We start from the raw sequence: 56,859 nt of genomic DNA, 5'->3' as shown, positions 1-56,859 counted from the left end.
GATAGTGGTCGACCTGGAGGACGGTGCGACCGTCGTCGGCGTACCGGATGCGCATCAGCTCGCGTTCCCCCCGGCGCACCGATTCGAACGCCGGGTCCCCGGCGAGCGGCGAGAACGCCCGGCGGGCGGCGGCCTCGGCGTCGTCCGGCGGCGGATTCTCGCGCATCCAGTCCCAGATGTTCGACAGCGTCATGCCGTCGCTCAGGTCGCCTGAGGCACGCAGCCGCGCCTCGAGTGCCGGGTAGTCGGCGCGAAGGTCGAAGGTGACGACATCCACGCGGACCCCGCCGAGTCTCACGAACGCGCGCGACCGGTGCAGGAGCGCCTCGGTCATTCCCCCGAACCGATCATCGATTCCCCAGGTGGCGACGAGGTGGCATCCGGGTCTCAGGCGAACGCCCATCGGATCCGGTCTCCTTCCGCCGTGTGCGGCGCGGACTCGGTCAACCGGCGCCTCAGGCATTCTGCCAGTGACGGCGACCCGGTGCCACCAGCTTGCCGTTCGGGTTCAGCGCGTGTATTCGGTGATCTCGGCCAGCTCAGCGAGCCGGTTCGCGCGACCCGATTCTGCCGGTGTGAACGGGTCGCCGGCACGCCGGAACAGCAGCGCGCCGTACCGGACGGACGGCACCTTGAGGAGGGTCCCGTCGGCGAGTGACTCCCTCAGCTCGGCGGGGGAGAGGCGGTTCTCGACCTGTTCGGCCGCGAGGAGCTCCGCGAGGACCGCGGGCAGCTCGGACGAGTCGCCGACGACCCGGGTGGCCATGCTGAGGGCGCGGCTCGGGCCGTCGGTGAGGGCGACGGGTGTGGTCGGAACGACGACGACGCGGCTGGCCCCTGCGTCCTCCAGCGCAAGCGAGAGGGCCTGCCCGCTGACGCCGTCGGGGGCGCCGAGGACGAACTCGTCGAGAACGCCGTTCCGCAGTTGTTCGGTCTGGACGCTGAGGATGTTCACGTCGAGCCTCGCGAGGCTGCCGCTGATCTGCTCGAGGGCGCCCGGCCGGTCGGGGACGACGAGTCGCGCCCGCCAGAGCGCGTCGAAGCTGTGCAGCCGGCGGTGGCGGGTCACCGCTCCCGCGTGCAGCCAGGTGCGCAGCACCCGTTGGACGGACGGTTCGGCGACCCAGATGACCAGGGCCGTCGCGCTGAGGGCGAGGACGGAGACCTTCGCCAGGTAGGGGAGGGCGGTCTGGAGGACGACAGCGTGGACGGCGAGTTCGATGGGCAGGACCGTCGCGATGTTGGCGATCGTCAGCCGGCCCCTCGGCACTTCGGGGAGGCGGCCGCACGCCTCGCAGCGGATCGCCGCTGTGGCTGAGGGTGTCTGGGTCATGCTCCATGGTCGCCCCGAACCGGTTTCGGCGGGGTTACCGTCCTGTTCCGAGTGTGTGCCGGTTTGACCGAACTCAGACGAACGCCGCCGCGCCGGTGATGGCCCGCCCGACGATCAGGGAATTCATCTCCCGGGTGCCCTCGTAGGAGTACAGGGCCTCGGCGTCGGCGAAGAAGCGGGCGGCTTCGTAGTCGAGGACGATGCCGTTGCCGCCCATCGATTCCCGGGCCCACGCGACGGTTTCTCGCATCCGCGACGTGCAGTAGCCCTTGGCCAGGGCCGAGTGCTCGTCGCGCTGCGTGCCCTCGTCGAGCATCTGCGAGACCCGCACGCACAGCGCCATCGACGCCGTGATGTTGCCCAGGCACCGCGCGAGCAGGTCCTGCACGAGCTGGTGCTCCGCGATCTTCTTGCCGAACTGCTCCCGTTCGCGCGCGTACGCCACCGCGGCCTCGTAGGCGCCGACGGCGACTCCGACACTCGACCACGCCACGGAGGCCCGCGTCAGTCGCAGGACGTTCGCGGTGTCGCGGAACGAGGACGCGTTCGCGAGCCGCATGCTCTCGGGAACGACGACACCGTCGAGGATGATGTCGGCGTTCGGCACCGGCCGGAGGGCGATCTTGCGTTCGATCTTCGTCGCCGTGTACCCCGGGTGGGAGGTGTCGACGAGGAATCCCTTGACCTGGCCGTCGGCGGTGTCCTTCGCCCAGATGATCGTGATGTCGCTGAAGGTGGCGTTCCCGATCCAGCGTTTGGAACCGTTGAGCACCCAGGAGTCGCCGTCCCTCGTCGCCGTGGTGCGAAGACCGCGGGCACTGTCGCTGCCGGAGAGCGGTTCGGTCAGGCCGAAGGCGCCGAGAACCTCACCCGACGCCATCCGCGGCAGCCACTCGTCGCGTTGCTCCTGCGAGCCGCAGGCGTTGATCGAGCCCATCACGAGGCCCTCCTGGACCCCCACGAACGTCCCCATCGACGCGTCGACCCGGGCCATCTCCATCGACACCAGGCCGCGGAACACGGCGGAGTTCTCGAACGGGCGCGTCTCGGCGAACCCGAACCGGGCGACATCGGTCTCGAGGAACGGCCCGATGAGCTCGTGCGGGAACTCGGCGCGCTCCCAGTAGTCGTTGATCACCGGCCGGACGCTGCCCTCCATGTAGGCACGGATCCGCATCAGCGCCTCCTGCTCCCGGTCGGTGAGGAGCGTCTCGAATCCGTAGAAATCGCTGGCGAGGGGTTCGAACGGCATGCGAGGCTCCAGTGCGTCGGGGACGGCGTGATCCCTCGCAGCCTAGGCAACCGCCGCGGGAGCCGGCAATCCGGTGGGCCGAACGGACAACGCGGGAGGAGGGTCGACCGGCGGCTCTTGTAGGGTGGCGATAACCCTGCACGCCCCCGGCACCCCGTTAGGACGAGCCCGTGTTTGTTCCCATCGTCAACACCCCCCGCGACTACGCGTGGGGTTCGCGAACCGAGATCGCCGGGCTGCTGGGGCGCGAACCGTCCGGCCGCCCCGAGGCGGAACTGTGGCTGGGGGCGCACCCCGGGTCACCGGCCCGGATCCTCACCCCCGCGGGGGGCGCTGAGACGCTGGCCGACTGGATCGCCGCCGACCCGGCATCCGCAGGTCTTCGGGAACCGCGGCTTCCGTTCCTGCTCAAGCTCCTCGCGGCTCAGGCGCCGCTGTCTCTCCAGGCGCACCCGTCGCCGGAGCAGGCGCGCGACGGCTTCGCCCGAGAGGAGGCCGCCGGGGTGCCGCTGGACGCGCCGACCCGCAACTACAAGGACCCGTTTCACAAGCCCGAGCTGATCTTCGCGCTCAGCGACAGTTTCGATGCCCTCTGCGGGTTCCGGCCGGTCGCGGACGCCGCGGCCGACGTCGACGCCCTGCTCGCCGTTCCCGGTCTGTCCGGGGTCGGTGTCGAAGCCCTGGCCACGTTCCGGTTGTCGCTGGACGGGTCACCGGACGCCGACGTGCTCCGCCGGGTCGTCCGCTCCCTCCTCACCGACGACGTCTCGGTGCTCGTCGACGCGGTGACGGATGCCGCGGCCTCCGCCCCCGAGATCCCAGCCGTCGACACGGTGCGGCTGCTCGCCGAGCACTACCCGGGCGACCCGGGCATCGTCGTGTCGCTCCTCGTTCACCGGGTGACGCTGTCGCGCGGCGAGGTGCTCTATCTCCCGGCAGGCAACATCCACGCGTACCTCCGCGGGTTCGGCGTCGAGCTCATGGCCGCGAGCGACAACGTGCTGCGCGGCGGACTCTCCCCGAAGCACATCGACGTGGCCGAACTGCTCCGCGTCCTGGACTTCACCCCGCTGCCGGTGCCGTACCTGGCGGCGGAGCACGCGGCGGACGGCGTCGACCTGTATCGGCCGGGCGTGCCCGACTTCGAGCTCGCGCACGTCGTTGCGGCCGACGACGTGTCGCCGACGCTCGAGGTGCCAGGGCCGGCGATCGCGATCGCGACGGCAGGAGCGCTGACGCTCGCCGGGGCATCCGGTGTCGTCGAACTGCGACGCGGTGAGGCGGTCTACATCACTCCCGACGAGGGCAGCCTCGCCGTCGGCGGGGCCGGTGAACTCTTCGTCGCGACCACCCGGCTGTGAACCCGCTCAGCCGGCCAGCACCACATCCCCGGTGCAGCTGAAGGTGCGACGGTAGGCGTTCGGCGTCGTGTGCAGCACCTTGAGGAAGTGGTGCCGCATCACCGCCGATGACCCGAACCCGGACTCGGAAGCGATCTGCTCGAGCCCGAGGTCGGTGCGTTCGAGCAGCTGCTGCGCCCGGATCAGGCGCTGCCGGTTGAGCCACGCCGCCGGCGTCGCGCCCATCTCGGCCCGGAACCGGCGGGCGAAGGTGCGTTCGGACATCAGCGCCTTCGCCGCGAGCACGTCGACAGGCAGATCCTCGGCGAGGTGGGCCAGCATCCACTCGGTGACCGCGGCGAAGGAGTCGCTCTGCCGCTCAGGGATCGGCGCCTCGATGTACTGCGCCTGCCCGCCGTCCCGCTGCGGTGGCACGACCATGCGACGCGCGATCACATTCGCGGCTGCCGCTCCGAGCTCTGTCCGGACCAGGTGCAGGCAGGCATCGATGCCCGCGGCGGTGCCCGCCCCGGTGATGACGTGGCGGTCCTCGACGAACAGGACGTCGGGGTCGACGGTGGTGGCCGGGTAGTCGCGGGTCAGCCGATCGGTGTACATCCAGTGCGTCGTGCTGCGCCGGCCGTCGAGAATCCCGGCCTCCGCCAGTGCGAAGGCGCCGCTGCACACGCTGAGGATCCAGGCGCCGCGCGCCTCCGCCCGGCGCAGCAGCTCGAGGATGCGCGGGTCGAGGGGCCCGAAGTAGAACGCGGGAACAGCGATGAGGTCGGCGTCGTCGGCGTTCTCCAGCCCTTCGTCGATGACGATGTCGAAACCGAGCTTGGTGCGGACCGGCCCGGGATCCGCCGCGACGATGTGGAAGTCGAAGACCGGTCCGCCGGTGTCGGAGCGGTCGATGCCGAAGACCTCGCACAGCACCCCGAATTCGAACGGGGCCATCTCGGGAAGCGCGAGGACCGCAATCTTTCTCAACACGTCGAGTCCTTTCCGGTTTGGCAGAAATGTATCGGACAGTGGCAATTCTGCCACTGTTGGCAGCAACTCGCAATACGTAGATTTACTGCCATGATGATCTTGTTGATGCTGCTTCTCGCCGCGATCGTCTTCGCCACGATCGCCACCGTCGTCGAACTCCGGCACGACGGTTACCGCCGGATCCCTGAGCGCCGCTTCGGCCCCGCCGGGACCCAGGACACCGACGCGTTCGGCCGCTCCCTCTTCGCCGGGATGCGCTGACTTCCTGCGAGTATTCCCGCGTGCCTTAGGCTCGATGTCGGGCGGCCCCTGCCGCCCGGCATCGAGGAGGCACAATGACCTGGCTGGTCACCGGAGGCGCTGGATACATCGGCGCGCACGTCGTACGCGCGTTTCTCGACCAGGGCATCGGCGTCGTCGTCCTCGACGACCTGTCGAGCGGGCACGCCGGCTTCGTCCCCGACGGCGTCCCCTTCGTGCGGGGAAGCATCCTCGACCGGGATCTGGTCTCCTCGACCCTCCGCGAGTACGCCGTCACCGGGGTGGTCCATGTCGCGGGCTTCAAGTACGCGGGAGTGTCGGTGGAACGGCCGCTGCACACCTACGCCCAGAACGTCACGGGCACGCTCGTGCTCCTCGAGGCGATGGCTGACCTGGGCATCGACCGGATGGTGTTCTCCTCCAGCGCGGCGGTGTACGGCACGCCCGACACCGACCTCGTCACCGAGGCGACGGCGAAAAACCCCCAGTCCCCCTACGGCGAATCGAAGCTCATCGGTGAATGGCTGCTCGCCGACCAGGCCGTCGCCGCCGGCCTCCGCCACACGTCGCTGCGGTACTTCAACGTGGTGGGTTCCGGGTATCCCGACGTGTACGACACGAGTCCCCACAACCTGTTCCCGCTCGTCTTCGACGCGCTCCTGAACGGCCGGACCCCGCGCGTCAACGGCACCGACTACCCGACCGCCGACGGCACCTGCGTGCGCGATTACATCCACGTCGCCGACCTCGCGCGCTCGCACGTGTCGGCCGCCCGGCGTCTCGACGCCGGCGAAGCGATCGAGCCGGTCTACAACCTCGGCTCCGGCGACGGGGTCTCGGTGGGCGAGATCATGGCGGCCGTCCGCGACGTGACCGGAATCGACTTCACCCCCGAGACGGCCCCGCGGCGGCCGGGTGACCCGCCCCGCATCGTCGCCTCCGGCGAGCTGGCGGCGCGGGACCTCGACTGGGCGATGCGGCACACCCTGACCGAGATGGTCCAGAGTGCGTGGCGGGCGCGCACGAACGCGTAGCGCCAGGGCGCGGTTGGGCAGTCCCTGAGCAAGGTCGCGCAGCGACCGCGTCGTAGGGGCCGCGTTCAGTCGAGATCAAACGCGCACGAACGCGTAACGCCAGGTCACCCGTTCCGGACGAAAGCATCCGGCGCGCCGGATGCTTTCGTCCGGAACGGATGACCGCGCCGGCAATGCTCCGGCCGTGCGGGTCCCGCGCACGGCGCGGAGCGACCGCGTCGACGGGCACAGCGAACGACGACACGCCGGTAAACACAGCGTGAACCCTCCATTCGCAGTTGAGGGTTTACTATCTGCGACTTGACTCGGGCGAACTACACAGGTGTAATTATGTCTAGCGCCGCGTGGCGCACGGGCAACAAGTGGGGAGAGAGATATGTCACCTGAATATCGCTCTGGTGTTCCCGAAGACTGGTTCATCGATCCAGTCCAGCTGGGCGTACCTGGTGTTCGCAAGGCTGTCGACGACGACAACCCTCTGTCCTGGCAGACCGACTCCCTCTGTGCGCAGACGGACCCTGAAGCCTTCTTCCCCGAAAAGGGCGGCTCGACCCGTGATGCCAAGCGCATCTGCACGAGCTGCGAGGTGCGTACGCAGTGCCTCGAGTACGCGCTCGAAAACGACGAACGATTCGGGATCTGGGGCGGGCTGTCCGAGCGCGAACGCCGCAAGCTGAAAAAGCGCGCCGTCTGACCCCGGGCCGGCTCGATATCGTGCCACGCCGGGCCGGTCGACCCACCAGAGACGCCCCCGACATAGTGTTGACGCGATGTCTCCCCGAGTTACCGCAATCCTTGTCGTGCACGACGGCCCCGGCCCCGCCGGTTCCGCTGGCCTTCAGGGCACCCTCGACGCTCTCGCGGCGCAGTCGCGCCAGCCCGACACCGTGGTCGTGGTCGCGTGTGACACGCCGGCCGCAACGATGCTCGCGCTCGAACAGGCCGGCGTCGATCGGATCGTGACCTCGGGGGAGCGGCTGTCATTCGGCCAGGCGCTCGCCGCAGGAGTCCGTGTCGTCGAGCAACCCGAGCGTCCCGATGAGTTCCTCTGGCTGCTGGCCCAGGACACGTCGCCTGACCCGGATGCGCTCGAACGGCTGCTCGGGGCGATCGAAGTCGCCCCATCGGTCGCGATCGCCGGCCCGAAACTCATGGACGCCACCGACGGCTCCACCATCGTGTCGCTCGGCGAATCCGTCACGCCGTTCGGCGCAACGGTGCAGCTCGTCGAGAACGAACTCGACCAGGGGCAGCACGACGCTGTCAGCGACGTCCTCGCGGTCGCGCCGGCGGGGATGCTCGTCCGCCACACCGTCTGGGAGCAGCTCGGCGGATTCGACCCGGCGTTCGGCTCCGCAGACGACGCCCTCGACTTCTGCACCCGGGCCCGCCTCGCCGGCCACCGGGTCACCGTCGTCCCCTCCGCGATCGTCCTCACCGGGGGCGCAGGCATCGCCGGGCCCAGCCGGTCGAATCGCCCGGCGGCGAGACGCAAACGGGCACGGCAGGCGCGCGCCGCACAGCTGTACCGTCGCCTCGTCTACGCCCCCGGCGCCGTCGTCTGGCTCCACTGGCTCACCCTCGTGCCGCTGGGGATCCTCCGCGGCATCCGCCGGGTCATCGGCAAACAACCCGACCTCGTCGGGGCGGAACTCGCCGCCGCCTTCCGGGTGGCGTTCAGCCTGGTTCGGGTCTCGCGTGCGCGGCGGAACCTCCACCGGGCCAAGGAGGTCGGCTGGTCGTCGCTGTCAGCGCTCCGGATCCCGTCCGCGGAAGTGCGCAGGAGCCGCCGGCTCCGTCGCGAGTCCGGGGTGGCTTTCTACTCGATCGAACGCAGCGATCTCCGGTTCTTCACCGGCGGGGGAGCCTGGCTGGTGATCGCGTCCGCCCTGGCCGGCGCCGGCATCTTCTTCGGCCTGCTCGCGGCAACCGCCGTCGAAGGCGGAGCCCTGCTGCCGCTTTCCGCCGCCGTCAGCGACCTCTGGCAGCACGTCGGTTACGGCTGGAGGAACATCGGGCTCGGTTTTGTCGGCGCGGCGGATCCGTTCTCGGCCGTTCTCGCTGTGCTCGGGACGCTGACGTTCTGGAACCCGTCGTACTCGCTCGTCCTCGTCGTGCTGCTGGCCCTGCCGCTCGCCACCCTCGGCGGCTGGTTTGCCGCCACCCGCCTCACCGAGCGAAGCGGATACCGCTTGGCCGCGGCCGTGCTCTGGACGATCGCGCCGACCTTCCTCTCCGCCCTTCTCGCCGGGAACCCGACCGGCATCTTCGTGCACCTGCTCCTGCCGTGGCTGTTCTACACCGGGTGTGCAGCGGCGCGCTCATGGGGCTCCGCGGCCGTCGCATCGATCCTCCTCGCGGCGACCCTCGCCACGTCGCCGTCGCTCGCCCCGGCTCTCCTCATCCTCTGGCTTCTCGCCCTGGCCCTCTCCGGCCGCCACAGTGCCCGGGTGGTCTGGCTGATCATCCCGAGCGCCGCCCTCTTCGCGCCGCTTCTCTGGCAGCAGGGATTCGCCGGGCAGAACTGGGTCCGTCTCCTCGCCGATCCCGGCATGCCCCACCTGGCGACATCGCCCACCGGCTGGGACCTCGTCCAGGGTCTCCCGGCGGGTAACCCGGCCTGGGAGTCGGTGACGGCTGCCCTCGGGCTGCCCATTCCCGCGCACCTCCTCGTGCCGGTGCTCCTCGCCCCGCTCGCCGTCATGGCGCTGCTCGCCCTGTTCCTTCCCGGCGGCCGCCGCGCAGCCGTGCTGATCGCCGTCGCACTCCTCGGCCTGGGCACGGCACTCGGAACGTCGCACCTGCTGATCACCGTGACCGGAAGCGCCGCCGCGTCGACCTGGCCCGGCTCCGCGTTGAGCCTGTACTGGCTCGGCCTCGTCGGCGCCGCTGTCGTCGGTTTCGACAGCCTCAGACGCGCGGCAGCCCTTCCGGCTCTCGCGATCGGCATCCTCGCCCTCGTCGTCGCAATGCCGATGGCCACGGCGCTCGCCACCGGCGAGGGGCGGATCACCGCAAGCAACGGTCGAACCCTTCCGGCCTACGTGACGGCCGCCGCATCCGCCGATCCATCGCTCCGGACGCTGATTCTCATTCCGCAGCCTGACGGCGGAATCTCCGCCCGGGTCGTCGCCGGCGTCGGTGACACGCTCGACAACCAGTCGACGCTCGTCGCCACGAACACGTCGGTCACGGCCGACGACGAGGCCGTCGCCACCCTCGCCGGCAACCTGGTCTCGCAGGGCGGACTCGATCCGAGCGAACTCCTGTCGGAATTCGACGTGAAGTTCGTGCTGCTGTCACCACCAGCCACGATCATCGGCGAGGGCGCCACCGCCCCGGCCGAGGCGATGGGCAGCCGGGCGGAGAACGCCCTCGACTCCAACGCGGTCTTCGCGCACGTCGGACCCACCGACCGCGGGACCCTCTGGCGGTTCGAAGGCGAGACCGCCCCGCCCGCCGCCGGCGACACCGTGCCGCTGACGTCGACTCTTGTCCTCATCGGACAAGCCCTCATCTTCGGATTCGCGCTTCTCCTCGCGATCCCGACGGCGTCATCCCGCCGCGCTGCCGAAGGGCGCCCGCGCACTCTCGGCCGTCGTCCGGCAGAGCCGGCGCCGCGGCTGACCCGGGCCGAGAGAGCGGAACGGAACGCGGACGCCGAAGCGGAGAAGGCCGTCGAACTCGAACTCGCCGCTGAAGCGGATGAGATCGAAGAACACGAGGCACACGCCGCCGCGGACCACACGACATCGCGGAAACCGGCGCACGACCCCGACCGGGCGGACGTCCTCGTTCCCCGCCGCACTGCCGAAAGCGAGAACACTCATGGCCGATAAGCGCCGCATCGCCGCGACCGGCCGCATTGTCACCGGTGTTGTCGGCATCGTCGTGTTCGTCGGTGTCGCCGTCGCCGTCGGGCAGAACGACCTTCCGGTGCTCGCGGCCGACGCCCCCACCCTGACGGTGACGCCGACCGCGTCCGACCAGTCCCGGCTCTGCCCCGGCCCCCTGCTGCGCCAGGGCGTCGACGCGACCGCCGGAAGCTTTGCGACCCCGGCCCTGACGGTCTCCGCCAACTCCGCCACGGAGCAGGCGCCGCTTGTCACCCCCGACAACACCTCCGGTGACCAGTTCGGCCTGCCCACCACCGTGAGCGCCGCCAGTGCCGACGGGGAGGACAGCCCGCTGATCGCCGCCGCGCAATCCCAGTACGTAGCGTCGGACGACCTCACCGGCTTCGCCGCGACGGCCTGCGGTGAGGTCAGCGCCGACAGCTGGCTCGTCGGGGGATCGACGGACGTCGGGCGCACCACCCTGCTGTCGCTCAGCAACCCCACCCGTACGGATGCTGTCGTCGACCTGTCCTTCTTCGGCGAGACCGGTGAGATCGACGCGCCGGGCGCCAAGGGCATCGTCGTGCCCGCCGGTGAGAACCGTCTGCACTCGCTCGCGAGCTTCGCGCCCGGCGTACGCACGCCGGTGATCCGCGTGCAGTCAGCCGGCGGCCAGGTCTTCTCCGCGCTGCAGCACAGTGTCACCCGCGGGATCACCCCCGGCGGCATCGAGCTGTCGGCGCCGACCACGCCCCCGTCGACGGACCAGGTCATCCCCGGCGTCGTCCTCGCCGCATCGGCTCCCGTGGCGTCCGGCGACGTGTACGACGACAGCGTCGGTGCCCTCCGTCTCTTCGTGCCAGGCACTGAAGCCGCGAACGTCGCCCTCAGCTTCGTCAGCGAGCAGGGCGCGGAAGCGCCGGTGCCCGTCGACCACAGCATCCTGCCCGGCGTCGTCAACGAGATCACCCTTCCCGACCTTCCGGCCGGCAGCTACACGGTGTCGATCGCGTCGGACCTGCCCCTCGTCGCCGCGGCCCGCACGACGGCCGTCGTCGGCGAGTCCAGCGATTTCGCCTGGTTCGGTTCCTCCGCACCACTCGACGAGCGCAGCCAGCTTGCCGTCGCGCCCGGGGACGGCGCGCGCGTGCACCTGTTCAACCCGACCAGCAGCCCGCTCGAGGTGGTCCTCACCGACGGCTCAGGCGTTGAGACCCGCGTCGCGGTGCCCGCAGGCGGAGCGGTCGCGCCCCGGGTGGCGGGCGGCATGGCATACGGCGTGACCGGTGCGGGTGGCGCGCACGCGCAGGTGAGCTTCGAGGGTCCGAGAGGCTTCTCGGCTTACGCGGTCCAGCCGCCGAAACCGCTGGCGACACCGGTCACCGTCTACCCCCGGTAGTGCGGCATCCGCCGGAACGGTCAGAAGTGGAAGCGATCCGGGCCGAGGTCCCACGGGTCCTTGCCGATGAGTTCAGCCGTGGCCCGGAAGACGCAGCTCTCGATCATCATCCGCTGGTGCATCTCGTCGTCGCGGTGCAGTTTGCTCATCCGCTGGATCGGCAGCCGGTACAGCACGATGCGCCGTTCAGACGCGCTCGTCCACCAGCGCGGCACCGTGCCGTCGGGGAGGATGCCGAGGGGCATGGCGCCGACCTCGTACCTCACGTGGGCGAGGTCGTCCGGCCACGCGCTGCGCAGGAAGTCCGCGGCCGCCGCGACGGTCATGTCGAAGGTGTCGATCCGGTTCTTCAACGGGTCGAGGTGCGGGCCGGTCGCCGCGCTGCGTTCCGAGCGCCCGTGACGGTCGTGCCGCACCGCTCGCCGGGCGTACGTCGTGCTCCGGGTGGTGCGTCTGGCCATGATGCCATTCTATTCGGCCCCCGCCCCGGCGGGGTGCCCGCTCGAAGCCGGAGTGGGCTTGTATGGTGAGGAGAATGTTTGACAGGCCCTGTTCGAAAGTCGGATGCTCCCGCGACGCGGTATCGACCCTCACGTACGACTATGGAGACTCCATGGCCGTCCTCGGGCCCCTGTCGCTGTCGCGCGAGCCGCACACCTACGACCTGTGCTCGATCCACGCCGAACGGATGAGCGCCCCGCAGGGCTGGCAGGTCATCCGCCATCAGGTGCTCCGCGACGTCGGCCACACCGCCTGAACCGACGCGCCGCCCGTCTGCGAGAATGGGGGCATGACGTTTACCCAGCCCACAACATCCGACACTGTGCCCGCCTCCACCTCCGCTTTGGCGTTCCAGGTCCGTGACCTCTCGCTCGCTGAGGCGGGCCGTCACCAGATCCGGCTGGCCGAGAACGAGATGCCCGGCCTGATGGCCCTCCGGAAGGAATTCGGCGAGTCGAAGCCGCTTGCCGGCGCCAGGATCGCCGGCTCGCTGCACATGACCGTGCAGACCGCCGTCCTGATCGAAACCCTCGTCGCCCTGGGCGCCCAGGTGCGCTGGGCGAGCTGCAACATCTTCTCCACGCAGGACGAGGCCGCCGCGGCGATCGCCGTCGGCCCGGCCGGAACCGTCGACGCCCCCGCCGGTGTGCCGGTCTTCGCCTGGAAGGGCGAGACCCTCGAGGAGTACTGGGCCTGCGCCGAGCGGATCTTCGACTGGACTGCCGAGGCTGAGGCCGCGGGCGCCGACTGGACCGGCCCGAACATGATCCTCGACGACGGCGGCGACGCCACCCTGCTCGTCCACAACGGCCGAGCCTACGAACTCGCCGGGGCGGTCCCCGAGACGACGGATGCCGACAGCACCGAAGGCAAGGTCGTGCTCGACCTTCTCCGCCGGTCGCTGACCGCGTCGCCCGACCGCTGGACCCGGATCGGCGCCGAGCTCCTCGGCGTCACCGAGGAGACGACGACCGGTGTGCACCGCCTCTACGAGCTCTTCCGAAACGGCGAGCTCCTGTTCCCGGCCATCAACGTGAACGACTCGGTGACGAAGAGCAAGTTCGACAACAAGTACGGCATTCGGCACTCGCTGCCCGACGGCCTCAACCGCGCCACCGACGTGCTGATCGGCGGCAAGGTCGCGTTCGTCGTCGGCTACGGTGACGTCGGCAAGGGAGCAGCCGAGGCCCTCCGTGGCCAGGGCGCCCGCGTCATCGTCTCCGAGGTCGACCCGATCTGCGCCCTGCAGGCCGCGATGGACGGCTACCAGGTCGCCCGGATCGAGAGCGTGATCGAGACGGTCGACATCTTCGTCACCGGCACGGGCAACCTCAACGTCATCACCACCGAGCACATGCTCCGGATGAAGCACCAGGCGATCGTCGCCAATGTCGGCCACTTCGACAACGAAGTGGACATGGCCGGGCTGGAGTCGCTCGAGGGCACCGAGCGGGTTGAGATCAAGCCGCAGGTGCACGAGTGGCGCCTGCCCACCGGGCGGTCGATCCTCGTCCTCAGCGAAGGACGCCTGATGAACCTCGGAAACGCCACCGGGCATCCGTCGTTCGTCATGAGCAACTCGTTCACCAACCAGGTCCTCGCGCAGATCGAGCTCTACGCGCACCGGGAGAACTACCCGGTGGGCGTCTACGTGCTGCCGAAGCACCTCGACGAGAAAGTCGCGCGCCTGCACCTCGACGCGCTCGGCGTCGAACTGACGTCCCTGTCACAGGAACAGGCCGCGTACATCGGTGTCCCGGTCGACGGCCCGTACAAGGTCGACCACTACCGCTACTGAGACCTTCCTCCCTGGGCGCGCCCGGAGTAGTGTCGGAGAATTCCGGGCGGCGAAGGGAGACGGGATGGCTCATTCCTTCGCCGTGACCATCGACGACGTCCAGCTGTCGCACGTACTCAGCGTGACGGGGGTTCGATCCGAGGTCGACACGATCGAGCTCAAGCAGCAGGGACCGGATGGGCGATTTGTGGTCCGGCTCGTGCCCGGCCGCCCTAAAGCCGGCGAGTTCACCGTGACCCGGCTGCTCAGCGACAGCACGACGATGGACGACTGGCTCGCCCTCGTGCGGCTCGGGGATGTCGCTGGAGCCCGGAAGACCTGCACGGTCGCGCTGTTCGATGCCACAGGTCAGGCAGTCAAGACGTTCAGCTTGCGCGGGTGCTGGTTGCAGGGCATCGAGCTCGGCTCGTTGACGGCGGGCGCAGACACGCCGGGAACCGAGGTGTGTGTCATCCGCTACGACGAGTCGGTTATTCTCTGATCGTCGGCCCACGATCTACCGGTCGGGAAAGCCGTGCGGCCGCCCGGTGAGCACCGGCTGCAGCCGGGCGAGCCGTTCGCGCTCGAGCATGTGGGCCGCGTACTCCCGGTCGCGCCGGGCGGCTGCGACAGCGTAGAGGAAGATCTCCGGGTCGACCCGCGGCACCGGCGAGACGAAGGCGGATGCTTCGGCAGCGAGGTCCTGCGCGAGTCGCGCCCGTGTCGCCGGCGTCAGCTTCGGTGCCTGCTTGAGGAACTGGGCGATCCGTCGGGACAGGCGGTCCGGCATCCGCGCCACGTCAGCGAGTTCGGCCCACCCGGCCAGGGCAGGGGGCATGCCGAACACCGGCTCGGTGACCCGGGGAACGCGCTCCTGCTGGGCGTAGGTGCCGGCCAGCAGATCGCCGAGGCGTTTCGAGCGGGCCGACAGGAGCCCGGTGATCGCGGCGACGCCACCGAGTGTCAGGTAGATCTCGAGGAACCCGGTGAGGGCGCGGATGAAGGCGTGGCGGAAGCCGGCTGCGCCGCCGTCGTCCCGCACGATCCGCGCGCCGACGGTCAGCTTGCCGAGTGACCGGCCGTGGCTCAGGGTCTCGACCGCGGTCGGCACGACCACGCAGCAGAAGACGATGATCGAGGTCGAGAACGCGGCCACGGCGGACTGGTCGATCGCCCCCTGGCTGGCGAGCACGAAGAGGAGCCAGAACATCAGCCCGGCGAGCAGGAGGGTGACGACGAAGTCGAGGATCGCGCCGGCGGCCCGCAGGACGAAGCTCGTCGACTGCACGTCGAGCGCCACCGCTTCGCCGGTGAGCAGCTCGGAGGAATCCGGCGCGTTCGAGAGTGTGCCGACGGGCTCTGCCATGAATAGTATCTAAGCAGATGGATCTTGATGCCTACAGCGCTGCCCACCGCGAGGAATGGGATCGCCTCGACGCCCTCGCGTCGAAGCGCTCGTTGTCGGGCGCTGAAGCCGACGAGCTGATCGACCGGTACCAGGCGGGTGCCACCCAGCTCTCGGCGATCAAGACGACCGCGGGGTCGACGGTGCACGGCGACCGGCTGAGCGTGAGCCTGTCCAAGGCGAGGCTGCGGTTCACCGCCGCCGGCTCGAACGTGCTCAGCCAGCTCCCGCGGTTCTTCCTGCTCCAGTTGCCCGCGGCCCTGTACCGGCTGCGCTGGCTCACCCTCGCCGTCGCTCTGGCCACGATGGTCGTCGCCGGGATGTGGGCAGTCTGGGTGCTCGGCGACCCGCAGGTCCTCGCGAACCTCGGCAGTGACGACGAGCTGAGACAGCTGGCCGAAGAGGATTTCATCGACTATTACTCGGACAACCCCGCCGCCTCCTTCGCCGGGCAGGTGTGGACGAACAACGCCTGGATCGCCGCCCAGTGCATCGCGTTCGGCGTCACCGGCGTCTGGGTGCCGTACGTCGTGCTGCAGAACGCGCAGAACCTCGGCATCACGGCCGCCGTGCTGTTCAGCTTCGGCCACGGTGACACCTTCTTCCTCTACATCGCCCCCCACGGGATGCTCGAACTCACCGCCATCTTCGTCGCTGCGGCCGGCGGGCTCCGGATCTTCTGGGCCTGGGTGTCGCCCGGCAACCGCACGAGGGGCCAGGCGCTCGCCGAGGACGGCCGTGCGCTGTTCACCGTGGCGATCGGCCTCGTCCTGGTGCTCCTCGTCGCGGGGATCCTCGAGGGCTTCGTCACGCCGCAGCCGTGGCCGTGGCCGGTGAAGATCGGGATCGGCGCCGCGGCCCTCGGTGCGTTCCTGTTCTACATGCTCGTCGTCGGCCGGCGTGCATACCGGGCGGGGGAGACCGGCGACCTCGTCGCTTTCGAAGCCGGAGCGAAGCGTCTCTACGCCGGCTGACGGCATCCGTCGCCTGCATCCGCCTCGCGAGATACCTGGAACGGCTGCCTGACGGCCCGGAAAAGGGCTCGGGTGGGCATTCTTTGGTGTCTCGCTGACGTCGATAGTCGCGACGCGCCCGAGGGGCGCGGTATTTTGAATGATTCAAGAGAGCAGATAGGGTCGGACCATGACGACCACGGAGATTGCCGACACGCGCGAACGCCTTCGCGCCGCCGGTCTCCGTGCCACCGACCAGCGCATGGCTGTGCTCACCGCCCTCGAGACGCACCCGCACGCGGACGCCGCCGAGGTCTTCGCGGCCGTGCTTCCCGGCCTGCCCGACACGTCGGTGCAGGCCGTCTACGGCGTCCTCGCCGCGCTGACGGATGCCGGCCTGGTGCGCCGGATCGAACCCGCCGGTTCCCCGGCGAGGTACGAGCTGCGGGTCGGCGACAACCACCACCACATCGTCTGCACGCGTTGCGGTGCGATCGGCGACGTGGACTGCGCGGTGGGTTCCGCTCCGTGCCTGACGCCCGCCGGAACATCCGGGTTCACCGTCACCACCGCCGAAGTGACCTACTGGGGCCTGTGCCCCGACTGCGCAGCAGCCCCCCTCACCTGACGCCGACGTCTTTCCGCTTCGCGCTGCCCGTGCAGCCCGAACGCCCCTGCCCGCCCAGAAAATCCAAGGAGATACATGTCCCATACCGCGCACACCACCACCGACACCGGCACCCCGGTCGGCGCCGACTCCCACTCGCTGACTGTCGGAGCGGATGGCGCGATCCCGCTGATCGACAGCTACCTGACCGAGAAGCTCGCCAACTTCAACCGGGAGCGTGTGCCGGAGCGTGTCGTGCACGCCAAGGGCGGCGGGGCGTTCGGTACGTTCGAGACCACCGAGGACGTGTCGCGGTTCACCCGTGCGGCGCTGTTCCAGCAGGGCACCACCACCGAGATGCTTGCCCGGTTCTCGACCGTCGCCGGTGAGCAGGGATCTCCTGACACCTGGCGCGACCCGCGCGGTTTCGCTCTCAAGTTCTACACCTCCGAAGGCAACTACGACCTCGTCGGCAACAACACCCCGGTGTTCTTCATCCGCGACGGCATCAAGTTCCCCGACTTCATCCACTCGCAGAAGCGCCTCCCGGGGTCGAACCTGCGCAACAACGACATGCAGTGGGACTTCTGGAGCGCCTCGCCGGAGAGCGCCCACCAGGTCACCTGGCTCATGGGCGACCGCGGCCTGCCTGCCTCCTGGCGCATGATGGACGGCTTCGGTTCGCACACCTACCAGTGGATCAACGCCGACGGTGAGCGGTTCTGGGTGAAGTACCACTTCAAGACCAACCAGGGCATCGAGGTCCTCAGCGCCGACCAGGCCACCGAGATCGCCGGCCAGGACGCCGACTACCACCAGCACGACCTGTACTCGAACATCGCTGAGGGCAACTTCCCGAGCTGGTCGCTGTCTGTCCAGGTCATGCCGTACGAAGACGCGAAGACCTACCGGTTCAACCCGTTCGACGTCACCAAGGTCTGGCCTCACGCCGACTACCCGCTGATCCCCGTCGGCACGATGACCCTGAATAGGAACGCCGAGAACTACTTCGCCCAGATCGAGCAGGCGACGTTCTCGCCGGCGAACTTCGTGCCCGGGATCGCCGCAAGCCCCGACCGGATGCTGCAGGCGCGCATCTTCTCGTACGCGGACGCCCAGCGCTACCGCGTCGGTGTGAACCACTCGCAGCTGCCCGTCAATGCGGCGAAGACCCAGGTCAACAGCTACTCGAAGGACGGCGCCTCGCGGATCGCCTTCCCGCCGGCGGACCGCCCCGTGTACGCCCCGAACTCGTTCGGCGGACCGCACGCCGACCCGGTTCGTGCCGCCGAATCCACCGGCTGGCAGAATGACGGTGAGCTCCTGCGCACCTCGGCCACGCTGCACCCCGAGGACGATGACTTCGGCCAGGCCGGAACCCTCTACCGCGACGTCATGGACGACGCGGCCAAGGCCCGCCTGCTCGCGCAGATCACCGGACACGTCGGGGCCGTGCAGAACGGCGAGATCCGTGCCCGGGCGATCGAGTACTGGTCGAATGTCGACGCTGAGCTCGGTGCGAAGCTCGGCGCCGCACTCGCCGTGGCGGCTCTCGTCTAGTCGCAGCATCCGGGCCCGGCCTCCGCTTCTCGAGCGGGTGCCGGGCCCTTTGCGTTTCTGGGGTGCCGGGCGCGTGCCCGGAAGGACCGTTTGGCCGACACGCCGCGTGCAGTGGCTGCCGGGCGGCGTTTCGGCGAATCCGTCCGCCTGGCGCGCGCACGACTCCGCCAGATCACCCTCAGCGGGGCGCGGGTCCCGCTTTGCACCGCGACGGCGCTCTGTGGCATCCCGGTATTGGCGGAGTCATGCACACGGGGCCGCGGTGTACGGGCACCGGGGCGGGCGCGCGGTCACCTGTTGCGGTCCGGGTCATCCGGTGCGCCGGGTGTTTTCGTCCGGAACGGGTGACCTCGCGGGTCGCTACAGGCGCCCGGCCGCCTTGAGCGCCAGGTACCGGTCGGCGAGGGCCGGCGGCAGCTCCGACGGCGAGGCGGTGACGACCTCGGCGCCCAGCTGCCGAACGGCATCCGAAACCCGTGCGATGTCGAGCAGCGAGCGTTCCGCGGCCGCGGCGAGGTACACCTCGTCGCGGTTGCCCCGCTGCCTGCTGGCCGCAAGGGTCGCCGGGTCGGTGACGGATGCCACGACCACCACATGCCGTTTCGTCAGCTGCGGAAGCATCGACAGCAGCGCTGTCGATGCGCCCGGCGCATCGACCGAGGTGAGCAGCACGACGAGGGAACGCTGGCTGGTGACACCCCTCACCAGGGCAGGCACAGCGGCCCAGTCCATCTCGATCAGTTCGGGTTCGACGCTCGCCAGCGCATCCACCATCTTCGCCATCAGGTCGGCGCCCGTGGCGCCCTGCACCCGTGCCCGCATCCGGCGGTCGTAGGCGAGCAGGTCGACCCGGTCCCCGGCCCTCGTGGCCAGGGCGGCGAGCAGCAATGACGCCTCGAACGCCGTGTCCAGCCGCGGCTCGTCGGCGATGCGGGCCGCCGAGGTGCGGCCGGTGTCGATGACGAGGACGACCCGGCGGTCCCGTTCGGGCCGCCAGGTCCGCACGACGACGTCGCGGCGGCGCGCGGTCGCCCTCCAGTCGATCGACCGCACGTCGTCGCCGCGCACGTACTCCCGCAGCGAGTCGAATTCGGTGCCCTGCCCGCGCACCATGACGCTCGTCGCCCCGTCGAGCTCCCGGAGCCGGGCGAGCCGCGACGGCAGGTGCTTGCGGGCATGGAACGGCGGGAGCACCCGGATCCGGCCCGGACTCTTCAGCGTCGCCTGCCGCGCCCACAGCCCGAGCGGGCCGAAGGAGCGGACGGTGACCAGTTCGACCCGGCGTTCCCCGCGCCGGAACGGGGTGAGCGGAACGGTGACCAGCCGGCGCTCGCCGGCGGGGATGCTGACCCGGGTGCGCGTGACGGACGCACCGGCCGACGGCTGCCAGGCGTCCCGGACGACGCCGCGCAGGCGACGGCGGCCCGGGTTGGTGAGGTAGAGCTTGCTGTCCACGGTCTCACCGAGGCGGGTGCGGGGCGGCACCGACCTCGACGGAATCAGAAGGCGGGGGGATGCCGCGAGCACCAGGTCGAGGACGCCGAGCGCAAGCGCTAGCAGCAGCCAGCCCCCGAGCACGAGCCCGGGCTCGCCGGTGGACATGCCGAACACGATCACCGGCACCACGCCGAGGGCGACCAGTGCGACGAACCTCCCCGAGACGGTCATCTAGATCGGAACCTGCACCTGCTGCAGAATAGAGCGGAGGATGGCGTCGGATGCCACACCCTCGAGTTCCGCCTCCGGCCGCAGCACCAGCCGGTGCCGCCAGACCGGGAGCACCATCGCCTGCACGTGGTCGGGGGTGACCCAGGCGTAGCCGCTGAGCCACGCCCACGCCTTGGCGGCGGAGAGAAGGGCTGTGGTTCCTCGGGGGCTGACGCCCATCCGCACCGACGGGCTGCGCCTCGTCGCCCGGGCCAGATCGACGATGTAGCTGAGCACATCGGGGCTGACGCCCGTGGCGGCTGAGGCGACCTGCGCCTCGGCGAGTTCCGCCGCGCCGAGCACGGCGGTGACGCCGGCGCCGGCGAGGTCGCGGGGGTTGAATCCCGCGGAGTGCCGGCGCAGCACCTCGACCTCGATGTCCCGCTCGGGGATGTCGAGCACGAGCTTGAGCAGGAACCGGTCGAGCTGCGCCTCCGGCAGCGTGTAGGTGCCCTCGTACTCGATCGGGTTCATTGTGGCCGCGACCACGAACGGCTCGGGCAGCGGCTGGGTCACGCCGTCGGTGGAGACCTGGCGTTCCTCCATCGCCTCCAGCAACGACGACTGCGTCTTCGGCGGGGTCCGGTTGATCTCGTCGGCGAGCAGGATGTTCGTGAACACCGGTCCGCGCCGGAACTCGAACTCACCGGTCTTCGCGTCGAAGACGAGGGACCCGGTCACGTCTCCCGGCATCAGGTCGGGGGTGAACTGGACCCGCTTGGTGTCGAGGTCGAGGGCCTGGCTGAGTGTGCGCACCAGGAGGGTCTTCGCCACACCGGGTACTCCCTCCAGCAGCACGTGACCCTTGGCGAGGAGCGCGACGATCAGCCCGGTGACCGCCGGTTCCTGGCCGACGACGGCCTTGCCGACCTCGCGCCGCACCTGCACGAGCTTCGACCGCAGTTCGGCGTTCCTCGGCGATTCGGCCTGTGGCCGCCCGGAATCCGGATCCTGGCCGCGCGGGGACGGTTCGCCCGCATATCCCTGCCTGGCGCCCTGCGGGTACGCGGAGCCGTGCGGGTACGGCTGGCCGGATGGTGTGGATGTGGTCATGTGCGCATTCTTCCGGGTCGGTGTTCGGGCGAAGAGAGGGTCAGCGGGCGCTGGTCGGAGGCCGCGGGTCGACCGCCGCAGCGACCGCGGCTTCGAGGTCACGGAGAGCGTCGGAGAGGGCGACGACGTCGCGTTCAGACGCCGGAAGGGTGTCGAGCAGGATGCCGCGCACCTCGGCGGGGTTCCTCCCGAGCGCCGACGCGACGGCATCCGACACTTCGGTGACCCCGGCGTGGCGGGACAGCCCGAGGGCGTTGCCCAGCCTGCCGACGGCGCCGATCCGGAGGGCGTCGACGGCGCGGGTCCGTGCCGCCGTGCGCTGGTAGAGCCGGGACCGGCCCTCCATCGTCTCCCCGGCGGGAACGGTGACCGGCAGGTCCTCGGCGACGAGCGGGCCGAACCGTCTGCCGCGCCAGAACATGGCCACGAACACGGTGAGGGCGGCGAGGCTCGTCACAGGGACCAGCCAGGTCGGGGTCAGCTCCCCGAGCGACGGCGGGCCCGTTGCCTCGACATCGGCGATCGACGGCAGGAACCAGACGAGGCGGTCGGTGCCGCCGAGGAGCCCGAGGGCGAGGGCGGCGTTGCCGTGGAGGATCACGAGGTCGTTGGAGAGGAGGTCCGACGGCCCCAGGAGCGACAGCGTGTCGCCGCCGTCCGGGAGTGTGACGAGCGCGAAACCGTCGGTGTCGGCGGGGAAGCAGCCGGATGCGGTGTCGTCGGAGAAGGCGAACGTGGGGCCGGGGCTGATCGTGCCCGCCCGCCCGGCCGCACCACCGCACTCCGCGTCGAGCGGGGTATCCGGGTCGGACGCGCCGGCGGCTCGGACGCCGGGGGCGAGGGCCTGGAGCTGGCGGAAGCCGGGGGAGAGCAGCACCACGTCTCCGGCCGTCCCCGTGAGCGCGGCGAGCCGTTCCTCGGAGAGGTAGCCGGAGGGGTCGTAGAGAGCCAGGGTCGTTCCCGGCTGCCCGGACTCGGCCAGGGCCTCGTCGAACCCGTCGGGCAGGATCACGTCGACGCCCTGCCCGCGCAGCACCTCGGCGACGGCCTTCGCCCCGGTCGGTGCGGCGCTCGCCGGGTCGAGGAGAAGCCCGCTGGATGCCCCACCGCGGGTCAACAGGAGGGACGCGCCCACCACAAGGATGCAGATGACGGCGACGCCGACCCAGAACAGTCCGCGCCTCGCCACGGTCCGCGCCCGCGGGGTCAGCACCCGGTCGTCGGGTGCGGTCTCCACCGTGGTCGTCATGCGGGAACCTCGGCGTCGATCGGCTCGCGGCTGACCGGGACGTCCTTCTGCAGCCGGCCGTCGAGCCGCCGAAGCCGCTCGTAGTCGGCGGGAGTGCCGTCCGAGCCGAGGTAGCGGACCCGGTCGAAGACGTCGGCAGCGCCGGCGAGGTCGTCGGATGCCGCGGGGAACGCCGCCGACGCGCGCCCGGCGACATCGTGGGCGGTCGTTCCCGGGCTGACCAGCACGATCGTGCGTTCGGCGAGCCCCCGGGCAACCGCGCGGAACTGTTCGAGGACGGCGAGCGTCCAGTCGCCGGCGGACGCGGCGGCGGCGGCGGCGCGGCGGAGTTCGGACGCCGTGCGACGGTCATCGTCGCCGAACAACCCGGTCGCGGGACGGCTCCGGCGGTTGACGCGAGGCACCCCCCAGATCACCAGTGCGACGACCAGCCCCGCAATGACGAGGCCGACGACCGCGACGGGCAGCCAGTCCAGCCCGACCGAGGCGCCCGGCTGGAACAGTCGCGCCAGCCACGCGAAGAACTCCTGGCTCAGCAGGTCGAACAGGCTCGGTCGGGCGGCCGTGTACTCCGGCTTCGACAGCTCCTCGATCAGCCAGTCCCGCGCCTCGGGCGCGTCGGGCACGACGGGAACATCGAACCTGCCCGCTAGGCCCATGGAGATCCCGTCGCGGCACTCCCGCCGGCTCGGACGAGGTACGGGTCGGGAACCGAACCGTTCCCCGCCTGCTGGGCCTCGACGAAACGGATGAGCTCCAGGTCGAGCCCTTCCTTGCGCATCCGCAGGTCGATGTAGATGAACGCGAGCGCCGCGGACTGCACGACCGAGGTGACGGATGCCACGAGCAGGGTCACGATGATCAGGCCGACGTAGAGCAGCGCGGGGGCGATCCAGTCCTCGGCCCGCGACGAGGTCGGGTCGATCACGCTGACGGCGATCATGTAGAGGAACGTGATCGGTGTGACGACGACCTGCGACACCGTGCCCACGATGAACGCGATGAGGTACTGGACGCCCAGCGTTCTCCAGAAATAGCCGTCGGTCAGCCGCCAGGACCGGCCGATCGCCGGAAAGACTCCGACGCGCTCGAGAACGATCACGCTCGGGACGATCGACAGCTTGATGCCCAGCCAGACGGCCAGAACGACGAACGCCAGCCCGGCCAGGATCGCAAGGATGATCCCTGCCGCGATAAACCCGTCCCCGAGCGCGATGAGCAGCACGACGACCCCGCCGATCAGGCCGACGGCCACGGTCACGGCGGCTCCGGCGATCAGCGTCCAGAGCAGGAGCTGGCCCAGCCGTGGCCAGGTGGCCTTCCAGGTGGCGCCGAGGGTCAGTTTCTCGCCGAGGGTGGCCCGGGCCGCTTCGTTGACGATGACCCCCTGGAGGAAGACGGTCGCGGCGATTCCGACGAGGAACGGCACGATCGAACCGAGGAGGATCGCGACGATTCCGCCGGCCGCGATCGCGTCCTGGTCCTCAGGTGCCGCGCTGGTGATCCGGCTGATCACGAAGAAGGTGATCACGCCGACGACGAGCAGGCTGATGACGACGGTGATCGCCTGGACGAGCAGCGCGCTCCCGAAGGTGGCCTTCGGATTGCGCTTGAGGGTGAGGAATGGCGCGCCGAGCAGGGTCCCGAAACCGAGGGGCCGCAGCGGAATGAGCCCCGGTTTGGGGGGAGGCGCCCAGGCCGGCTGGGCATAACCGAAGCCTGCCTGCGGAAGGACCGGCTGCTGGTACGGGTTCTGCCCGTACGGCGGCTGCGGGTACTGCGGCGCCTGCTGGGCGTACGGGTTCTGTCCGTACGGGGCCTGGCCGTAAGGCTGCTGTGGCAGCGGCACGAACGGAGCACGGTTGTTAAATGGCTGTTCACTGGGCCATTTGAACGGCTCGGCCTGGGCGGGCGGTGCTGCTGAAGCCGGGTGCGGCTCAGTATCGGGTGCCTTCGGGGCAGGCCTGCCCGGTTCCTGCCAGTTCTCGTCGTTGGTCACTCCAGCGGCCCCCTCAAGCGTTCGACATTTGACGCTCCCTTATCGTGTCACACCGGCCCCACGCGCACCACGAGGGGGCCGGCATCCGCCGCGTTCTCGGCCAACTGCCAACGGGCAGCGGCTAATCTGGTGCCAGGTACCGCACGGCGGCGTCTTTCCCGGCGCCGCCTGCACACGAATCGAGAACGAGGCGTATGAACGCACGCATCCTGGTGGTCGACGACGACACCGCCCTGGCCGAGATGATCGGCATTGTGCTGCGAACCGAAGGGTTCGAGCCCTCCTTCTGCGCCGACGGCTCCGGCGCGCTCGACGCCTTCCACGAGACGCGCCCCGACCTGGTCCTTCTCGACCTCATGCTGCCCGGAATCGACGGCATCGAGGTGTGCACCCGGATCCGCAGCGAATCGGGCGTGCCGATCATCATGCTGACCGCAAAGACCGACACGGCGGATGTCGTCAAGGGGCTCGAATCGGGAGCCGACGACTACATGGTCAAGCCGTTCAACCCCAAGGAACTCCTGGCGAGGATCCGTACCCGCCTGCGCCCCGCCTCGCCGCAGTCCCAGGACCAGCTCCAGATCGGCGACCTCGTCCTCGATGTCGCCGGCCACGAAGTGCGGCGCGGCGACAAGCGGATCAACCTCACGCCACTCGAATTCGACCTCCTGCTCACCCTGGCGACGAAGCCGCAGCAGGTCTTCACCCGCGAAATGCTCCTGGAACAGGTCTGGGGCTATCACTACAAGGCCGACACGCGACTCGTGAACGTGCACGTGCAGCGCCTGCGCGCGAAGGTCGAGGACGACCCGGACAACCCGCGCATCGTCATGACGGTCCGCGGGGTCGGCTATCGTGCCGGCGCCGCAGCCGCAGCCTGAGGACACGATGACACTGGGCCAGGGCGTCTCGGGCATTCGGCTCGAAAACTGGAGGACATGGCCGGCGCGGGCCGTGCGCTCCTGGCGACGGTCGCTGCAGTTCCGGACCATCGTCGTCACCCTCGCCCTCTCGCTCTTCGCGCTGCTGATCTCCAGCTTCTACATGGCCATCACGATCGGGAACGACCTGTTCCAGTCGAGGGTCAGCCAGGCCCAGCAGGACTCGGCCCGCGCGGTGGAGTCGGCCCAGAACCTCCTCGACTCCTCGAGCGACCTCGGCAGGGCGAACAGCCAGGAACTCATGGGCGCCGCGCGCGAGGAGATCGCCCGCACCGCGTCGAGCGCGATGATCGCCGGCTACCGGGCGCCCGGGCAGGAGCCGAGTGTGACCGGCCCCCAGGACTTCGAGAACGTCAGGCTGAAGGATGTCGTCAGCGACGAGATCCGGCGGCTGGTACAGGACAACCCCGACGAGCAGTGGTGGCAGTCGGTGTCGCTGCCCACGGCGAACGAGGGCCGGGTGCCCGGGATCGTCGTCGGCTCGCAGATCACCCTGCCCGAAGGCAGCCGGTGGGAGATCTACATCGGCTTCGACCTCAGCGACACCGAGCAGACGCTGCTGTTCGTGCAGCGGACCCTCTTCATCGGCGGGCTGACGCTCCTCATCCTCGTCGGCGCTGTGGCCTGGGTGATCGTGCGGCTCGTCGCCAACCCGGTACGGGTGGCCGCGGAGACGAGCGAACAGCTCGCGAGCGGGGACCTCGAGGTCCGGATCCCGGTGAAGGGCGAAGACGAACTGGCGACACTCGCGCGGTCGTTCAACGGCATGGCCGACAGCCTCCAGGCACAGATCCGCGAACTCGCCGACCTCTCCCAGGTCCAGCAGCGGTTCGTCTCCGACGTGTCGCACGAGCTCCGGACCCCCCTCACCACCATCCGGCTCGCCGGCGACGTGCTCTACGACCAGCGTTCCGAGTTTCCGCCGGCGACCGCTCGAACCGCCGAACTGCTGCACACCCAGACGCAGCGCTTCGAGGTGCTCCTCGCCGACCTGCTCGAGATCAGCCGCTACGACGCCGGCTCGGTGCAGCTCGAGATCGAACCGCACAGCCTCGTCCACCTCGCCGAGGACTCCATCGAGGGGATGGCGTCGCTCGCGGAGCAGAAAGGGTCAGACGTCCGGCTGGTGGCGCCCGGCGGCTATTCGGATGTCGAGATCGATCCCCGTCGCATCCGCCGCGTCGTGCGGAACCTGCTCGGCAACGCGATCGAGCACGGGGAGGGACGCCCGATCGTCATCACCGTCGACAGCAACGAACAGGCCGTCGCCCTGTCCGTCCGCGACTACGGCCACGGCATGACCGAGGCGGACGCACAGCGGGTCTTCGACCGGTTCTGGCGGGCTGACCCGTCGCGCAAGCGGACGATCGGCGGCACCGGTCTCGGCCTGGCGATCGCCCTGGAAGACGCCCAGCTGCACGGGGGGAACCTCGAGGTGTGGTCCCGGGTCGGCGAGGGCAGCTGCTTCCGGCTCACCCTCCCACGGGTGCTCGGCGGTGAAGTGACGATCTCGCCGCTCCCGCTGCCCCCCGACGACGCCGACGGCCTGGTCGAGACAGCGGATGCCGCACGCGAGAAAGAGGTCGGGGTATGAGGTTCCGCATCCGATCGATCGCCGTCGCCGTCGCCGCCTCGCTGCTTCTGGCGGGATGCTCCGGAATCCCGCAGTCGGGCGCGCCACGGATCGGGCAGCCGGTCACCGGCGCCGAAGACCCCGAGGTCCAGTTCATCGCCGACAGCCCGCAGGCCGGGGCGACCCAGGAGCAGATCCTGCGCGGGTTCATCGACGCGGCATCCAGCCCGCGCGAAGACTACGCCACCGCACGCGAGTACCTCGCGCCGAAGATCCGGTCCACCTGGAACCCCGACCTCAACGTGATCGTCGACGAGGCCGCGCAGCGGAGCTACCTCTCCGTCGACGACATCTCGATGCAACTCACCGTGGCCCCCCTCGCCGAGGTGAACGCACAGGGCGAGTACACGGAGTTCAGCACCCGCACGCCGCTGACGCAGGGGTACAGCTTCACCCGGATCAAGGGCGAGTGGCGGATCAGCGTCGCACCGGACCGGGTGATCCTCGACTCGCAACGCTTCGACGACGTCTTCAGTTCCTACGCGCTGACCTTCTTCGACCCGTCGTGGACCTACCTCGTGCCCGACCTGCGTTGGTTCCCGTCGAGGGCGTCGACCGGAACGCGCATCGTGAAGGCGCTGCTCGACGGCCCCAGTCCGCTTCTGGCCGGTGCGGTGACGACGGCTTTTCCCGAGGGCACGGCCCTCACCCGGTCCGCGGTCCCTGTCGTCGGGGACGTCGCGCAGGTCGATCTCAGCAGCGACGCGTTCCAGGCCGACGAGGTGACCCTGCAGCGAATGCAGGCCCAGCTCACCGGGAGCCTCACCGGGGTGTCAGCGATCAACTCGGTGAGCATCACGGTCGACAACAGCACCGAGAACATCCCGGCCGTGACCGTCACCCCGCCGCGGACCGACCCGCGGGCGCTCGTGCTCTCCGAAGACGGGTTCGGGTTCCTGTCCAGCGGTGACGCGCTCGAGCGGCTGCCCGGGATCTCGGACCAGGTCGAGGCCCTGAGACCGGATTCGGTCGTGGTCAACGCTGCGCTCAGCCTCGCCGCGGCGCGGACGGCCGACGGCGTCTGGGCGCTCCGGTCCGCCGGGACCGAACCGCTCCGCGTCGACGGCCGGCCCGGCCTCGTCCCGCCGTCGCTCGACCCGTTCGGCTACATCTGGAGCGTGCCCGGGTCAAGTCCGGCGGCACTGGTCGTGTCCCGTCCCGACGGGTCGCAGACCGCCGTCGAGACCAGCTGGCCGGAGGCATCCTCGATCCTGTCGCTGGCCGTGTCGCGCGACGGCACCCGGGTTCTCGCCCTCGTCACCGTGGGGAACGAACCCCGTCTGATCGTCGCGGGCATCCAGCGCGACCGTGACGACATGCCGGTCAGCCTCGGCGACCCGCAGGTGCTCGCCGTCGGCACAGGCGCAGCCGTCACGACGACGTGGGTCGACGACCTGACCGTCGCGACGCTGACACGGGCGACAGACGGCACCACGAGCATCGTGAAGCAGGTCATCGGCGGCCAGTCCGAAGTCCTGCAGGGACCGTCCGGCGCCGTTTCGCTGGTCTCGGGTACCGGCCTGCGCCAGTTGCGCGCCGTCGTGACCGGCGGCAACCTGGCGGCGCTGCGCACCTCGGCCTGGCAGGCGGTCGGGTCAGGGATCTCACTGATCGCCACGCAGCTGGGCAGCCCCGGGTAGGCGGCCCTCTGTGGCCCTGCCGACGCTCACCCTCGGGAGGTGAGGTGCGCGTGCGGCGGACGCCATACGCTTCTGCCCAGGATCCTCGCGGGCCAGGATCCTCGCGGGCCAGGATCCTCGCGGGGATGAAGGGAAGAACTGAGATGACGACATCGGATGCCATGCCCAACCTGACAGCAGACCAGCTGGCGGACCTGCACACCCTCCTCGAAGGGGCGAAAACCGTCGAGCTCAAAGTCACCGTCGCCGACCGCAACCAGAGATCAGCGGTCCAGGCGCTGGAGATGGATCCCCTCGACGCCGAGATCCGCCAGGTGACCTACTTCGACACGCCCGATCTCGAACTGAACCGGCGCGGGCTGATCGTGCGGGCCCGCCGAACACCCGTTCGCGACGACACCGTCATCAAACTGCGCCCGGTGGTGCCGCAAGACCTCCCTGCCGACCTCCGACGACGCAAAGGGCTCGGCATCGAGGTCGACGCGATGCCGGGTGCCTTCGTCTGTTCGGCGAGCCTGCCCGAGAGGAAGAAGCGGGGAAAGGTGAAGGAAGTTCTGGCGGGGGAGCGGGCGATCCGGTCCCTCTTCACCAAGGACCAGAAAGCCTTCTTCGAGGAGTACGCCCCCGACGGCCTTGACCTCGACGACCTGGCGATGCTCGGACCGATCACGACGCTCAAGCTCAAGTTCACACCGCGGGACTATCCGGGACGCCTCGTCGCCGAGCTCTGGATGTACCCGGACGGCTCGCGAATCCTCGAGCTGTCCACCAAGTGTGCGCCGGCGGATGCGTTCGAAGAGGCCGCCAGGACACGGGCGTACCTGCGGGAGCGGGGCATCGACCTGACCGGGGAGCAGCAGGCCAAGACGAGGACCGCCCTGGACTTCTTCTCCAGGGAACTACTGGCCTGACGAGCCCTCCACCGGTGGCGGGAGCCTGCGCCTCGTCCCCAGCGCGCGGCGCGGCCGGTTCCGAAGAACCGGCAACGGGCACGCTGGCCGGATGGATTCGGCATGCGACAGGCTGGCCCGCGCCGCACGGGAGGCCCTGGCCCTGGTGCTCCCGGAGACCTGCGTCGGGTGCGGAAAGCCGGATTCCGCCGTGTGCCCGGATTGCTCCGCCCGCATGACCGGAGGCGTGCTGCGCCAGGAGATCGAACCCGGCTTCCCCGTGTGGGCGGGAACCGCGTACACCGGCACCGCCCGCCGGGTGATCCTCGCCCTGAAGAACGAGCATCGCACCGACGCCGCAGCGGCGCTCGCCCTGGTCCTCACCACCGCCGTCGACGCCGCCCTGCTCGAGTTGCCCGGAGCAGGCCCGCGCGCCGGCGCGCTCCTCACCCTGGCGGCGCTCCCGTCGACGAGGTCTGCGTACCGGCGCCGAGGCTACCGGCCCGTCGACGTGGTCGTTGCGAGAACGCCGCTCCGGCTGGAGCATCCGCTGGCCTGGAGGCGTCAGCCGGCCGACCAGATCGGGCTCACCCTCGACGAGCGAAAACGTAACCTCGACGGCTCCCTCCTGGCGCGGCGGTGGGCGCGCGAGCGGTCCTTCCTGCTCGTCGACGACGTCGTGACGACCGGTGCGACGCTCCTCGAATCGAGGCGGGCGCTCACCGCCGGGGGCGCCAGGGTAGTCGGTGCCGTCGCGATCGCGGCCACCGAACGGCGGGTACGGCGTGTCGCGGACGAGTTCGGGTTTGTTGAGTGACTTATCGCCCAGCCGGGACTACGGTGGGGGCAAAGGCGCGAAAGGACCGCCCTGGATATTGCGGCGGCACGCCTGATCTGGGAGGTTGACGTGGAAACAAACATTGTCGGACAAGGCCTGGGACTCACTGATCGCTTCCGCGATTACGTGGAAGAAAAGTCGGAAAAAATTGCCCACCTGTCGGACCGGGCCCTCGCATTCGAGGTCAAGGTCAGCCGTCACCACGACAAGAGCGGGAAGCCGGGGGATGACCGCGTCGAGCTCACACTGATCGGCCCTGGGCCGCTCGTGCGGGCGGAAGCGGCGGGGTCGGACAAGTACGTGGCCTTCGATCTGGCAATAGCCAAACTGCTCGAGCAGGTACGCCGGGCGAAGGACCGAAAAAAGGTCCTCAGAGGGAAACGCCGAACGTCGCTGCACACCGCGAGTTCGGCCGGGTTCAGCGGTATCGACGTTCAGCCGGCCGACCTGGACACCATCGATCGCGTGGCCACCGGTGCCGTCGCGACCCTCGAGGACGAGGCGAAGGATGACGACGAGTACTGCCCCGTCGTCATTCGGGAGAAAGTGTTCCCAGCCGAGTTCATGACCGTCGACGAGGCCGTCGACCGGATGGAACTCGTCGGACACCCGTTCTTCCTCTTCGTCGACGCGAAGAACGATCGGCCGAGCGTGGTCTACCGCCGGAAGGGCTGGGACTACGGAGTCATCGGCCTCGACGAAGACGCGGGAGCTGAGAGAAAGCGGGCCTGAGAATAGCCCATCGGCTCACGCGGGTGCCCGGTCCGGGCACCCGCGTGAGCCGCGTTCGGGGGAGATCCGCGCGGATTCAGGATGCTCCCACCCCGACCCGGACTAACATGGAAACGGTCGAAGACCAAAGAGTCCTTCGACCACCCCGCGCAGACGGCGCGGCCGCACGGTAGGACAACGTGCCCGAGAGCAAAGTGGAGTTCAATACGTGGCCTCAGTACTAGAGAAGGTCCTTCGCCTGGGCGAGGGACGAGTCATCCGGAAACTTGAGAACATCGCGACGGCGGTCAACTCGCTCGAGGCTGACTTCTCCGACCTCACCGATGAGGAGTTGCGCGCAGAGACCGCTGAACTGCGCGAACGGCACGCCAACGGTGAGTCGCTCGACGATCTCCTGCCCGAAGCGTTCGCCGCTGTGCGTGAAGCGTCCAAACGCACCCTCGGCCTCCGTCACTTCGACGTCCAGCTGATGGGCGGCGCCGCCCTCCACCTCGGGAACATCGCAGAGATGAAGACCGGTGAAGGAAAGACCCTCGTCGCCACCCTTCCCGCCTACCTCAATGCCATCGCAGGCAAGGGCGTCCACGTCATCACCGTGAACGACTTCCTCGCGACGTACCAGTCCGAACTCATGGGCCGGGTTTTCCGCGCACTGGGCATGACCACCGGCGTCATCCTCGCCGGGCAGACCCCCGAGCAGAGGCGGGAGCAGTACAACGCCGACATCACCTACGGCACCAACAACGAGTTCGGCTTCGACTACCTGCGCGACAACATGGCGTGGCAGTCCAAGGACCTCGTGCAGCGCGGCCATTTCTTCGCGATCGTCGACGAGGTCGACTCGATTCTCATCGATGAGGCCCGCACACCGTTGATCATCTCCGGTCCGGCGTCCGGGGAGGCGAACCGCTGGTTCGCCGAGTTCGCCCGGCTCGCCACCGTACTCGTCGACGGCGAGGACTACGAGGTCGATGAGAAGAAGCGCACCGTGGGCGTGCTCGAACCAGGCATCGAAAAGGTCGAGGACTACCTCGGCATCGACAACCTCTACGAATCGGCGAACACGCCGCTGATTTCCTTCCTCAACAACTCGATCAAGGCGCGGGCCCTGTTCAAGAAGGACAAGGACTACGTCGTCATGAACGGCGAGGTGATGATCGTCGACGAGCACACCGGCCGGATCCTCATGGGCCGGCGGTACAACGAAGGCATCCACCAGGCGATCGAAGCCAAGGAGGGTGTGCAGGTCAAGGCCGAGAACCAGACGCTCGCCACCGTGACGCTGCAGAACTACTTCCGGCTCTACGAAAAGCTGTCGGGCATGACCGGTACCGCCGAGACCGAGGCGGCGGAATTCATGTCCACCTACAAGCTCGGCGTCGTGCCCATCCGCACGAACAAGCCGATGCGCCGCCTCGACGGGGCCGACCTCGTCTACAAGAACGAAGAAACCAAGTTCGCCCAGGTCGTCGAGGACATCGTCGAACGGCACGAGAAGGGCCAGCCCGTGCTCGTGGGAACGACGAGCGTCGAGAAGAGCGAGTACCTCTCCCGCCTCCTCGCGAAGAAGGGCATCCGCCACGAGGTCCTCAACGCGAAGAACCACGCGCGGGAGGCGGCGATCGTCGCCCAGGCCGGGCGGCTCGGGTCGGTCACCGTCGCCACCAACATGGCCGGCCGGGGAACCGACATCATGCTCGGCGGCAACGCCGAGTTCCTCGCCGTGCAGGAGATGAACGCGAAGGGGCTCAGCCCCGTCGACACGCCCGAGGAGTACGAAACGGCGTGGGACGACGTGTTCGACGCCGTCAAGGCGAAGGTCAACGAAGAAGCCGAGAAGGTCATCGAAGCCGGCGGCCTCTACGTGCTCGGCACCGAGCGGCACGAGTCGCGCCGCATCGACAACCAGCTGCGCGGTCGTTCCGGCCGTCAGGGAGACCCTGGTGAGAGCCGGTTCTACCTGTCGCTCACCGACGACCTCATGCGCCTGTTCAACTCGGGCGCCGCCGAAGCGCTCATGGGCCGGGGCGGCGTGCCCGACGACATGGCCATCGAATCCAAGTGGGTCAGCCGCGCCATCCAGAGCGCCCAGTCGCAGGTCGAGGCCCGCAACGCCGAGATCCGCAAGAACGTCCTCAAGTACGACGACGTCCTCAACCGGCAGCGTGAGGCGATCTACACCGACCGCCGTCACATTCTCGAGGGCGACGACCTGCACGAACGCACCCAGAAGTTCCTCGAAGACGTCATCGACGAGGTGCTCGACGTCCACATCGGCGAAGGCAACGGCGACGACTGGGACTTCGACGCCCTGTGGGTCGACCTGAAGACCCTGTACCCGATCTCGCTCACCGTCGATGAGGTCGTCGCCGAAGCAGGGCAGAAGGGTCGGATCAACCGGGACTTCATGCGCCGTGAGATCCTGTCGGATGCCAGGCTCGCCTACTCCCGCCGGGAGGAGCAGCTCGGTTCCCCGGCGATGCGCGAACTGGAACGCCGCGTCGTCCTGCAGGTCATCGACCGCCGCTGGCGCGACCACCTCTACGAAATGGACTACCTCAAGGACGGCATCGGCCTCCGCGCGATGGCACAGCGCGACCCGCTGGTCGAGTACCAGCGTGAGGGTTTCAGCATGTTCCAGCAGATGATGGGGCAGATCCGTGAGGAGTCCGTCGGTTACCTGTTCAACCTCGAGGTCGAGGTGAAGAAGGGCGCAACCGAGGAGGTCACAACGGTCGAGGCCAAGGGACTCGACCGGCCGGAGGGCGCGGACGAGAAACTCAGTTACTCCGCCGCGAACGAAGGGGGCGAGGTCGAGGTCCGCAACCAGAAGGGGCAGATCGAGAAGGCTGCCACCGTCCGGGCGCAGAACGCCTCGGAGACGGCCTCTGCGCGGACCGGAGCGACGGCTGCCCAGCCGGCCTCGCCGGCAGCGCGTGGAGCGTTCGGCCAGAAGGGCGACAGCGCGGCCGTCGCCGGCAACCGCGCCGACCGCCGGGCGCAGGGCAAGAAGAAGTAGCACCACCTCCGACGACGCCCCTGTCCTGGCTTGTTCAGGAGAGGGGCGTTGTCTGCGTCGGCTTTGTCTGCGTCGGCTCGGGAGGCGAGATCAGAGCACGGAGATGGCGGTCGCTCTCCAACGGCGATCCATGCCCTCCAGCCGGATCGCTACAGCCCGCGACCTGGTGCGCTGGTGCACCATCACAACGGCCTCGACCACCCCGTCGCGCGGTTCGTACACGGTGATCCGGCCGATCTTGAGCACAGGACGGACAGCCTGCAGCCCTTTCACCTGCCGCGCCCGGGCAGACACGACCTGGCGTTTGAGCAGGTGTTTGTAGACGTCCTCCGAGATCCAGCGGGCGAGCTGGTCAAGCTCGCGGGCACCGGCGAGCACCTCCATCACGCACCGGGTCAGGTTCTCGAGGAGCGGCTCGGGTGGAGGAAGCTGATCGGTCGGGGTTCTCTGCCTGCCGAAGAACTGGTCAGGGTCGAACGGGGTGTGAGCGTGTGCGGCGCTCCGGGCATGGGATGCCGGCGTCCCGGCGGTCGGGGAGTTCATGCGTAGCTCCGTGGAAAGGTGCGACGGAAACAACTCGGACGGGTGGGCACGGCGGCCACAGGGCCTGGGAGCGCCTGTCGCACCGTTTGCGACGAAACGCTCGGTGACAGGATGCCTGCTTTCGGGCACACGCATGGCCTGCGTCAGCGTTCTCCCCGAGATCGGGGCTCGTTATGTGCGGCTACTTTTCCAGCGCCCGATAGCCGTGTAAACCCCACGTTTTCAATCTGTGGATAACTCCGGCGGTCCCCGAAACCAAGTCGCTACTCTCCAACCATGCGCTGGGACAGCCTCTTCGACGACCTTGAAAGCCAGCTCGAACACGAGTTGCACGCGGAAGAGCTGGATCGGCGCGCCGAGGACACCCGGCTCCGCCTCGGCCGGCTCACCCTGCGGGACAGGCTGCAGACCTTCGGGGACGGCCGGCGGGGAACTGTCGTCCTCGAGCTCGTGACCGGGTCGACGATCGTGGTCGTTCCGCAGGCGTTCGGGCGGGACTGGATGTCGGGCGATGTTGTGGCGCGCGACGGGGCATCCGCCGCCTGTGTCGTGCCGCTCGATGCGATCACGGGGATGCTTCTGCCGAAGGAGAGCCTGGCGAGGAGCCTGGAGGTACCCGACCGCGACGTCGAGGCTCCACGCCTGACCGATCGGATCGGGCTGAGCTTCGTGCTGAGGGACCTCTGCCGGCGGAGGGTGTACGTGCAGCTGCACGAGGCACGGAACGCGGGGCCCGTGCATCGGGGCACCCTCGACCGGGTCGCCGGAGACCACGTCGACCTCGCCGTGCACGAACCCGGGGCGCCGCGCCGGGAACGCAACGTCAGCCACCTGCGCGTTCTGCCGGTGCGCGCGATCGGGCTGATCGTGCTCTGACGGCCCAACCGCGCTCCCGGCCGCACCTCACGAATCCCCGGGACGCCGGATCGCGCCGTCCGACACTTCGGGCAGGCTGGCGAGGTCCGATTCCTGCCAGAGCCCCATCCGCCGGGTCTCCTCGTACTTGGTCTCGATGTACGCCTCAAGCACCGTCCGTTCGATGCGCCAGCGCCCGGGGGAACCCACCGAGATGGCCGGCAACTCGGCGGAACGCACCAGTTCGACGACGTCGGCGGGTGAGACGTTGAGGATGTCCGCCGTGTCGGCCACGGTGAGGAAGCGCCCGACGGAGTCCGAGGAGACCGTATCCATGGATCGATTATTCCGCTCCTTCAATCCCTCCCGCGCGCGCTGTGGATAACTTTCTTCCCCGGCGCGAGAACTTGGCACGATGGGGGACACGCCGCAGGGGTGCGGCACCCGACCGGCTGGAGGTTCCATGAAAGGGCGCTCGCGGATGCTCCGCGTCGACGCACGACTGATCGTCGGCGCCGGGCTCATCCTCGCCTCGATCGCGGGGGTGTGGTTCGTCGTCGACGCCGCCGACAGGTCAAGCCCGGTGTTCGTCGCGTCATCGACGCTCTCGGTGGGCGACACGATCGCAGAGGGTGACCTCTCCGTCGCCCATGTCCGCCTCGACGCCGCGGATGCCCGTTACCTGTCCAGCCTGCCCGAGGACGGGCTCGTGGTCACGCGGACCATCTTCGAAGGCGAACTCGTCCCCCGGTCGGCGGTGAAAGCCGGCGCGCGGGTGCCGGTCAGCGCCGTCGTCCTGGACTCGGGAACCCGCCTGCCCGGCTCGGTCGAGCCCGGTTCGCTCGTCGACGTCTGGGCGGCCGAGCAGCGGGAGGACGGTTCGTTCGCTCCTCCGGTCGTGCTCGTCGGCGGGGCGAGTGTGGTCGAGGTCCTCGAACAGCAGAGCCTGGTCACAGCGGGCGGCGGTGAAACCGTCGAGGTGCTCGTGCCGACCGGGGCCGTCGCGCTCCTCCTCGCCGCCGTCGCGGGGGACAGCGCGATCTCGATCGTCGCGGCGGGCTGACCGGTGGCATCCGTGGCGTTCTTCCTCGACCGGGGCGACGAGGACCGGCTCGTCGCCTCCCTGGTCGAACGCGGCCACCGGGTCCTGCTGAGGATCGGTCCGCACACCGACCCCGTCCTCGCGCTCGACGGGAGCACCCCCGACGTGCTCCTGACCTCCGCCGCAGCCGACCGGCTCACGCCCGAGCTCCTCGCCGCCTGCGACGACTCCGGCATCCGGCTGATCGCCCTCGCCTCCTCTGACGCCGACAGGCGCAACGCTGCTGCGCTCGGGCTCCGCGACGTCCTCGACGCCGACACCGCCCCGGCTGTTCTCGACCGGGCCGTCCGCGGGGAAGCGCGGGACGCAGCCGCTCCGACGAGGCGCGGGGTGGTTCTCGCGGTGTGGGGTCCGGCCGGGGCGCCCGGGCGGACGACCGTGGCGATCACGCTCGCCACCGAACTCGCGGCGGCGGGCAGGGCCGTCGCTCTTGTCGACGCCGACACGCACAGTGCGTCCATCGCGCCGGTGCTCGGCATGCTTGACGAAGCTCCCGGTTTCGCCGCAGCGTGCCGGCTCGCCGGACAGGACGGGCTCACCCTCGCCGAACTGGACCGGATCCGCCAGCCGTACGCGTTCTCCGGCGGAACGCTCAACGTGCTCACCGGCATCCCGCGGGCATCCCGGTGGCCGGAAATCAGCCGGGAGCGGGTCATCCGCACCCTCTTCGTCTGCCGCGAGTGGGCCGACTACGTCGTCGTCGACACCGGCTTCAGCCTCGAGAACGACGAGGAGATCTCGAGCGACCTGTTCGCTCCACGGCGCAACGCCGCCACGCTCGCAGCCGTGGGCTCAGCCGACCGGGTGGTCGCCGTCGGCGCCGCCGACCCGATCGGCCTGGCCCGGTACCTGCGGGCCTTCCCGGACCTGGTCGAACTCGCGGAGGACCGACCGATCCTCCCGGTCATCAACAAGGTGCGGGCGAGCGTGGTCGGGCTGAACCCGAACGGGCAGGTCAGGGCTACCCTCCAGCGATTCGGCGGCATCCAGGACGCCGCGCTCATTCCCGCCGACGACAGGGCGACGGATGCCGCGCTGCTCGCCGGGCGCGCGCTGCGCGACGTCAGCCCGCGGTCGCCCGCCCTGGCGGCCGTCTCCCGCCTGGTGGCCACCGGCATCCTGCCCCCGGCCGTTGCCACCGTGCCCGGGTCCGGGCCGCTCCGGCGACGGGTGGTCCGTCCCCGACCGGCTGAATCGACCGGCTGAGGCGACCGGTCGTGGCGATCGGCGGTGTCCCGCGCGGCCGTAGACTGGATGAATGTCGACGCTCAGTGACCTCGTCCTCGCCAACGGCCGCTCCACAGACGAGGATGTCGACTGGCTCCACATGCTCGTGGGCGACGCGCAACTCCTCGCGGACCTTGCGTTCGCCGACATCGTGCTGTGGGTGCCCACCGGCGACGGCAGTTTCATGTCGGTGTCGCACTACCGGCCCTCGAGCGCCGCCACGCTGTTCTACCGCGACTTCGTCGGCCAGCTCGTCAAACCGCAGTGGCGATCCCAGATCACCGAGGCGTACGACACCGGCCGTATCGTCGACTCCACGGCGCCCGACTGGTACGAGGAAACCCCCACCCGGGTGCGTGCCGTGCCGGTCATGCGCCGCCTCACGGCCACCTCGCCCGAGAACGCGCCGGCGCCCGTCGCGGTGCTCACGCGGCACACCAACCTCGGCGAGGCACGGACGCCCAGCCGCCAGGAACTCACCTTCAACGAGTGCGCCAACGACCTGTTCGAAATGGTCGCGACGGGCGACTTTCCGGACGTCTCGGCCCCGACCGGTCCCCGGCGGGGGGCGCCGCGCGCATCCGACGGGCTGATCCGGCTCGATGTCGACGGGACCACCACCTTCGCCAGCCCGAACGCGTTGTCGGCTTTCAACCGGATGGGCTTCAATGACGAGCTCGAAGGCGAGTCGCTCGCCGAGGTGACCACGCTCATCCTCCCCGGCAAGCAGGTCATCGACGAGTCACTGCCGCTCGTCGTCACCGGCCGCGCCCCGTGGCGCACCGACATCGAAGCGCGCGGTGTCACCGTCTCGCTTCGCGCCATCCCGCTGCGCCACCGGGGCGAACGCGCCGGTGCCATCGTCCTGTGCCGGGACGTGTCGGAGCTGCGGCACCAGGAACGTGAACTGATCACGAAGGACGCGACGATCCGGGAGATCCACCACCGGGTGAAGAACAACCTGCAGACGGTTGCGTCACTGCTGAGGATCCAGGGACGCCGTGCGCACACCGATGAAGCCAGGGAGGCCCTGACCCAGGCCATGCGCCGGGTCGCCGCCATCGCCGTCGTTCACGACACCCTGTCCGAGGGACTCACCCAGGATGTGAACTTCGACGAGGTCTTCGACCGCGTGCTCATGCTGATCGCCGAGGTGGCGTCGTCGCACAACACCACGGTTCACCCCCGCAAGACGGGCAAGTTCGGCGTGCTGCCGAGCGCGTACGCGACGCCGCTCGCCCTCGCCCTGACCGAGCTGGTCACCAACGCCGTCGAGCACGGCCTCGCCGGGCGCGACGGGGAAGTCGAGATCGTCGCCGACCGCTCAGGGGACGAACTGACGGTCCTTGTCCGTGACAACGGGGTGGGCCTGCAGGAGGGCAAGGTCGGCACCGGCCTCGGAACGCAGATCGTGCGAACCCTGATTCAGGGCGAACTGAGCGGGACCATCGACTGGCACACCGTGATGGGATCGGGGACCGAGGTCACCATCGAGGTTCCTCTGCGCTGGATCTCGCGGGTCTGAGGGTCCACCGAACACGCAAAAAACTCCCGGCCAGGATGACCGGGAGTTTCTTGGATACGAAGGTCAGGAAGCGCGGCGTGCGCGAGCGGCGCGGCGCTTGAGCGCGCGGCGCTCGTCCTCGGAGAGACCGCCCCAGACGCCGGAATCCTGCCCGGTCTCGAGCGCGTATTGGAGGCAGATCTCGGTGACGGTGCAACGACCGCATACGGCTTTCGCCTTGTCGATCTGGTCGACTGCCGGCCCCGTGTTGCCTACCGGGAAGAAAAGTTCCGGGTCGGCGGTGAGGCAAGCGGCTTTATCGCGCCAGTCCATGCAGGTGCTCCTTTGAATGAGGGTAAACGACCGATATGGTCGGAAATGAGGGATTGCCGAGCTGAAGAGAGGGCGATCACGAAAAATCGGATCTGCTCACCTCTCTGTGAGCGTCGTACTCGGGCCTCAACAATCGTGACATTAAGCATCACCCAAATCAATAGCTTCGTATGGGATATACCTGTGAATAACGCCGATGAAACCGATCCGACATCTTCGGACGCTATGATTCCCGCCGACACGCCCGGGCCGCAGGGTTCCCCCGCGCTCCTTCTGCTTACCGCCATCCTGTTCGCGGAGGCGGCGGCCATGGTCATCGTCGTGATCGTCCTTGTCATCGACATCCTGACCCTGCCTGCGGCATCGCTGGGGAGCGCGATCGCCCTGACCGTGCTCGTCGCCATCGCCGCCGTCTTCGTGTCCGCGGTCGCGATCGGAGCGTTCCGCCGTCAGGGCTGGGTCCGCGGCGCTGCGCTGATCTGGCAGCTCGTTCAGCTCGCCATCGCGATCGGCGCCTTCCAGGGCACATTCGCCCAGCCGGCGATCGGCTGGGCTCTCCTCGTTCCCAGCGTGACCGTCATCATCCTGCTGTTCACCCGGAGTGTGATGGCCCAGATCCGCCGCTCGCCGTGACGCCATAGTGGTTCCAGGCGGCAGCACGCAAGCCCTGAGCCTCGGTGCGTGACGCCGCGCGGTCCCCTGCCAAGGTGAAGAGGACGGCCCGCATCGGCAGGCCCCGAAGGAGAAGACGATGAGTGGAAGTTCCGAACCAACGTCCCTGACCGCCGAAGACCTGGCCGCGCAGGGCATCACCGCGCTGCCGGACAAGGAGGTGGCGTCGATCCTCGATCTCAACGCCGACCTCGACCTCAACCTCGACGTCGCGGCACCCATCGACCTGGCCGTCGCCGCCAACGCCAACGTGGCCGCGCCCATCGACGCGGCCGTCGGCGCCAACATCCTTTCCACCGGCTCCTCGGCACAGGCCCTGGCCGACCAGGGCGTTCTCATCGACCAGAACATCACCGCGGATGCGACCGCGGTCTCCACACAGGACAGCACGATCGACCAGGCCGAAGCGGGCGGCACTGATCCCGCTGACGCGCCTGCTACGGGAACCCTCCCCGCTGACGACGGCGGACTCGGTGTCGAGGGCGTGCCCCTCCCCGGTGACGTCTCCGATGACCTCGGGAGTGCACTCAGCGGCGACCTGCTCGACGTGGACATCGACCTCGCAGCCGATGCCGACGTCGCTGCGCCGATCAACGGAGCGGTCGCCGTCAACGCGAACGTGGCGGCGCCCATCGACGCCGCCGTCGCCGCGAACATCGCTTCGGTCGACAGCGACGCGGTGTCGATCGCCCAACAGGACGCGATCATCACCCAGAACATCGACGGTGAAGCGACAGCCACCGCCGACCAGCAGTCCGACCTGCAGCAGTAAGCATGGCTTCCCGGCCGCACGAGGCGGCCGCCGGTCCGCTCGAGGCGGAAACCCCGGCGGCCGGCGTGCCCGCGCGCGCCGACGACGTGCAGCTTCTCGGCGGCATGCAGGGTTCCGGGTACCGGGAACCTCCCGCGCTTGTGCGACGCAGCGATGGCCAGGTCCTGCAACTCACGCCGCTTCTGTATGGTGTGCTCGAGGCCATCGACGGCGCCCGCGACAGCGGTGAAATCGCGGAGCTGGCCGGCGCCGCTCACGGCCGGGCGGTCAGCGCCGCAGACGTCCAGACGCTGATCGACGGCCATCTGATGCCGCTCGGGCTTCTTCGCCTGGCTGACGGGTCACAACCCGAACTCAAGAAGTCAGACCCGCTGCTGAGGATGCGCTTCCGGGTCGCCGTGACCGATCCAAACCGGACGCACCGCCTCACGCGGCCGTTCCAGTCGCTGTTCCACCCGATCGTGGTGACCCTCGTGCTCCTGGCTTTTGCGGTCATCTGCTGGTGGCTCCTGGCAACGAAGGGTCTCGCGTCAGCAGCTCACGAGGCATTCGAACGGCCGGGCCTGCTGCTTCTCGCGTTCGTAGTCAGCATCCTGTCTGCCGGATTCCATGAGTTCGGGCATGCGGCCGCGGCAGCACGGGCAGGCGCGACACCGGGCAGGATGGGCGCAGGGCTCTACCTCGTCTGGCCCGCCTTCTACACCGATGTCACCGACTCCTATCGGCTGGACCGCCGGGGCCGGCTGATGACCGACCTGGGCGGACTGTACTTCAACGCCATCGTCGCTGTCGTCATCGTCGGCATCTTCCTCGTCACGTCGTTGGACTCCCTGCTCCTGATCGTCGCGACGCAGCTGCTTCTCATGGTGCGCCAGCTCGCCCCCATCGTCAGGTTCGACGGCTACCATGTGCTCGCCGACGCGACAGGGGTCCCCGACCTCTTCCAGAGGATCCGGCCCACCCTGCTCGGTCTGCTGCCGTGGCGGAAGACGACGGAACCGAGTCTGCTCAAGCCGGGGGCGAGGGCCGTCATCACCGCCTGGGTCCTCGTCGTGGTTCCTCTTCTCCTGTTCGCACTGTTCACCCTCGTCCTCGCCTTCCCGCGCCTCGTCGGGAGCGCGTGGGCCGGGATCCAGGACCAGCTCGCCGGGATCGATAACGGAATGGCCGCGACCGACTACGGAAGTGCCGTCGTACACATCCTTGGTGTCGTGGCTCTCGCGATCCCCGTCGCGGGCCTCACCTACATGCTCATCCGCCTCGTCCGGCAGCTCATCCAATCGGCGTGGCGAACCTCCGCCGGGCGGCCGCTCAAGCGGGCACTCTCGTTCGCAGCCCTCGCAGCGATTCTCGGGCTGGTCGCGGCCGCGTGGTGGCCCGACGCCGACCGCTACCGGCCCATCGAAGCGTGGGAAGAGGGAACCCTCGCAACCATGGTGACGTCTGTCGCTTCCGACGTTTCTCGCACCCCAGGCCTCCGCGACGGGGAACGGGGCGAGGCTGTCGCGCTGATGACAGGGCAGAAGGCCCTTCCAGGACCGGAAGACCCTCAGATCGCCGTTGTCCTCGTGCCACGCGGCGACACCTCCGCCGCTCCGGCCTGGGTGTTCCCCTTCGACCGTCCCGCCGAGGCATCCGGGCAGGACACGCAGGCGCTCGCGGTCGCCACGGGCGACGGCTCCGTCGTCTACGACGTCGCGTTCGCCCTGGTCTGGGCGGACGGGAAGACCGTCGACACGACGAACGAGGCTTATGCGTTCGCCAGCTGCACCGGTTGCGCCGCAGTCGCCGTCAGTTTCCAGGTCGTCCTGATCGTGGGCCAGGCCGACGTCGTCGTCCCTCAGAACCTGTCCGCGGCCGTCAACTACGAATGCATCGAGTGCGTGACATTCGCACTCGCCAGCCAGCTCGTCGTGACGCTCGACGGGCCGTTGAGCGAATCAAGCATGAACGACCTCGGTCGGCTGTGGGCGGAGATCGCAGAATTTGGGGACTCCATCCAGGACAGGCCGCTCTCGGAACTCGCCGACGCCCTGACCGGATACAAGGAGCGCATCCTGGCGATCCTGCGGGCGGACCCCAACGCCGGGTTGCCAGCTGTCCAGGAGACCGGCCAGCCCACTCCCGCTCCGACGGGCGAGCTGCCGGGTAGCACACCGAACCCGACGCCGCCGTCAGGGAATTCCCCTGACCAGGGGGAACAGCCGGCGCCCGAGCCCACTGAACAGCCCGTGCCCACCGAACAGCCCGTGCCCACCGAACAGCCCGCATCGACGGAACAGCCGGAGCCCGCACCGACGACCGATCCAGAGCCTGATCCCACTCCGGTCCCCGCAGCGCCTGCAGAATGACCGGCCCGGTCAGGCGGCCAGGCCGCGCTTCTTCTCAGGCCTGAGACGGATCATTCATGCGCCTCGCCGGCGGAGGGCATCCGGAACCCGGTGTGTCCGAGAATTCTCCGCTTGAGCGGGCCGCGTCAGGCGGCCAGGCCGAGCTTCTTGCGCAGCGAGGCGACGTGGCCGGTGGCCTTCACGTTGTAGAGCGCCTGCTCGACCGTGCCCTGCTCGTCGATCACGAAGGTGGACCGCAGAACGCCGGTGACGATCTTGCCGTAGGAATTCTTCTCGCCGTACGCGCCGTACGCGTGGTGCACGGCAAGGTCCTCGTCGCTGAGCAGCGGGAAGGTGAGGTCGTCGCGCTCCTCGAACGTCTTCAGGGTCGCCGGGTCGTCCTTCGAGACGCCGAGGACGGTGTAACCGGCACCCTGCAGTGACCCGAGGTTGTCGCGGAAATCACAGGCCTGCGTGGTGCAGCCCGGCGTCATCGCGGCCGGGTAGAAGTAGAGGATCACTTTCGAACCGGTGAAGTCGGCCAGGGAGACTCTCTGCCCGTCGGCGTTCCGGAGGGTGAAGGAGGGGGCCTGGTCGCCTGCGGCGAGTCGCGCGTCTGTCATGGCTCCAGCCTAGGTCAGTACTGCGTGGGCTTCATGAAGGTGGCGAGGAGGCGCTGCAGCGAGTCCAGCCTCGCGGCGCCGGTGTCGCCGAGTTCGCCGGCCTCGACCGCTTCGGCGATGGCGCAGTCCGGCGAGTCCGGCAGGTGGGTGCACCCGCGCGGGCACCGTTCGGCGACCTCGGCCAGGTCGGAGAAGGCCCGCAGGATGTTCGCCGGGTCGATGTGGCCGAGACCGAACGAGCGCACACCGGGGGTGTCGATGACCCAGCCGGTGCCGCCGTCACCCTCGATCCGGTACGACACCGTCGACGATGAGGTGTGCCGTCCACGCCCGGTGACGGCGTTGACGTGCCCGGTGGCCCGTTGCGCGCTCGGGACCAGGGCGTTGACGAGGGTCGACTTGCCCACCCCGGAGTGGCCCACGAAGACGGTGTCATGATCGATCAGTGCGGCGGTGATCTCGGCCAGCGGCATCCGCTCGGTGGAACTCGTGAACACCTGCAGGTCCAGTCCGGCGAAGTTGTGCAGGAAATCGGTCGGGTCGGCGAGGTCGGTCTTGGTGATGCAGAGGATGGGACGGATGCCGGCGTCGAGAGCGGCGATCAGGTACCGGTCGACGAGCCGCTCGCGGGGCTCGGGGTCGGCTGCGGCGACGACCACGAGCATCTGGTCGGCGTTCGCGACGATGACGCGCTCGACCTCGTCGGTGTCGTCGGCGCTCCGCCGGAGCAGTGTCGTGCGGGGGACGATTCGGACGATGCGGGCGAGGCTGCCTTCGTCGCCGGAGAGATCACCGACCACACGCACACGGTCGCCGTTGACGACCGCGTGCTTGCGGAGTTCGGAGGCGCGGGAGGCCGTGATGCGCCGCTCCGTTTTCGTGCCCTCGTCGAGCAGAACGGTGTAGCGGCCCCGGTCGACGGCGAGGACCCGGGCGGTTTCGGCGTCGTTGTGCTCAGGCCGGGTCTTCGTGCGCGGCCGGTTGCCCTTGCGGTTGGGGCGTGCCCGGATGCTCGACTCGTCGAAGTCCGGTTCGTCGTCGTCGTCGCCGGTGTCCCACCAGCTCATTCGACGACGGTCCCGGCGACCATCGTCGTCCACAGTTCGGGGAACTGGGGGAGTGTCTTCGCGGTCGTGGCGATGTTCTCGATGACGACGCCGGGAACGACGAGGCCGAGAATCGCGCCGGTGGTCGCCATCCGGTGGTCGTGGTAGCTCAGCCAGGTGCCGCCGGTCAGCGGTTTCGGCTCGATGCGCAAGCCGTCCTCCAGCTCGGTGACCGCGCCGCCGAGCTTGTTGATCTCCGCCGCGAGCGCGGCCAGCCGGTCGGTCTCGTGGTGCCGGATGTGCCCGATCCCGGTGATCGTCGACGGGGAATCGGCCAGCGCCGCGACGGCGGTGAGCGCCGGGGCGAGCTCGCCGGCCGTCGTGAGGTCGAGGTCGGCACCGGTCACGGTGTCTGGGCCGGTGACGGTCAGGCGGTTCCCGTCGAGGACGACGGTGGCGCCGAACCGGGGCAGCAGGTCGAGGAGCTCCGCGCCGACCTGCGTCGTCTCGGCGGGCCAGCCCGAAATGGTGACCGTTCCCCCGGTGACAACCGCTGCGGCGAGGAACGGTGCGGCGTTGGAGAGGTCCGGTTCGATGTCGACGTCGCGCCCCGCGATGGCGCCAGGCTCGACGCGCCAGCTACCGACCGACGGAGAGGTGACGCGGATGCCGCGCGCCTCGAGTGCGGCGACGGTCATCTCGATGTGGGGAAGACTCGGCAGTCGCTCGCCGGAGTGGGTGAGGGTGAGGCCGTCGTCGAACCGGGCGGCCGCGAGGAGCAGGCCGGAGACGAACTGGCTGGAGGTGGAGGCGTCGATGGTGAGCTCGCCCCCGCCGACCCGGCCGGTGCCGTGGACGGTGAACGGCAGGGAGCCGCGGCCGTCGTCGTTGATGTCGACACCGAGGGCCTGCAGCGAGGAGATCATGGTGCCCATCGGGCGTCCCCGGGCGGCGGCGTCGGCGTCGAACGTCGTGGGGCCGAGCGCGAGGGCGGCGACGGGAGGAACGAACCGCATGACGGTGCCGGCCAGGCCGCAGTCCACCGTGGTGGATCCGGTGAGCTCGCCCGGGGTGACGAGCCAGTCCGGACCGAAGCTGCCGGTGGCATCCGTTTCGGTGATCGTCGCCCCGAGGGCACGCAACGCATCCACCATGTTCTGGCTGTCGCGGGAGTGCAGCGGGGAGCGGAGGAGCGACGCCGAGTCGGCGAGGGCGGCGAGAACGAGTTCACGATTGGTCAGCGACTTCGACCCGGGCAGCGAGACGGTGGCGGTCACCGGCGTCGAAGCGACCGGCGCAGGCCAGGTCCCGTCGTCGTCCGGCTGGTGCCGGTCGCCGTACAGGTCGAACTCCGGTGCGGAATATTTTGACTCAAGCATTGTTCCTCTAATCTAACGGCGATTTCCAGAGAAAGGGCTTTACGCGTGGCAACTGCACTGCTCGACCGCGCTGAGGCGCCCGCACCGGCCGTAGACTGGCCGGTGATGAGCACCGTCGATGAAACCCTTCCTCCCGAGCCGGAGAACGATCCGCGCGCCCTGTTCGAAGAGCAGGCGCTGCCGTTTCTCGACCAGCTCTACGGCGCCGCCATGCGGATGACCAAGAACCCGTCCGACGCGCAGGACCTCGTGCAGGAGACCTTCGTGAAGGCCTATGCCGCGTTCGGCCAGTTCACGCAGGGGACCAACCTCAAGGCGTGGCTGTACCGGATTCTCACGAACACGTACATCAACATCTACCGCAAGAAGCAGCGCGAGCCGTTCCAGGGCACCATCGACGACCTCGAGGACTGGCAGCTCGGCGGTGCCGAGTCGAGGACGGCGTCAGCGTCACGGTCGGCCGAAGCTGAGGCCATCGACCGCATGCCTGACAGCGCGGTGAAGGATGCCCTCCAGGCCATTCCGGAGGACTTCCGGCTTGCGGTGTACCTGGCAGACGTCGAAGGCTTCGCCTACCAGGAGATCGCCGACATCATGAAATCACCCATCGGGACCGTCATGAGCCGCCTGCATCGAGGCAGGCGCATGCTGAGGGACCTGTTGGCCGACTACGCCCAGGAGCGCGGTATCGATACCGGCCGGGCAGGAGCGACGAAATGACCGATTGCGGATGCGACAAAGCCAAACGCGACCTTGAAGAGTATCTCCGCAACGAGGTCTGCTCGACGAGTTCCGCCGACATCCGTGAGCACCTCGAACACTGCGCGTCGTGCCAGGACGAGGCCCTGCTCGCGCGGACACTCACCGAGGCGGTGCAGCGTGCCTGCAAGGAGACCGCTCCCCAGGACCTCAAGCTCCAGGTGATGGCGAAGCTGCGGGCCGCCCAGGCGACCCACTGACGTCAAACTTTTGATTCACGCGCGGAGTCCCGTCGCGCCGTAACGTCGACGGTGTGATCAAGACTCCTGCCCCCGTTCGGACCTCGCGCGTGCCCACCTGGTTGCGCGTCCTCATCCCCGCCGCCCTGATCCTCGTCTGGTTCGGGCTGTTCGGTGCCGGCGGGGCGAGCTTCGGGCAGATCAGTGCGGTGAGCACCAACGACCAGTCACAGCAACTGCCCGCGAGCGCCGAGGCGACGAAGGTGCAGGAACTCCAGGCGGACTTCCGCAGCGACGACGTGATTCCCGCGCTCGTCGTGTACGAGCGCGATGGCGGGCTGACCGACGCCGATCGAGCCCACATCGATGCCGACATCGAGGCGTTCGGGACGATCGACGGGGTCCTGCCAGACGACAGTTCGCCGGCCATCGTCTCGGCTGACGGCGAGGCCGCCGAAGTGGTGATGGTCCTCGACACCGACGTGAAGACAGCCGACACCGTCGAATCGATGCGCGCTGTGCTCGACGACAACGCCGTCGACGGTCTGACGGCGGCCATCGCCGGGCCCGCCGGTTTCACAGCAGATCTCACCGGTGCCTTCGCCGGCATCGACGGATTGCTGCTCCTCGTCGCCTTGGGCGCCGTCTTCCTCATCCTCGTGATCGTTTACCGGTCCCCGCTGCTCCCCGGCCTCGTGCTCTTCTCGAGCCTCTCCGCGCTCTGCGCGGCCATCCTCGTGGTGGTCCAGCTTGCCAGGGCCGACGTCCTGCTGCTCAGCGGCCAGACCCAGGGAATCCTGTTCATCCTCGTCATCGGCGCCGCGACCGACTACTCGCTGCTGTACATCGCCCGGTTCCGTGAAGCGCTCGTCACCCAGCCCACGAAGTGGGCGGCCACCTGGGCGGCGCTGAAGGGGTCATGGGAGCCGATCCTCGCGTCCGGCGGAACCGTCATCGCCGCGCTTCTCCTGCTGCTCTTCTCCGACCTCAACTCGAACAAGGCGCTCGGCCCTGTCGCATCCATCGGTATCGTTTTCGCGTTGCTCGCCTCGCTCACGCTGCTTCCTGCGTTGCTGCTCTGGGCCGGGAAGGTCGCGTTCTGGCCGCGTAAACCCAAGGCCCTGCCCGAGAACGACAACCCGATCGGAGCAGACAAGACCGGGCTGTGGCCTGGGCTCGCGCGGGGCATCCGCAGGCGGCCGCGGGTTCTCTGGGTCTCCAGTGTCCTGCTCCTCGGGGTCATGTCGCTCGGACTGCTCCAGCTCGAGGCCGACGGGGTGGCGGCGAGCGAATTCGTGCTCGGCGAATCGCAGGCGAGGGACGGCCAGGCGGTGCTGGCCGACCACTTCCCGGCCGGATCCGGCTCGCCGACCGTGATCCTCGCCCCGGAGGACGAACTCGAGACGGTATCGGACCTCGTGCTCTCCACCGACGGCGTCGACACGCTCTCCGTCCTGTCCGAGGACTCCCCGTCCGGCTCGCTTCCGGTGACCGACGACGGCGTCCAGCCGCTCGGCCCTCCCGGAACGCCCGTTCCCGACGTCACGGTCGTCGACGGCTACGTCCTGCTCTCGGCGACGCTCCGGAACGCCGCCGACTCGCTCGCCGCTGAAGACGTCGTGGTGTCGTTGCGTGAGCAACTCGCCGACGTCAGCACCGAGGACGCACCGGTCCTCGTCGGCGGGACGACGGCGATCGCCCTGGACTCCAACACGACGGCGATCCACGATCGCAACCTCCTGATCCCGCTGATCCTCGGCGCGATCACGCTCATCCTCATGCTGCTGCTGCGGTCGATCGTCGCGCCCCTCATCCTCATCGGGAGCGTCGTGCTGTCGTTCGGTGCCGCGCTCGGCGTGTCGGCGTGGGTCTTCAACGGCATCTTCGACTTCCCCGGCGCCGACCCGTCCGTTCCATTGTTCGGATTCGTTTTCCTCGTCGCACTCGGGGTGGACTACAACATCTTCCTGATGACGCGGGTGCGGGAGGAGTCGAAGAAGCATGGGACGAAGCAGGGAATTCTGCGCGGCCTCGCCGTGACCGGGGGAGTGATCACCTCGGCCGGACTGGTGCTCGCCGCGACGTTCGCCGCCCTCAGCGTCATTCCGATCCTGTTCCTGCTGCAGATCGCGTTCATCGTCGCGTTCGGCGTGCTGCTCGACACGTTCCTGGTCAGGACCGTGCTCGTTCCGGCACTCAGCTACGACCTGGGCCGGGCGATCTGGTGGCCGAGCGCGCTGTCCCGGGGGGTGCACGCGTCCGAGAGCCCCGCCGACGAGCATCCCGAGCAGGTGCTCTCGCCCGCCCGCGCGAACTGATTCCGCACCGCTCTGGTAGCGGCACTATCGATAGTGCTACTATCAGTGCGTGAAGATCTCGGAAGCGGCACAAGCAGGCGGCGTCAGTGTCTCGACGTTCAAGTACTACCAGCGCGAAGGGCTCGTCCCCGCGGGCATCCGCCTCAGCGGCAACCAGACGGCGTACGACGAACCGCACGTCCTGCGGGTGCGGCTCGTCCGGGCGCTCCTCGAGACCGGCGGGCTCTCGATCGGTGCCGCGAAGGCGGTCGTCGCGACTCTCGACTCTGACGACGACTCGCTCGCGTTCACCTTCGAGGCAGCCCAGCACGCCCTCGGCGCCATTTCCCCGCCGCTGACTCCGGCCAGCGAGAAATCGCGCCAGTCGATCGAAGCCCTCGCGGCGGCCCAGGGCTGGCTTTCGACCGCGGAGAACCCCGGGCTCGACTCGGCCGCCCGGGTCCTCGACGGGTTCGCGGCCATCGGGTTCGCTCCGACGCCCGAGTACCTGCAGGCGTACGCGGCGGCGGCGGCCTCGATCGCCCGAGCGGACGTGGCAGCGCTGCAGAGCCGCGACCGCCCCGACCTCATCGCCGAACTGATGGTCGTCGGCACCGTGCTCGGCGATGCCCTCGTCGCCGGGCTCAGGCGACTGGCCCACGAAAGCGTGACGGCGGAGCTCTTTCCGGTGACCGCGAGGGAACCGGGAAGCGCCGCCGACGAACCCGCAAACCCCACACCCGAACACCCGACGAAGGAGTCCTGACATGGCATCGAACACACAGCACGTCGTCCTCGGCGGAACCGGCGTCGTCGGTCGCGAGACAGCGGCGGCGCTGAGCGCCGAACACCTCACTGTCCTGTCCGTTTCGCGGTCAGGCGCGCCGTCCGCGTCGGGCGACTCGCGCGCTGCCGACCTGCTCGACGCCGCGGCCGTGGCGGAAGCTCTCGCTGGAGCCACCGTCGCCTACCTCACCGTTGGAGTCCCATACACGGTGAAAGCGTGGCGGACACAATGGCCGGTCATCGTCAAGAACACCATCGACGGGTGCCTCGCAAGCGGGAGCCGCCTCGTCTACTTCGACAACGTCTACGCCTACGGCATCCCGCCCCAGCCGATGACGGAGTCGTCGCCGATCCGGCCCTGCAGCAGGAAGGGCGAGGTTCGCGCGTCACTGCTTCGGATGCTGGACGCAGCGCAGGAGAAAGGCCTCGTCTATACCGTCGCGCGCAGCGCCGATTTCTACGGGCCCGGCGCCGCGACAAGCGTCTTCAACACGTTCGTCCTCGACAGGATCCGCGACGGCAAGGAGCCGATCTGGCTGTTCGACGCCCGGCAGCCGCATTCGATGACGTACACGCCGGACATCGGCCGCGCGCTCGCCGTCCTGGGAACAGATCGCCGTGCGTGGGGAAGGACCTGGCATCTGCCCACGGCGCCGGCGCTGACCGGGGAAGAATACATCGCACTGGCATCCGGATCCTCCCGCTTCCGCACGATGTCGGCGACCACCATGCGGATCGGGGCCCTGGTCAACGGCGGAGCGCGGGAGGCCCTCGAGATGGCGTACCAGTACACCCGGCCGTACCTGCTCGACTCGTTCCTGTTCGAGCGGACGTTCGGGATCGCCCCGACACCGTACGCGGAGGCGATCCGGCCCCTGGCCCTTGTCCGGTGAGTGCCCGCCAACGCCGAAGGGCGCCGCTTTCGCGACGCCCTTCGGCTCGTTTTTCTGACGGCCCGGTGCTCTTACAGGCTCAGCGCCTCCGAGAGGAGTTTCGCCTGCTCGGCCGCGTGACGCTTGGCCGAGCCGGTGGCCGGTGACGCCGCGGAGGCGCGGGAGACGACCCGGAGCGAACGGTCGCCGAGGTGCTTGGACGCTTCGAGGGCCATGAACGGCCATGCGCCCTGGTTCTCGGGCTCATCCTGCACCCACACCAGTTCGGCGTCGGGGTAACGGGCGATGACGGAGTTGAGCTCGTCGGCCGGGAGCGGGTAGTACTGCTCCATCCGGACGAGCGCGACGCCGTCGTTCGGCTTCTTGTCGAGTTCAGCGCGGAGGTCCCAGTGGATCTTGCCGGAGTGGAGAAGCACGCGCTTGACCGACGACGGATCTGAGATACGCGCGTCATCGAGCACCGGCTCGAACCGTCCGCTCGTGAAGTCCTCGACCGCACTCGACGCCCCGCGGAGGCGAAGCATCGCCTTCGGGGTGAACACCACCAGCGGCCGACGGGGGCGGGCGTACGCCTGGCGGCGCAGGAGGTGGAAGTACGACGCCGGCGTCGACGGGCGCGCCACGGTCATGTTGTTCTCGGCGCAGAGCTGCAGGTACCGTTCGATCCTCGCCGACGAGTGGTCAGGACCCTGGCCCTCGTACCCGTGCGGCAGCAGCAGGACGACGCTGGAGCGCTGGCCCCACTTCTGTTCCGCGCTGGAGATGAACTCGTCGATGATCGTCTGGCCGCCGTTGGCGAAGTCGCCGAACTGGGCTTCCCACAGCACGAGGGCATCCGGTCGCTCCACCGAGTAGCCGTACTCGAAACCGAGGACCGCGTACTCTGACAGCAGGGAATCGTAGATCCAGAACCGGGCCTGGTTGTCTGCCAGGTTGGCGAGCGGCAACCACTCCTGGCCGTTGACCCGGTCGTGCAGCACCGCGTGGCGCTGCACAAAGGTTCCGCGACGGGAGTCCTGGCCGCTGAAACGCACCGGGGTTCCCTCGAGCAGGAGCGAACCGAACGCGAGAAGCTCGCCGAACGCCCAGTCGATGTTGCCGTTGCGGCTCATCTCGAGCCGCTTCTGCAGCAGCTGCTGCAGCTTCGGGTGGACGGTGAAGCCCGCAGGCTTGTTGTTGAAGCCGTCGCCGACGAGGTGGACCACGGCTTCGGGAACCCCGGTGGTCTCGGGCTCGCCGGAATACGCGTCGTCCTGGTCGCCGGTGATCACCGGGGTCGACGCGGTTTGCGCCGCGTGCGTCTCCATGAAGGCCCGCTCGAGGCGGTCCTGGAAGTCACGGTGGGATGCCTCGTACTCGTCCTCGGTGATGTCACCGCGACCGACGAGGGCCTCGGTGTAGAGCTTGCGCACGCTGCGCTTCTGCTCGATGAGGTTGTACATCAGCGGCTGTGTCATCGACGGGTCGTCGCCCTCGTTGTGACCGCGGCGACGGTAGCAGATGAGGTCGATGACGACATCCTTCTTGAATTCCTGACGGAATTCGAGGGCCAGCTGGGCCACACGCACGACGGACTCGGGGTCGTCGCCGTTCACGTGCCAGATCGGGGCCTGGATGGTCTTCGCCACGTCGGTCGAGTAGATCGACGTGCGTCCCTCACCGGGAGGCGTGGTGAAGCCGACCTGGTTGTTGACGACGATGTGGATGGTGCCGCCTGTGCGGTACCCGCGAAGCTGCGACAACTGCATGGTTTCGAGCACGACGCCCTGGCCGGCCATCGCGGCGTCGCCGTGGACGAGGATCGGGAGGGTGGAGAAGGTGCCGATCGGCTGGCGGTCCTGCCGCGCCCGGACGATGCCTTCGAGGACGCCGTCGACGGCCTCGAGGTGCGACGGGTTCGCCGCGAGGTAAACCGGAAGCTCCGATCCGTCGGACGCGCGGAAGGTGCCCTCCGTGCCGAGGTGATACTTCACGTCACCGGACCCGGAGCTCTTCGAGTGGCTGGTGCCCTCGAACTCCTGGAAGATCTGGCCGTAGGTCTTGCCGGCGATGTTGGTCAGCACATTGAGACGCCCGCGGTGCGCCATGCCGATCGCCGCGCCGTCGAGCTGGGCCTCAGCCGCCCCCTGGAGGATCGCGTCGAGCAGGGCGATCGTCGATTCGCCGCCCTCGAGGCTGAAGCGCTTCTGGCCGACGTACTTGGTCTGCAGGAAGGTCTCGAACGCCTCGGCTTCGTTGAGCTTGCCGAGGATGCGCATCTGCTCGTCGTGGCGGGGCTTCGCGTATGGGCGCTCCACCTTCTCCTGGATCCACTTGCGCTGGGCCGGGTCCTGGATGTGCATGTACTCGAGGCCGATGGTGCGGCAGTATGAGTCCCGGAGCAGGCCGAGGATGTCACGGAGTCGTGACTGCCGCTTCTCGCCGAAACCGCCGGTGACGAACTCGCGGTCCAGGTCCCAGAAGGTGAGGCCGTGGTTGAGGATGTCGAGGTCGGGGTGGGAGCGCTGCATGTACTCGAGCGGGTCGACGTCGGCCATCAGGTGGCCGCGGACGCGGAACGAGTTGATCAGTTCCTGCACGCGCGCGGTCTTGTTGACCGTGTCGCTGAGGTCGACCGAGATGTCCGGCGCCCAGTGGATCGGGTCGTACGGGATGCGGAGGGCGGCGAAGATGTCCTGGTAGAACGACTTCTGCCCGGTGAGCAGTTCGTGCACCTTCTTGAGGAACTCGCCGGAACCGGCGCCCTGGATGACGCGGTGGTCGTAGGTCGAGGTGAGGGTGATCGTCTTGCCGATCGCCAGTTCGACGAGGGTGTGCTCGCTCGCGCCCTGGAACTCGGCCGGGTAGTCGAGGGCGCCGGCGCCGATGATGCAGCCCTGGCCCTTCATCAGGCGGGGCACCGAGTGCTCGGTGCCGATACCGCCCGGGTTCGTCAGCGAAACCGACGCGCCTTTGAAGTCGTCTGCGGTGAGCTTGTTCGTTCGTGCCCGCGAGACGAGGTCTTCGTAGGCGGACAGGTACTCGCTGAACGTGAGCGTGTCGGCCTTCTTGATCGCCGGGACGAGCAGCGCGCGGGTGCCGTCCGGCTTCGGGATGTCGATGGCGATGCCCAGCCCTACGTGGGCCGGAGCGACGACGCTCGGCTTTGAATCGACGACGTCGTAGTAGACGTTCTGGCTGGGGAATTCCTTGAGTGCCTGGATGAGCGCCCAGCCGATGAGGTGGGTGAAGCTCACCTTGCCGCCGCGCGCACGCTTGAGGTGGTTGTTGATGACGATGCGGTTGTCGATCATGAGCTTCGCCGGGATCGTCCGGACGCTCGTCGCGGTCGGGACCGTGAGGCTGACATCCATGTTCGTGGCGAGCGACTTGGCCATGCCGCGAAGGGGGGAGACCTGGTCGACGGGCTCGGACTTCTCGACGGCCTGCTCCGCCTGCGCCGGCTGCGCTGCCGGCTTCCGCGGGGCGTCAGCCGGAATCGGGGCCGCCTTCGGCTGCACCGATGTCGTCTTCGCGACAGGCGGCGCGCCGAGCACGGGGATCGGGGCGGTTATGGGGTGGGCGGGGATCTCACCGGTGGCTTTGTCCCCCTTGACCGGCTGGTAGCTCTCGAGGATGGGCCACCAGGACTTATCCACTGAGTTCTTGTCGGCGCTGTATTGCTCGTACAGCTCGTCAACGAGCCATTCGTTCGCGCCAAATTCTCCCGACGAACCGTCGTCAGTTCCCACTCCGGTCAACTGGCTTGACACCGCCAGACCACCACTCTCTTACGTCGATGTGAGTACGACAGCGACATCCGTGGGAAGCGCTGCCAAGATCCGTGTTCAAGCCTAATCCCATTAAGCAGAGGCTGCGGCCCGGTTGCGGGATGGGTAGCGTGTCCGTATGGAGTTCTATGGCGATGCGCCGGCCTTCGATCTGACCTACTCGGACGTCTTCCTCGTCCCGTCCCGTTCCCGCGTGTCGAGCCGTCTGGATGTGTCGCTCGCCCCGGGGGACGGCACCGGGGCGAACCTCCCGATCGTGTCGGCGAACATGAATTCGGTGACCGGGGCACGGCTGGCGGCGACCCTCGCCCGACGTGGCGGCCTCGGAGTCCTGCCTCAGGACATGCCGTTGCAGAGGCTGGATGCGGCGATCCGCTGGGTGAAGAGCCGCCCGGTCGCGTTCGACGTCCCGGTGGAGCTCGGGCCGGAGTCCACCGTCGCGGATGCGCTCACCCTCCTGCCTGCGCTTCCGGGGCACGGCATCGTCCTCACTGGCCCTGACGGCTCCTACATCGGCTGCCTTGCCGCCGCGGAACTGGAGCAGGCAGAGCCCGGGGACCGCCTCGGCGACCTCGTGCATCGGACGCTCCCGTCCATCGATGCCGAGGATGTCACCGACCCGCGGGCCGCGTTCGACCTCCTCGTCGCCGCCGACCTCGACTTCGTTCCGGTGCTGGAGCATGGCCGGCTGGTCGGCACGCTCAGCCGCACGTCTGCGCTCCGCTCGACGCTCTACACGCCGGCGGTCGACGCATCCGGCCGCCTGCTCGTGGCCGCGGCCATCGGCATCAACGGTGACGTGGCTTCCAAGGCGAAGGCCCTCGCCGCTGCCGGGGTCGACACCCTCGTGATCGACACGGCGCACGGCCACCAGTCCGGGATGCTGCGTGCGCTGTCGATCGTGAAGGGCCTGGGTCTCGGCATCCCGCTCGTCGCCGGCAACGTCGTCACCGCGGCCGGGGTGACGGACCTCGTTGCGGCCGGCGCCGACATCGTCAAGGTCGGGGTGGGCCCCGGGGCGATGTGCACGACGCGGATGATGACCGCCGTGGGCAGGCCGCAGTTCTCGGCGGTGCTCGAAACCGCGGAGACGGCGAGCGACCTCGGCGCCCACGTCTGGGCGGACGGCGGCGTGCGGTACCCACGGGACGTGGCGCTCGCGCTCGCCGCCGGCGCGGCATCCGTCATGGTGGGATCCTGGTTCGCCGGGACGGTTGAAGCTCCGGGCACGCTGAACGCGGATGGCTCCGGCCGCCTCTACAAGGAGAGCTGGGGAATGGCGTCGACGAAGGCGGTGCAGGAACGGTTCGGCCGGCTCGACCCGTATGAGCTGGCCCGGAAGACGCTCTTCGCCGAGGGCATCTCGTCGTCGAAGATCTACCTCGACCCGGCGCGCCCGTCGCTGGAGGACCTTCTCGACATGATCACCTCGGGCATCCGGTCCTCGTTCACCTACGCCGGTGCCGCCTCCCTCAGCGAGTTCCGCGAGCGGGCGCTCGTCGGGCTGCAGTCGGCCGCGGGCTACGACGAGGGCAAGGCGCTGCCCGTCTCCTGGTGAGCGGATCGGTCTCGGTCGGCGCGGGTCTTTTCGTCCGTCGCGGGTGTGATAACGCCGGCGCCGGGCGAATCGGCCCGCGCGAACGAGCCCACCGCGGACGGTCGGATCGCGTACCAGGCGCGGGTCTTTCGGTCGGGGGCGGGGGGCCCCGCCCCCCCCCCCCCCCCCCACACCCCCCCCCGCCGGGGGGGCCCCCCCCCACCAGGATGTTAAACCATACGGACCGCGGGGGCAGGGCTGCCCGCGCCCCCCCGGTAAACGGGGGGCCGATGCGCCCCC

General features: G+C 69.0%; 50 protein-coding genes (1 of these 50 only partly in view). 32 read left to right on the top strand and 18 right to left on the bottom strand.

Annotated features, from left to right (window positions below; all coding sequences use genetic code 11):
- The 3 genes from ABIE24_RS11480 to ABIE24_RS11470 form a co-directional block, all read right to left on the bottom strand.
- On the bottom strand, positions 1-403 hold the beginning of the coding sequence (locus tag ABIE24_RS11480) for a glycosyltransferase (protein ID WP_354499750.1). It extends 1,154 nt beyond the left edge of the window; 403 of the gene's 1,557 nt are visible here — the first part of the coding sequence; its start codon is at positions 401-403; the stop codon falls past the left edge of the window.
- Positions 404-508: 105 nt separating this feature from the next.
- Complete coding sequence (locus ABIE24_RS11475; protein ID WP_354499748.1) at positions 509-1,333, bottom strand: ACT domain-containing protein; 825 nt, start codon at positions 1,331-1,333, stop codon at positions 509-511.
- A 73-nt stretch (positions 1,334-1,406) separates the two neighbouring features.
- Positions 1,407-2,585, bottom strand: coding sequence for an acyl-CoA dehydrogenase family protein (locus ABIE24_RS11470; protein ID WP_354499747.1), 1,179 nt, complete (start codon positions 2,583-2,585; stop codon positions 1,407-1,409).
- Between the two features lie 170 nt (positions 2,586-2,755).
- Between ABIE24_RS11470 and manA the strand changes: the two genes are divergently transcribed.
- Positions 2,756-3,946 carry a mannose-6-phosphate isomerase, class I gene (gene manA / locus ABIE24_RS11465; RefSeq protein WP_354499745.1) on the top strand — a complete coding sequence of 397 codons (1,191 nt, stop codon included), beginning with the start codon at positions 2,756-2,758 and terminating at the stop codon, positions 3,944-3,946.
- A gap of 6 nt (positions 3,947-3,952) precedes the next feature.
- Here manA and ABIE24_RS11460 read toward each other — a convergent pair whose 3' ends face one another.
- On the bottom strand, positions 3,953-4,918 hold the full coding sequence (locus ABIE24_RS11460) for a GlxA family transcriptional regulator (protein WP_354499743.1): 966 nt from the start codon (positions 4,916-4,918) through the stop codon (positions 3,953-3,955).
- A gap of 90 nt (positions 4,919-5,008) precedes the next feature.
- On the opposite strand from ABIE24_RS11460, the gene ABIE24_RS11455 reads away from it, so the two are divergent.
- The 5 genes from ABIE24_RS11455 to ABIE24_RS11435 all read left to right on the top strand — a co-directional run bounded on the left by ABIE24_RS11455 (position 5,009) and on the right by ABIE24_RS11435 (position 11,448).
- Positions 5,009-5,179: a hypothetical protein gene (locus ABIE24_RS11455; protein ID WP_354499742.1), complete on the top strand. Its 171-nt coding sequence runs from the start codon at positions 5,009-5,011 to the stop codon at positions 5,177-5,179.
- A 74-nt stretch (positions 5,180-5,253) separates the two neighbouring features.
- Complete coding sequence (galE, locus tag ABIE24_RS11450) at positions 5,254-6,213, top strand: UDP-glucose 4-epimerase GalE (protein WP_354499741.1); 960 nt, start codon at positions 5,254-5,256, stop codon at positions 6,211-6,213.
- 376 nt (positions 6,214-6,589) lie between these two features.
- Positions 6,590-6,907: a WhiB family transcriptional regulator gene (locus ABIE24_RS11445; protein WP_354499740.1), complete on the top strand. Its 318-nt coding sequence runs from the start codon at positions 6,590-6,592 to the stop codon at positions 6,905-6,907.
- A gap of 76 nt (positions 6,908-6,983) precedes the next feature.
- Positions 6,984-10,052, top strand: coding sequence for a glycosyltransferase family 2 protein (locus ABIE24_RS11440; protein ID WP_354499739.1), 3,069 nt, complete (start codon positions 6,984-6,986; stop codon positions 10,050-10,052).
- Positions 10,042-11,448, top strand: coding sequence for a DUF5719 family protein (locus ABIE24_RS11435; protein ID WP_354499737.1), 1,407 nt, complete (start codon positions 10,042-10,044; stop codon positions 11,446-11,448). The genes ABIE24_RS11440 and ABIE24_RS11435 overlap by 11 nt, the downstream gene beginning before the upstream one ends.
- Before the next feature lie 20 nt (positions 11,449-11,468).
- Here the strand turns inward: ABIE24_RS11435 and ABIE24_RS11430 are convergent, their stop codons facing one another.
- Complete coding sequence (locus tag ABIE24_RS11430; RefSeq protein ID WP_354499735.1) at positions 11,469-11,909, bottom strand: metallopeptidase family protein; 441 nt, start codon at positions 11,907-11,909, stop codon at positions 11,469-11,471.
- 74 nt (positions 11,910-11,983) lie between these two features.
- On the opposite strand from ABIE24_RS11430, the gene ABIE24_RS11425 reads away from it, so the two are divergent.
- The 3 genes from ABIE24_RS11425 to ABIE24_RS11415 all read left to right on the top strand — a co-directional run bounded on the left by ABIE24_RS11425 (position 11,984) and on the right by ABIE24_RS11415 (position 14,228).
- Positions 11,984-12,205, top strand: coding sequence for a DUF3499 family protein (locus tag ABIE24_RS11425; RefSeq protein ID WP_354499733.1), 222 nt, complete (start codon positions 11,984-11,986; stop codon positions 12,203-12,205).
- A gap of 33 nt (positions 12,206-12,238) precedes the next feature.
- Positions 12,239-13,747, top strand: coding sequence for an adenosylhomocysteinase (gene ahcY, locus ABIE24_RS11420; protein ID WP_354499731.1), 1,509 nt, complete (start codon positions 12,239-12,241; stop codon positions 13,745-13,747).
- A gap of 64 nt (positions 13,748-13,811) precedes the next feature.
- Positions 13,812-14,228: a phage tail protein gene (locus ABIE24_RS11415; protein ID WP_354499729.1), complete on the top strand. Its 417-nt coding sequence runs from the start codon at positions 13,812-13,814 to the stop codon at positions 14,226-14,228.
- Positions 14,229-14,243: 15 nt separating this feature from the next.
- Here ABIE24_RS11415 and ABIE24_RS11410 read toward each other — a convergent pair whose 3' ends face one another.
- Positions 14,244-15,092: an RDD family protein gene (locus tag ABIE24_RS11410; protein ID WP_354499727.1), complete on the bottom strand. Its 849-nt coding sequence runs from the start codon at positions 15,090-15,092 to the stop codon at positions 14,244-14,246.
- 17 nt (positions 15,093-15,109) lie between these two features.
- Between ABIE24_RS11410 and ABIE24_RS11405 the strand changes: the two genes are divergently transcribed.
- The 3 genes from ABIE24_RS11405 (at position 15,110) to ABIE24_RS11395 (ending at position 18,251) form a co-directional block, all read left to right on the top strand.
- On the top strand, positions 15,110-16,105 hold the full coding sequence (locus ABIE24_RS11405; protein WP_354499725.1) for a stage II sporulation protein M: 996 nt from the start codon (positions 15,110-15,112) through the stop codon (positions 16,103-16,105).
- Between the two features lie 169 nt (positions 16,106-16,274).
- Complete coding sequence (locus tag ABIE24_RS11400) at positions 16,275-16,712, top strand: Fur family transcriptional regulator (protein ID WP_354499723.1); 438 nt, start codon at positions 16,275-16,277, stop codon at positions 16,710-16,712.
- A 75-nt stretch (positions 16,713-16,787) separates the two neighbouring features.
- Positions 16,788-18,251 (top strand): catalase, encoded by a 1,464-nt coding sequence (locus ABIE24_RS11395; protein ID WP_354499722.1) that lies wholly within the window; start codon positions 16,788-16,790, stop codon positions 18,249-18,251.
- A gap of 360 nt (positions 18,252-18,611) precedes the next feature.
- On the opposite strand, the gene ABIE24_RS11390 is transcribed toward ABIE24_RS11395, so the two are convergent.
- Genes ABIE24_RS11390 through ABIE24_RS11370 form a run of 5 tightly spaced genes read right to left on the bottom strand, consistent with a single transcriptional unit; the run spans position 18,612 to position 24,259 of the window.
- Positions 18,612-19,919, bottom strand: coding sequence for a DUF58 domain-containing protein (locus ABIE24_RS11390; RefSeq protein ID WP_354499720.1), 1,308 nt, complete (start codon positions 19,917-19,919; stop codon positions 18,612-18,614).
- Positions 19,920-21,011 (bottom strand): AAA family ATPase, encoded by a 1,092-nt coding sequence (locus tag ABIE24_RS11385; RefSeq protein ID WP_354499718.1) that lies wholly within the window; start codon positions 21,009-21,011, stop codon positions 19,920-19,922. It abuts the gene before it with no gap.
- Between the two features lie 40 nt (positions 21,012-21,051).
- Positions 21,052-22,260 carry a DUF4350 domain-containing protein gene (locus tag ABIE24_RS11380; RefSeq protein WP_354499716.1) on the bottom strand — a complete coding sequence of 403 codons (1,209 nt, stop codon included), beginning with the start codon at positions 22,258-22,260 and terminating at the stop codon, positions 21,052-21,054.
- Positions 22,257-22,886, bottom strand: coding sequence for a DUF4129 domain-containing protein (locus ABIE24_RS11375; protein WP_354499715.1), 630 nt, complete (start codon positions 22,884-22,886; stop codon positions 22,257-22,259). Before ABIE24_RS11375 ends, ABIE24_RS11380 begins: the two co-directional genes overlap by 4 nt.
- A 23-nt stretch (positions 22,887-22,909) precedes the next feature.
- Positions 22,910-24,259: a hypothetical protein gene (locus ABIE24_RS11370; RefSeq protein WP_354499713.1), complete on the bottom strand. Its 1,350-nt coding sequence runs from the start codon at positions 24,257-24,259 to the stop codon at positions 22,910-22,912.
- Between the two features lie 194 nt (positions 24,260-24,453).
- Between ABIE24_RS11370 and mtrA the strand changes: the two genes are divergently transcribed.
- The 7 genes from mtrA (at position 24,454) to secA (ending at position 33,952) form a co-directional block, all read left to right on the top strand.
- Entirely contained in the window at positions 24,454-25,140 is a 687-nt protein-coding gene (gene mtrA / locus ABIE24_RS11365; protein ID WP_354499711.1) for an MtrAB system response regulator MtrA, read from the top strand.
- A 7-nt stretch (positions 25,141-25,147) separates the two neighbouring features.
- Positions 25,148-26,794: an MtrAB system histidine kinase MtrB gene (gene mtrB / locus ABIE24_RS11360; protein WP_354499709.1), complete on the top strand. Its 1,647-nt coding sequence runs from the start codon at positions 25,148-25,150 to the stop codon at positions 26,792-26,794.
- A complete protein-coding gene (locus ABIE24_RS11355; RefSeq protein WP_354499707.1) occupies positions 26,791-28,473 on the top strand; it encodes an LpqB family beta-propeller domain-containing protein in 1,683 nt (560 codons plus the stop codon). Before mtrB ends, ABIE24_RS11355 begins: the two co-directional genes overlap by 4 nt.
- Before the next feature lie 125 nt (positions 28,474-28,598).
- The gene (locus tag ABIE24_RS11350; protein ID WP_354499706.1) at positions 28,599-29,384 is read left to right on the top strand and encodes a CYTH domain-containing protein; all 786 of its coding nucleotides are present in this window, start codon (positions 28,599-28,601) and stop codon (positions 29,382-29,384) included.
- Positions 29,385-29,475: 91 nt separating this feature from the next.
- Entirely contained in the window at positions 29,476-30,180 is a 705-nt protein-coding gene (locus ABIE24_RS11345; RefSeq protein ID WP_354499704.1) for a ComF family protein, read from the top strand.
- Between the two features lie 90 nt (positions 30,181-30,270).
- Entirely contained in the window at positions 30,271-30,933 is a 663-nt protein-coding gene (gene hpf / locus ABIE24_RS11340) for a ribosome hibernation-promoting factor, HPF/YfiA family (protein WP_354499702.1), read from the top strand.
- A gap of 208 nt (positions 30,934-31,141) precedes the next feature.
- On the top strand, positions 31,142-33,952 hold the full coding sequence (gene secA / locus ABIE24_RS11335; RefSeq protein ID WP_354499700.1) for a preprotein translocase subunit SecA: 2,811 nt from the start codon (positions 31,142-31,144) through the stop codon (positions 33,950-33,952).
- Between the two features lie 90 nt (positions 33,953-34,042).
- Here secA and ABIE24_RS11330 read toward each other — a convergent pair whose 3' ends face one another.
- Positions 34,043-34,495 (bottom strand): Rv3235 family protein, encoded by a 453-nt coding sequence (locus ABIE24_RS11330; protein ID WP_354499699.1) that lies wholly within the window; start codon positions 34,493-34,495, stop codon positions 34,043-34,045.
- Between the two features lie 276 nt (positions 34,496-34,771).
- On the opposite strand from ABIE24_RS11330, the gene ABIE24_RS11325 reads away from it, so the two are divergent.
- Entirely contained in the window at positions 34,772-35,371 is a 600-nt protein-coding gene (locus tag ABIE24_RS11325; protein ID WP_354499697.1) for a hypothetical protein, read from the top strand.
- A 27-nt stretch (positions 35,372-35,398) separates the two neighbouring features.
- Here the strand turns inward: ABIE24_RS11325 and ABIE24_RS11320 are convergent, their stop codons facing one another.
- Positions 35,399-35,686, bottom strand: coding sequence for a helix-turn-helix domain-containing protein (locus tag ABIE24_RS11320; protein WP_354499695.1), 288 nt, complete (start codon positions 35,684-35,686; stop codon positions 35,399-35,401).
- 127 nt (positions 35,687-35,813) lie between these two features.
- Between ABIE24_RS11320 and ABIE24_RS11315 the strand changes: the two genes are divergently transcribed.
- Genes ABIE24_RS11315 through ABIE24_RS11305 form a run of 3 tightly spaced genes read left to right on the top strand, consistent with a single transcriptional unit; the run spans position 35,814 to position 39,204 of the window.
- Positions 35,814-36,413, top strand: coding sequence for a hypothetical protein (locus ABIE24_RS11315; RefSeq protein ID WP_354499693.1), 600 nt, complete (start codon positions 35,814-35,816; stop codon positions 36,411-36,413).
- Positions 36,414-36,416: 3 nt separating this feature from the next.
- The gene (locus ABIE24_RS11310; protein ID WP_354499691.1) at positions 36,417-37,658 is read left to right on the top strand and encodes a CpaE/TadZ family protein; all 1,242 of its coding nucleotides are present in this window, start codon (positions 36,417-36,419) and stop codon (positions 37,656-37,658) included.
- Between the two features lie 52 nt (positions 37,659-37,710).
- On the top strand, positions 37,711-39,204 hold the full coding sequence (locus ABIE24_RS11305) for a sensor histidine kinase (protein ID WP_354499689.1): 1,494 nt from the start codon (positions 37,711-37,713) through the stop codon (positions 39,202-39,204).
- Positions 39,205-39,267: 63 nt separating this feature from the next.
- Here ABIE24_RS11305 and ABIE24_RS11300 read toward each other — a convergent pair whose 3' ends face one another.
- Positions 39,268-39,516: a WhiB family transcriptional regulator gene (locus ABIE24_RS11300; RefSeq protein ID WP_090711166.1), complete on the bottom strand. Its 249-nt coding sequence runs from the start codon at positions 39,514-39,516 to the stop codon at positions 39,268-39,270.
- A gap of 225 nt (positions 39,517-39,741) precedes the next feature.
- Between ABIE24_RS11300 and ABIE24_RS11295 the strand changes: the two genes are divergently transcribed.
- From ABIE24_RS11295 to ABIE24_RS11285, 3 genes are all read left to right on the top strand, one after another.
- On the top strand, positions 39,742-40,149 hold the full coding sequence (locus tag ABIE24_RS11295) for a hypothetical protein (RefSeq protein WP_354499686.1): 408 nt from the start codon (positions 39,742-39,744) through the stop codon (positions 40,147-40,149).
- A 118-nt stretch (positions 40,150-40,267) separates the two neighbouring features.
- A complete protein-coding gene (locus ABIE24_RS11290; protein WP_354499684.1) occupies positions 40,268-40,960 on the top strand; it encodes a peptidoglycan-binding protein in 693 nt (230 codons plus the stop codon).
- A 2-nt stretch (positions 40,961-40,962) separates the two neighbouring features.
- A complete protein-coding gene (locus tag ABIE24_RS11285; RefSeq protein WP_354499682.1) occupies positions 40,963-43,311 on the top strand; it encodes a hypothetical protein in 2,349 nt (782 codons plus the stop codon).
- A gap of 125 nt (positions 43,312-43,436) precedes the next feature.
- Here ABIE24_RS11285 and bcp read toward each other — a convergent pair whose 3' ends face one another.
- Genes bcp through aroA form a run of 3 tightly spaced genes read right to left on the bottom strand, consistent with a single transcriptional unit; the run spans position 43,437 to position 46,338 of the window.
- Positions 43,437-43,913 (bottom strand): thioredoxin-dependent thiol peroxidase, encoded by a 477-nt coding sequence (bcp, locus tag ABIE24_RS11280; protein ID WP_354499680.1) that lies wholly within the window; start codon positions 43,911-43,913, stop codon positions 43,437-43,439.
- A gap of 14 nt (positions 43,914-43,927) precedes the next feature.
- Positions 43,928-44,980 carry a ribosome small subunit-dependent GTPase A gene (gene rsgA, locus ABIE24_RS11275; protein ID WP_354499678.1) on the bottom strand — a complete coding sequence of 351 codons (1,053 nt, stop codon included), beginning with the start codon at positions 44,978-44,980 and terminating at the stop codon, positions 43,928-43,930.
- Positions 44,977-46,338, bottom strand: coding sequence for a 3-phosphoshikimate 1-carboxyvinyltransferase (gene aroA, locus ABIE24_RS11270; RefSeq protein ID WP_354499677.1), 1,362 nt, complete (start codon positions 46,336-46,338; stop codon positions 44,977-44,979). The genes rsgA and aroA overlap by 4 nt, the downstream gene beginning before the upstream one ends.
- 105 nt (positions 46,339-46,443) lie before the next feature.
- On the opposite strand from aroA, the gene ABIE24_RS11265 reads away from it, so the two are divergent.
- From ABIE24_RS11265 to ABIE24_RS11245, 5 genes are read left to right on the top strand one after another with little or no spacing between them, the layout of a single operon-like run.
- Entirely contained in the window at positions 46,444-47,058 is a 615-nt protein-coding gene (locus tag ABIE24_RS11265) for a sigma-70 family RNA polymerase sigma factor (RefSeq protein WP_354499948.1), read from the top strand.
- Positions 47,055-47,297 carry an anti-sigma factor family protein gene (locus ABIE24_RS11260; RefSeq protein WP_354499675.1) on the top strand — a complete coding sequence of 81 codons (243 nt, stop codon included), beginning with the start codon at positions 47,055-47,057 and terminating at the stop codon, positions 47,295-47,297. The genes ABIE24_RS11265 and ABIE24_RS11260 overlap by 4 nt, the downstream gene beginning before the upstream one ends.
- Before the next feature lie 53 nt (positions 47,298-47,350).
- Positions 47,351-49,594 carry an MMPL family transporter gene (locus tag ABIE24_RS11255; protein ID WP_354499673.1) on the top strand — a complete coding sequence of 748 codons (2,244 nt, stop codon included), beginning with the start codon at positions 47,351-47,353 and terminating at the stop codon, positions 49,592-49,594.
- Positions 49,595-49,643: 49 nt separating this feature from the next.
- On the top strand, positions 49,644-50,339 hold the full coding sequence (locus ABIE24_RS11250) for a MerR family transcriptional regulator (RefSeq protein ID WP_354499671.1): 696 nt from the start codon (positions 49,644-49,646) through the stop codon (positions 50,337-50,339).
- Between the two features lies 1 nt (position 50,340).
- Positions 50,341-51,252, top strand: a complete 912-nt coding sequence (locus ABIE24_RS11245; protein ID WP_354499669.1) for an NAD-dependent epimerase/dehydratase family protein — start codon at positions 50,341-50,343, stop codon at positions 51,250-51,252.
- A gap of 71 nt (positions 51,253-51,323) precedes the next feature.
- Here the strand turns inward: ABIE24_RS11245 and ABIE24_RS11240 are convergent, their stop codons facing one another.
- On the bottom strand, positions 51,324-55,004 hold the full coding sequence (locus ABIE24_RS11240) for a multifunctional oxoglutarate decarboxylase/oxoglutarate dehydrogenase thiamine pyrophosphate-binding subunit/dihydrolipoyllysine-residue succinyltransferase subunit (RefSeq protein ID WP_354499667.1): 3,681 nt from the start codon (positions 55,002-55,004) through the stop codon (positions 51,324-51,326).
- Between the two features lie 136 nt (positions 55,005-55,140).
- Between ABIE24_RS11240 and guaB1 the strand changes: the two genes are divergently transcribed.
- Positions 55,141-56,580: a GMP reductase gene (guaB1, locus tag ABIE24_RS11235; RefSeq protein WP_354499665.1), complete on the top strand. Its 1,440-nt coding sequence runs from the start codon at positions 55,141-55,143 to the stop codon at positions 56,578-56,580.
- Positions 56,581-56,859: the final 279 nt, after the last annotated feature.

It is taken from the genome of Mycetocola sp. 2940, assembly GCF_040548835.1.
Lineage (GTDB): Bacteria > Actinomycetota > Actinomycetes > Actinomycetales > Microbacteriaceae > Mycetocola_A.
This window is presented reverse-complemented; position numbering and strand designations above follow the sequence as displayed.

Bases quoted from the DNA above. Each gene is read 5' to 3' on its own strand.
- ABIE24_RS11325 (WP_354499697.1), top strand. From the start codon at position 34,772: ATGCGCTGGGACAGCCTCTTCGACGACCTTGAAAGCCAGCTCGAACAC.
- ABIE24_RS11320 (WP_354499695.1), bottom strand. From the start codon at position 35,686: ATGGATACGGTCTCCTCGGACTCCGTCGGGCGCTTCCTCACCGTGGCC.
- ABIE24_RS11295 (WP_354499686.1), top strand. From the start codon at position 39,742: ATGATTCCCGCCGACACGCCCGGGCCGCAGGGTTCCCCCGCGCTCCTT.
- ABIE24_RS11385 (WP_354499718.1), bottom strand. From the start codon at position 21,011: ATGACCACATCCACACCATCCGGCCAGCCGTACCCGCACGGCTCCGCG.
- ABIE24_RS11315 (WP_354499693.1), top strand. From the start codon at position 35,814: ATGAAAGGGCGCTCGCGGATGCTCCGCGTCGACGCACGACTGATCGTC.
- ABIE24_RS11265 (WP_354499948.1), top strand. From the start codon at position 46,444: ATGAGCACCGTCGATGAAACCCTTCCTCCCGAGCCGGAGAACGATCCG.
- aroA (WP_354499677.1), bottom strand. From the start codon at position 46,338: ATGCTTGAGTCAAAATATTCCGCACCGGAGTTCGACCTGTACGGCGAC.
- ABIE24_RS11355 (WP_354499707.1), top strand. From the start codon at position 26,791: ATGAGGTTCCGCATCCGATCGATCGCCGTCGCCGTCGCCGCCTCGCTG.
- ABIE24_RS11290 (WP_354499684.1), top strand. From the start codon at position 40,268: ATGAGTGGAAGTTCCGAACCAACGTCCCTGACCGCCGAAGACCTGGCC.
- ABIE24_RS11455 (WP_354499742.1), top strand. From the start codon at position 5,009: ATGATGATCTTGTTGATGCTGCTTCTCGCCGCGATCGTCTTCGCCACG.
- galE (WP_354499741.1), top strand. From the start codon at position 5,254: ATGACCTGGCTGGTCACCGGAGGCGCTGGATACATCGGCGCGCACGTC.
- ABIE24_RS11330 (WP_354499699.1), bottom strand. From the start codon at position 34,495: ATGAACTCCCCGACCGCCGGGACGCCGGCATCCCATGCCCGGAGCGCC.
- ABIE24_RS11395 (WP_354499722.1), top strand. From the start codon at position 16,788: ATGTCCCATACCGCGCACACCACCACCGACACCGGCACCCCGGTCGGC.
- ABIE24_RS11430 (WP_354499735.1), bottom strand. From the start codon at position 11,909: ATGGCCAGACGCACCACCCGGAGCACGACGTACGCCCGGCGAGCGGTG.
- ABIE24_RS11390 (WP_354499720.1), bottom strand. From the start codon at position 19,919: ATGACCGTCTCGGGGAGGTTCGTCGCACTGGTCGCCCTCGGCGTGGTG.
- ABIE24_RS11380 (WP_354499716.1), bottom strand. From the start codon at position 22,260: ATGACGACCACGGTGGAGACCGCACCCGACGACCGGGTGCTGACCCCG.
- ABIE24_RS11475 (WP_354499748.1), bottom strand. From the start codon at position 1,333: ATGACCCAGACACCCTCAGCCACAGCGGCGATCCGCTGCGAGGCGTGC.
- ABIE24_RS11415 (WP_354499729.1), top strand. From the start codon at position 13,812: ATGGCTCATTCCTTCGCCGTGACCATCGACGACGTCCAGCTGTCGCAC.
- ABIE24_RS11470 (WP_354499747.1), bottom strand. From the start codon at position 2,585: ATGCCGTTCGAACCCCTCGCCAGCGATTTCTACGGATTCGAGACGCTC.
- ABIE24_RS11345 (WP_354499704.1), top strand. From the start codon at position 29,476: ATGGATTCGGCATGCGACAGGCTGGCCCGCGCCGCACGGGAGGCCCTG.
- ABIE24_RS11425 (WP_354499733.1), top strand. From the start codon at position 11,984: ATGTTTGACAGGCCCTGTTCGAAAGTCGGATGCTCCCGCGACGCGGTA.
- ahcY (WP_354499731.1), top strand. From the start codon at position 12,239: ATGACGTTTACCCAGCCCACAACATCCGACACTGTGCCCGCCTCCACC.
- mtrA (WP_354499711.1), top strand. From the start codon at position 24,454: ATGAACGCACGCATCCTGGTGGTCGACGACGACACCGCCCTGGCCGAG.
- mtrB (WP_354499709.1), top strand. From the start codon at position 25,148: ATGACACTGGGCCAGGGCGTCTCGGGCATTCGGCTCGAAAACTGGAGG.
- ABIE24_RS11440 (WP_354499739.1), top strand. From the start codon at position 6,984: ATGTCTCCCCGAGTTACCGCAATCCTTGTCGTGCACGACGGCCCCGGC.
- bcp (WP_354499680.1), bottom strand. From the start codon at position 43,913: ATGACAGACGCGCGACTCGCCGCAGGCGACCAGGCCCCCTCCTTCACC.
- ABIE24_RS11405 (WP_354499725.1), top strand. From the start codon at position 15,110: ATGGATCTTGATGCCTACAGCGCTGCCCACCGCGAGGAATGGGATCGC.
- rsgA (WP_354499678.1), bottom strand. From the start codon at position 44,980: ATGAGCTGGTGGGACACCGGCGACGACGACGACGAACCGGACTTCGAC.
- ABIE24_RS11435 (WP_354499737.1), top strand. From the start codon at position 10,042: ATGGCCGATAAGCGCCGCATCGCCGCGACCGGCCGCATTGTCACCGGT.
- ABIE24_RS11350 (WP_354499706.1), top strand. From the start codon at position 28,599: ATGAAGGGAAGAACTGAGATGACGACATCGGATGCCATGCCCAACCTG.
- ABIE24_RS11260 (WP_354499675.1), top strand. From the start codon at position 47,055: ATGACCGATTGCGGATGCGACAAAGCCAAACGCGACCTTGAAGAGTAT.
- guaB1 (WP_354499665.1), top strand. From the start codon at position 55,141: ATGGAGTTCTATGGCGATGCGCCGGCCTTCGATCTGACCTACTCGGAC.
- ABIE24_RS11305 (WP_354499689.1), top strand. From the start codon at position 37,711: ATGTCGACGCTCAGTGACCTCGTCCTCGCCAACGGCCGCTCCACAGAC.
- ABIE24_RS11285 (WP_354499682.1), top strand. From the start codon at position 40,963: ATGGCTTCCCGGCCGCACGAGGCGGCCGCCGGTCCGCTCGAGGCGGAA.
- ABIE24_RS11445 (WP_354499740.1), top strand. From the start codon at position 6,590: ATGTCACCTGAATATCGCTCTGGTGTTCCCGAAGACTGGTTCATCGAT.
- ABIE24_RS11245 (WP_354499669.1), top strand. From the start codon at position 50,341: ATGGCATCGAACACACAGCACGTCGTCCTCGGCGGAACCGGCGTCGTC.
- ABIE24_RS11410 (WP_354499727.1), bottom strand. From the start codon at position 15,092: ATGGCAGAGCCCGTCGGCACACTCTCGAACGCGCCGGATTCCTCCGAG.
- ABIE24_RS11300 (WP_090711166.1), bottom strand. From the start codon at position 39,516: ATGGACTGGCGCGATAAAGCCGCTTGCCTCACCGCCGACCCGGAACTT.
- ABIE24_RS11400 (WP_354499723.1), top strand. From the start codon at position 16,275: ATGACGACCACGGAGATTGCCGACACGCGCGAACGCCTTCGCGCCGCC.